The 57,164-nt window shown below is 28.8% G+C and carries 54 protein-coding genes, 3 pseudogenes and 2 other annotated features; of the genes and pseudogenes, 11 read left to right on the plus strand and 46 right to left on the minus strand.

What is annotated here, in order from left to right; genetic code table 11:
- Positions 1–70: 70 nt before the first annotated feature.
- The 5 genes from panD to COL3_RS04565 all read right to left on the minus strand — a co-directional run bounded on the left by panD (position 71) and on the right by COL3_RS04565 (position 4,003).
- Positions 71–445 carry an aspartate 1-decarboxylase gene (gene panD, locus COL3_RS04545; RefSeq protein WP_008420050.1) on the minus strand — a complete coding sequence of 125 codons (375 nt, stop codon included), beginning with the start codon at positions 443–445 and terminating at the stop codon, positions 71–73.
- A 21-nt stretch (positions 446–466) separates the two neighbouring features.
- Positions 467–1,309 (minus strand): pantoate--beta-alanine ligase, encoded by an 843-nt coding sequence (gene panC, locus COL3_RS04550; RefSeq protein WP_008420053.1) that lies wholly within the window; start codon positions 1,307–1,309, stop codon positions 467–469.
- 16 nt (positions 1,310–1,325) lie between these two features.
- Entirely contained in the window at positions 1,326–2,153 is an 828-nt protein-coding gene (gene panB / locus COL3_RS04555) for a 3-methyl-2-oxobutanoate hydroxymethyltransferase (RefSeq protein WP_008420055.1), read from the minus strand.
- A complete protein-coding gene (locus COL3_RS04560) occupies positions 2,153–3,106 on the minus strand; it encodes a Rossmann-like and DUF2520 domain-containing protein (RefSeq protein ID WP_099716564.1) in 954 nt (317 codons plus the stop codon). Before COL3_RS04560 ends, panB begins: the two co-directional genes overlap by 1 nt.
- A gap of 267 nt (positions 3,107–3,373) precedes the next feature.
- Entirely contained in the window at positions 3,374–4,003 is a 630-nt protein-coding gene (locus COL3_RS04565) for a CatB-related O-acetyltransferase (RefSeq protein ID WP_008420061.1), read from the minus strand.
- A 390-nt stretch (positions 4,004–4,393) separates the two neighbouring features.
- On the opposite strand from COL3_RS04565, the gene COL3_RS04570 reads away from it, so the two are divergent.
- Positions 4,394–4,873 (plus strand): hypothetical protein, encoded by a 480-nt coding sequence (locus tag COL3_RS04570; protein ID WP_242982099.1) that lies wholly within the window; start codon positions 4,394–4,396, stop codon positions 4,871–4,873.
- 309 nt (positions 4,874–5,182) lie between these two features.
- Here the strand turns inward: COL3_RS04570 and COL3_RS04575 are convergent, their stop codons facing one another.
- The 3 genes from COL3_RS04575 to COL3_RS04585 are packed head-to-tail and all read right to left on the minus strand — an operon-like array spanning position 5,183 to position 7,139.
- Entirely contained in the window at positions 5,183–5,833 is a 651-nt protein-coding gene (locus tag COL3_RS04575; RefSeq protein WP_242982100.1) for a type 1 glutamine amidotransferase family protein, read from the minus strand.
- Positions 5,808–6,755, minus strand: coding sequence for a YafY family protein (locus COL3_RS04580; RefSeq protein ID WP_008420067.1), 948 nt, complete (start codon positions 6,753–6,755; stop codon positions 5,808–5,810). Before COL3_RS04580 ends, COL3_RS04575 begins: the two co-directional genes overlap by 26 nt.
- A 36-nt stretch (positions 6,756–6,791) precedes the next feature.
- Positions 6,792–7,139, minus strand: a complete 348-nt coding sequence (locus COL3_RS04585) for a helix-turn-helix domain-containing protein (RefSeq protein ID WP_008420068.1) — start codon at positions 7,137–7,139, stop codon at positions 6,792–6,794.
- 164 nt (positions 7,140–7,303) lie between these two features.
- Here COL3_RS04585 and COL3_RS04590 point away from each other — a divergent pair, with 164 nt between their 5' ends.
- Positions 7,304–8,107, plus strand: coding sequence for a nitroreductase family protein (locus tag COL3_RS04590; RefSeq protein ID WP_008420070.1), 804 nt, complete (start codon positions 7,304–7,306; stop codon positions 8,105–8,107).
- Between the two features lie 305 nt (positions 8,108–8,412).
- Here the strand turns inward: COL3_RS04590 and COL3_RS04595 are convergent, their stop codons facing one another.
- The 6 genes from COL3_RS04595 to COL3_RS04620 form a co-directional block, all read right to left on the minus strand.
- A complete protein-coding gene (locus tag COL3_RS04595) occupies positions 8,413–10,080 on the minus strand; it encodes a tannase/feruloyl esterase family alpha/beta hydrolase (RefSeq protein ID WP_008420072.1) in 1,668 nt (555 codons plus the stop codon).
- Positions 10,081–10,571: 491 nt separating this feature from the next.
- Positions 10,572–11,279 carry an MgtC/SapB family protein gene (locus tag COL3_RS04600; RefSeq protein WP_008420074.1) on the minus strand — a complete coding sequence of 236 codons (708 nt, stop codon included), beginning with the start codon at positions 11,277–11,279 and terminating at the stop codon, positions 10,572–10,574.
- Between the two features lie 33 nt (positions 11,280–11,312).
- Positions 11,313–14,579, minus strand: a complete 3,267-nt coding sequence (locus COL3_RS04605) for an SNF2 helicase associated domain-containing protein (protein ID WP_008420077.1) — start codon at positions 14,577–14,579, stop codon at positions 11,313–11,315.
- Positions 14,580–14,681: 102 nt separating this feature from the next.
- Positions 14,682–14,873, minus strand: coding sequence for a hypothetical protein (locus COL3_RS04610; RefSeq protein ID WP_008420080.1), 192 nt, complete (start codon positions 14,871–14,873; stop codon positions 14,682–14,684).
- 89 nt (positions 14,874–14,962) lie between these two features.
- Positions 14,963–16,903 carry an ABC-F family ATP-binding cassette domain-containing protein gene (locus COL3_RS04615; protein WP_008420082.1) on the minus strand — a complete coding sequence of 647 codons (1,941 nt, stop codon included), beginning with the start codon at positions 16,901–16,903 and terminating at the stop codon, positions 14,963–14,965.
- Between the two features lie 492 nt (positions 16,904–17,395).
- Complete coding sequence (locus tag COL3_RS04620) at positions 17,396–18,202, minus strand: CDC27 family protein (protein ID WP_008420085.1); 807 nt, start codon at positions 18,200–18,202, stop codon at positions 17,396–17,398.
- Between the two features lie 339 nt (positions 18,203–18,541).
- Positions 18,542–18,796, plus strand: a binding site (T-box leader).
- A 93-nt stretch (positions 18,797–18,889) separates the two neighbouring features.
- Between COL3_RS04620 and ilvB the strand changes: the two genes are divergently transcribed.
- A complete protein-coding gene (gene ilvB, locus COL3_RS04625) occupies positions 18,890–20,569 on the plus strand; it encodes a biosynthetic-type acetolactate synthase large subunit (protein ID WP_008420086.1) in 1,680 nt (559 codons plus the stop codon).
- Positions 20,562–20,867, plus strand: coding sequence for an acetolactate synthase small subunit (gene ilvN, locus COL3_RS04630; RefSeq protein ID WP_008420088.1), 306 nt, complete (start codon positions 20,562–20,564; stop codon positions 20,865–20,867). Before ilvB ends, ilvN begins: the two co-directional genes overlap by 8 nt.
- 135 nt (positions 20,868–21,002) lie before the next feature.
- On the opposite strand, the gene COL3_RS04635 is transcribed toward ilvN, so the two are convergent.
- The 26 genes from COL3_RS04635 to COL3_RS04760 all read right to left on the minus strand — a co-directional run bounded on the left by COL3_RS04635 (position 21,003) and on the right by COL3_RS04760 (position 49,127).
- Positions 21,003–21,293: a hypothetical protein gene (locus COL3_RS04635; RefSeq protein WP_008420089.1), complete on the minus strand. Its 291-nt coding sequence runs from the start codon at positions 21,291–21,293 to the stop codon at positions 21,003–21,005.
- 406 nt (positions 21,294–21,699) lie between these two features.
- Complete coding sequence (locus COL3_RS04640) at positions 21,700–23,571, minus strand: hypothetical protein (protein WP_008420091.1); 1,872 nt, start codon at positions 23,569–23,571, stop codon at positions 21,700–21,702.
- Between the two features lie 287 nt (positions 23,572–23,858).
- Positions 23,859–25,298 (minus strand): Asp-tRNA(Asn)/Glu-tRNA(Gln) amidotransferase subunit GatB, encoded by a 1,440-nt coding sequence (gene gatB / locus COL3_RS04645; RefSeq protein WP_008420093.1) that lies wholly within the window; start codon positions 25,296–25,298, stop codon positions 23,859–23,861.
- 11 nt (positions 25,299–25,309) lie between these two features.
- Positions 25,310–26,749 carry an Asp-tRNA(Asn)/Glu-tRNA(Gln) amidotransferase subunit GatA gene (gatA, locus tag COL3_RS04650; protein ID WP_008420095.1) on the minus strand — a complete coding sequence of 480 codons (1,440 nt, stop codon included), beginning with the start codon at positions 26,747–26,749 and terminating at the stop codon, positions 25,310–25,312.
- Between the two features lie 15 nt (positions 26,750–26,764).
- Positions 26,765–27,046, minus strand: coding sequence for an Asp-tRNA(Asn)/Glu-tRNA(Gln) amidotransferase subunit GatC (gene gatC, locus COL3_RS04655; protein ID WP_008420097.1), 282 nt, complete (start codon positions 27,044–27,046; stop codon positions 26,765–26,767).
- A gap of 177 nt (positions 27,047–27,223) precedes the next feature.
- Positions 27,224–28,513 (minus strand): aspartate--tRNA(Asn) ligase, encoded by a 1,290-nt coding sequence (gene aspS, locus COL3_RS04660; RefSeq protein WP_008420099.1) that lies wholly within the window; start codon positions 28,511–28,513, stop codon positions 27,224–27,226.
- A gap of 114 nt (positions 28,514–28,627) precedes the next feature.
- Positions 28,628–28,884, minus strand: a binding site (T-box leader).
- Positions 28,885–29,035: 151 nt separating this feature from the next.
- Positions 29,036–29,593: a GNAT family N-acetyltransferase gene (locus COL3_RS04665; RefSeq protein ID WP_008420101.1), complete on the minus strand. Its 558-nt coding sequence runs from the start codon at positions 29,591–29,593 to the stop codon at positions 29,036–29,038.
- Between the two features lie 183 nt (positions 29,594–29,776).
- On the minus strand, positions 29,777–30,883 hold the full coding sequence (locus COL3_RS04670; protein WP_008420104.1) for an amidase domain-containing protein: 1,107 nt from the start codon (positions 30,881–30,883) through the stop codon (positions 29,777–29,779).
- Between the two features lie 32 nt (positions 30,884–30,915).
- Entirely contained in the window at positions 30,916–31,821 is a 906-nt protein-coding gene (locus COL3_RS04675) for a M15 family metallopeptidase (RefSeq protein ID WP_008420106.1), read from the minus strand.
- 207 nt (positions 31,822–32,028) lie between these two features.
- Entirely contained in the window at positions 32,029–33,060 is a 1,032-nt protein-coding gene (locus COL3_RS04680) for an alpha/beta hydrolase (protein ID WP_099716567.1), read from the minus strand.
- Between the two features lie 152 nt (positions 33,061–33,212).
- Positions 33,213–33,554, minus strand: coding sequence for a hypothetical protein (locus tag COL3_RS04685; RefSeq protein WP_008420110.1), 342 nt, complete (start codon positions 33,552–33,554; stop codon positions 33,213–33,215).
- Positions 33,555–33,698: 144 nt separating this feature from the next.
- Positions 33,699–34,955, minus strand: a complete 1,257-nt coding sequence (locus tag COL3_RS04690) for an HD domain-containing phosphohydrolase (protein WP_008420112.1) — start codon at positions 34,953–34,955, stop codon at positions 33,699–33,701.
- A 259-nt stretch (positions 34,956–35,214) separates the two neighbouring features.
- Positions 35,215–38,151: a type I pullulanase gene (pulA, locus tag COL3_RS04695; protein ID WP_099716568.1), complete on the minus strand. Its 2,937-nt coding sequence runs from the start codon at positions 38,149–38,151 to the stop codon at positions 35,215–35,217.
- 233 nt (positions 38,152–38,384) lie between these two features.
- Positions 38,385–39,893: an IMP dehydrogenase gene (locus tag COL3_RS04700; protein WP_008420116.1), complete on the minus strand. Its 1,509-nt coding sequence runs from the start codon at positions 39,891–39,893 to the stop codon at positions 38,385–38,387.
- A gap of 94 nt (positions 39,894–39,987) precedes the next feature.
- A complete protein-coding gene (locus COL3_RS04705) occupies positions 39,988–40,248 on the minus strand; it encodes a DUF1883 domain-containing protein (protein WP_008420118.1) in 261 nt (86 codons plus the stop codon).
- A 38-nt stretch (positions 40,249–40,286) separates the two neighbouring features.
- Entirely contained in the window at positions 40,287–40,895 is a 609-nt protein-coding gene (locus tag COL3_RS04710; protein WP_008420120.1) for a YdcF family protein, read from the minus strand.
- 44 nt (positions 40,896–40,939) lie between these two features.
- Positions 40,940–41,740, minus strand: a complete 801-nt coding sequence (gene hisJ, locus COL3_RS04715; protein ID WP_008420123.1) for a histidinol-phosphatase HisJ — start codon at positions 41,738–41,740, stop codon at positions 40,940–40,942.
- Between the two features lie 101 nt (positions 41,741–41,841).
- Complete coding sequence (locus tag COL3_RS04720; protein ID WP_008420125.1) at positions 41,842–42,222, minus strand: VOC family protein; 381 nt, start codon at positions 42,220–42,222, stop codon at positions 41,842–41,844.
- A 134-nt stretch (positions 42,223–42,356) separates the two neighbouring features.
- A complete protein-coding gene (locus COL3_RS04725; protein WP_008420127.1) occupies positions 42,357–42,827 on the minus strand; it encodes a GNAT family N-acetyltransferase in 471 nt (156 codons plus the stop codon).
- A gap of 193 nt (positions 42,828–43,020) precedes the next feature.
- Positions 43,021–43,851, minus strand: a complete 831-nt coding sequence (locus tag COL3_RS04730) for a TIGR02452 family protein (RefSeq protein WP_008420128.1) — start codon at positions 43,849–43,851, stop codon at positions 43,021–43,023.
- A gap of 47 nt (positions 43,852–43,898) precedes the next feature.
- Positions 43,899–45,365 carry a nicotinate phosphoribosyltransferase gene (locus COL3_RS04735; protein WP_008420130.1) on the minus strand — a complete coding sequence of 489 codons (1,467 nt, stop codon included), beginning with the start codon at positions 45,363–45,365 and terminating at the stop codon, positions 43,899–43,901.
- A gap of 12 nt (positions 45,366–45,377) precedes the next feature.
- Positions 45,378–45,917, minus strand: a complete 540-nt coding sequence (locus COL3_RS04740; RefSeq protein WP_008420131.1) for an isochorismatase family cysteine hydrolase — start codon at positions 45,915–45,917, stop codon at positions 45,378–45,380.
- 58 nt (positions 45,918–45,975) lie between these two features.
- Positions 45,976–46,776, minus strand: coding sequence for a phosphoribosylpyrophosphate synthetase (locus COL3_RS04745; RefSeq protein WP_008420133.1), 801 nt, complete (start codon positions 46,774–46,776; stop codon positions 45,976–45,978).
- Positions 46,777–46,793: 17 nt separating this feature from the next.
- Positions 46,794–47,687 (minus strand): NUDIX domain-containing protein, encoded by an 894-nt coding sequence (locus COL3_RS04750; protein ID WP_008420135.1) that lies wholly within the window; start codon positions 47,685–47,687, stop codon positions 46,794–46,796.
- Between the two features lie 279 nt (positions 47,688–47,966).
- The gene (locus COL3_RS04755; RefSeq protein WP_347474368.1) at positions 47,967–48,242 is read right to left on the minus strand and encodes a DUF3795 domain-containing protein; all 276 of its coding nucleotides are present in this window, start codon (positions 48,240–48,242) and stop codon (positions 47,967–47,969) included.
- A 105-nt stretch (positions 48,243–48,347) separates the two neighbouring features.
- Complete coding sequence (locus tag COL3_RS04760; protein ID WP_008420139.1) at positions 48,348–49,127, minus strand: RNA polymerase sigma factor; 780 nt, start codon at positions 49,125–49,127, stop codon at positions 48,348–48,350.
- A 244-nt stretch (positions 49,128–49,371) separates the two neighbouring features.
- Here COL3_RS04760 and COL3_RS04765 point away from each other — a divergent pair, with 244 nt between their 5' ends.
- The 3 genes and pseudogenes from COL3_RS04765 to COL3_RS04775 all read left to right on the plus strand — a co-directional run.
- Complete coding sequence (locus COL3_RS04765) at positions 49,372–49,587, plus strand: spore coat associated protein CotJA (RefSeq protein WP_008420140.1); 216 nt, start codon at positions 49,372–49,374, stop codon at positions 49,585–49,587.
- A gap of 7 nt (positions 49,588–49,594) precedes the next feature.
- Positions 49,595–49,846 (plus strand): spore coat protein CotJB, encoded by a 252-nt coding sequence (locus COL3_RS04770; protein WP_008420142.1) that lies wholly within the window; start codon positions 49,595–49,597, stop codon positions 49,844–49,846.
- Positions 49,847–49,861: 15 nt separating this feature from the next.
- Positions 49,862–50,053, plus strand: a pseudogene (locus tag COL3_RS04775) (manganese catalase family protein); the annotation flags it as partial.
- 337 nt (positions 50,054–50,390) lie between these two features.
- Here COL3_RS04775 and COL3_RS04780 read toward each other — a convergent pair.
- The 3 genes from COL3_RS04780 to COL3_RS04790 all read right to left on the minus strand — a co-directional run bounded on the left by COL3_RS04780 (position 50,391) and on the right by COL3_RS04790 (position 52,122).
- Positions 50,391–50,741 (minus strand): cupin domain-containing protein, encoded by a 351-nt coding sequence (locus tag COL3_RS04780; protein WP_008420147.1) that lies wholly within the window; start codon positions 50,739–50,741, stop codon positions 50,391–50,393.
- Positions 50,742–51,057: 316 nt separating this feature from the next.
- Positions 51,058–51,594: a GNAT family N-acetyltransferase gene (locus COL3_RS04785; RefSeq protein WP_008420148.1), complete on the minus strand. Its 537-nt coding sequence runs from the start codon at positions 51,592–51,594 to the stop codon at positions 51,058–51,060.
- A 168-nt stretch (positions 51,595–51,762) separates the two neighbouring features.
- Positions 51,763–52,122 carry a helix-turn-helix domain-containing protein gene (locus tag COL3_RS04790; protein WP_008420150.1) on the minus strand — a complete coding sequence of 120 codons (360 nt, stop codon included), beginning with the start codon at positions 52,120–52,122 and terminating at the stop codon, positions 51,763–51,765.
- A 139-nt stretch (positions 52,123–52,261) separates the two neighbouring features.
- Between COL3_RS04790 and COL3_RS04795 the strand changes: the two genes are divergently transcribed.
- Entirely contained in the window at positions 52,262–52,792 is a 531-nt protein-coding gene (locus COL3_RS04795) for a nitroreductase family protein (protein ID WP_008420152.1), read from the plus strand.
- A 511-nt stretch (positions 52,793–53,303) separates the two neighbouring features.
- Here COL3_RS04795 and COL3_RS04800 read toward each other — a convergent pair.
- The 3 genes and pseudogenes from COL3_RS04800 to COL3_RS04810 all read right to left on the minus strand — a co-directional run bounded on the left by COL3_RS04800 (position 53,304) and on the right by COL3_RS04810 (position 54,760).
- Entirely contained in the window at positions 53,304–53,516 is a 213-nt protein-coding gene (locus tag COL3_RS04800) for a helix-turn-helix domain-containing protein (protein WP_008420154.1), read from the minus strand.
- 168 nt (positions 53,517–53,684) lie between these two features.
- A pseudogene (locus COL3_RS04805) lies at positions 53,685–54,029 on the minus strand (MBL fold metallo-hydrolase); the annotation flags it as partial.
- 128 nt (positions 54,030–54,157) lie between these two features.
- The gene (locus COL3_RS04810; protein ID WP_143327524.1) at positions 54,158–54,760 is read right to left on the minus strand and encodes a hypothetical protein; all 603 of its coding nucleotides are present in this window, start codon (positions 54,758–54,760) and stop codon (positions 54,158–54,160) included.
- A 228-nt stretch (positions 54,761–54,988) separates the two neighbouring features.
- Between COL3_RS04810 and COL3_RS04815 the strand changes: the two genes are divergently transcribed.
- The 3 genes and pseudogenes from COL3_RS04815 (at position 54,989) to COL3_RS04825 (ending at position 56,639) form a co-directional block, all read left to right on the plus strand.
- Positions 54,989–55,600 (plus strand): TetR-like C-terminal domain-containing protein, encoded by a 612-nt coding sequence (locus COL3_RS04815; protein ID WP_008420160.1) that lies wholly within the window; start codon positions 54,989–54,991, stop codon positions 55,598–55,600.
- A gap of 147 nt (positions 55,601–55,747) precedes the next feature.
- Positions 55,748–55,984 (plus strand): annotated as a pseudogene (locus tag COL3_RS04820) (IS1595 family transposase); the annotation flags it as partial.
- 109 nt (positions 55,985–56,093) lie between these two features.
- Positions 56,094–56,639, plus strand: coding sequence for a hypothetical protein (locus COL3_RS04825; RefSeq protein ID WP_008420162.1), 546 nt, complete (start codon positions 56,094–56,096; stop codon positions 56,637–56,639).
- Positions 56,640–57,164: the final 525 nt, after the last annotated feature.

Below are 57,164 nucleotides of genomic sequence, written 5' to 3' on the forward strand. Positions count from 1 at the left end.
TGCCAGCCTATTTTCCATGGCAACTTTGGACTTGTTATTTATTTTCATGTGCCTTATTTGTAATTAAAATTTATTCATTAGATTCATAGTTAGTAATTTCTTTTATTGTATTATCATCGTTCATAAATACAACTGTTGGTTTATATTTTTTTGCTTCTTCTTCATCCATTTGAGCATAAGCAATTATTATAACTTTATCTCCTGTTTGCACTAGTCTTGCAGCTGCTCCATTTAAACAAATAACACCCGAATCTCTTTTTCCAGGAATTACGTATGTTTCAAATCTCTCTCCATTGTTTATATCAACAATTTGAACTTTTTCATTTTCTAATATATTCGAGGCTTCCATTAAAGTCTTGTCTATTGTTATGCTTCCTACATAATTTAACTCCGCTTGAGTAACCGTCGCTCTGTGTATCTTTCCTTTTAACATTGTTAGTATCATTTTTTCTCCCCCTAAATGTGTTTAATTAGTATAACTAAAATTATCTATTAGTCTTGTCTTACCAATATATACTGCAATCGGTATTAATACATTCTTTTCTATCATATGAACATCCTCTAAAGAATCACTATCTACAATTTCTACATAATCTATTTTAGCTAATAGTTCTTTATTTAGTTCATCTGTAATAATTTCCTTAACTTTAAGTGCATCTCTTTCACCACCAATTAATGCATCTTTAGCTTTTTCTAAACTTCTACTTAACACTAATGCTGCTTTTCTTTCCTCACTAGAAAGATAAGTGTTTCTTGAGCTTTTCGCTAATCCGTCCTCTTCACGGATTATTGGACAGGCAACTACTTCTACATCAATATTTAAGTCCCTAACCATCCTTCTTATAACAGCAACTTGTTGAGCATCTTTTTCTCCAAAATAAGCTTTATCTGGAGTAACTATATTGAAAAATTTTGAAACAACTAAACATACTCCATCAAAATGTCCTGGTCTTTTTGCACCACAAAGTGCATTGGTTAGATTTGAAACACTAACTGTTGTAGATTTATTATCAAAATACATCTCACTTGGTTCTGGATTAAAAACTACATTAGCTCCTGCATTCAAACAAATCTCTAAATCTCTATTTATATCTCTTGGATAACTTTCAAAATCCTCATTTGGTCCAAATTGTGTTGGATTTACAAACACACTTACAACTACTCTGTCATTTTCACTAACTGCCCTCTTTATTAAACTTTCGTGCCCTTCATGTAATGCTCCCATTGTTGGTACATATCCCACTGAAAGACCTTCTTTTCTCCATGCTTTAACTAGGCTTCTTAGTTCTTTAATTTCTTTTACTAACATCTTTCTCTCCTCAAAACTAATATAATTTTTTCAATTCGGTTTCATCAATTTTAAAAGTGTGCTTTTCTTCTGGAAATGTTCCTTCTTCTACTTCCCTAACATAAGAAGAAATAGCCTCTCTCATAACTGAACCTATATTCGCATATTGCTTTACAAACTTTGGAACAAAATCATTAAACATTCCTAGCATATCTTGATAAACCAATACTTGGCCATCACAATATTTTCCTGCACCAATTCCTATGGTTGGAACTGATACTGAATTTGTAATAAGCTCAGCTACCTTCTCTGGAATTCCTTCGAGTACAATTGAAAAAGCACCTGCTTTTTCTAAAAGAACAGCATCTTCTATTAATTGTTTAGCAGCTGACTGATCCTTACCTTGTACCTTAAAGCCTCCAAAAGCATTAACAGATTGCGGAGTTAAACCTAAGTGACCCATTACAGGAATTTGCGCATCTACAATTGCTTTGACCTGAGCTGCTACTTTTGCACCACCTTCAAGTTTAACAGCATTTGCTCCACCTTCTTTAATTAATCTTCCAGCATTTAATACTGCTTGTTCTATTGAAACATGATAAGATAAAAATGGCATATCACTAACGATAAGAGCATTCTTAGTACCTCTTTTAACAGCTTTTGTATGATAAATTATTTCATCCATTGTAACAGCTAAAGTATCTTCTTCTCCTTTAATAACCATTCCAAGGGAATCCCCTATCAAGATTGCATTTACTCCGCTTTCATCAATAATTTTTGCCATTGAATAATCATATGCTGTAAGCATACTTAATTTCTTTCCTTGCTCTTTAGCTTGTTTAAAAGTTAATACTGTATTTTTCACTACTTTACTCCTCCTAAAAGCTCATATATTTCTTTATGCTTTTTTGAATTATTTAGTAAGTTTTCAATTGCATTTTCCATTTTTATACCTTCAAATTCTTTTGTTTCTCTTAGAGAAACAAGCTTTATTAAATTTAAAGATAGTATTTTATAAAGATCTTTATCCTTTTCTTCTAAAGCACATAAATGTTTTTCTACAGTAGAAATATCACCTCTTGAAATTGGTCCTGTTAAAGAATTCACAAAACCCTTTGTATAAATACTATCAATATTACCAATTATAAGAGGTTTAAGAGCATTTAAAGCTTCTTCTTCATTTAAACCAAGTTTTTTAAAGTAAGTTACTCCCATATCTAATAAGGATAAAGTAAGGTTAGAAACAAAAACATTAGCTAAATGATAAATTGAAGAATCTTCTGCTCTTCTAGTAAAATACTTGTTCTCTAATCTCTTCATTAATTCTAAAAGAACACAATTCTCAAAGATATCACCTTCAATAGAAAAGTATATACTTTCTAATTCTTTTAAATTTGTATCTTTACTTGAAAACGCAAATATTGGATGTATAGAATAGATCAGTGCACCAGAATGTTTGGCATTACATAATACATTTGATTTAAGTGAGCCACTAGTGTGACAAATAGATTTGTTATTTAGATCAAATTTTGATAATTCATTATCTATAATTGAAATTATATCATCAGGCGTTGTAATAAATAATATATTACTTTCATTAATAATATTTTGAATGTTATCATAAAATTTAGATTTAGTAATCTCAGCTGCTTGTTTGGTGTTTTCTTCATTTTTTCCATAAAAGCCACTTAATTTTATCCCTTTATGAGTAAAGTAGCGACCTAAACTTACGCCTACCTTCCCAGGACCAATAAATCCAACTTTAATAGTATCACCTCCATATACGTGATACAACATCCTAACTTCAATCTCATTCATATAGATATGAGTTGTATTATAATTCTTAATGCTAAAAATATCGGTGTAATTCTCTTTCGATACTACCCATAGATATTCTATCATTTTGTTTTTAATTTAACAATAAAAACATAAAAATTTTAATATGTATTTTAAATTAAATTTGTAAACATAAAGCAGTAATACTTTATGAAGGAAGAATTGATTGTAACTTGCTTATCTAATAAAATAAAAGAAGCTTTGAAATATATAACTCCTATCATTATTACTTCATGCTCCTTATTATACTTATATTTCTTCAGTTAAACTAACAATTCCTTTCGTAAGATAAGGCAGATTCTTTTGAACTTTTTCGTCATCCCAATTCCACCATTTCAGGTCTACTAATTTGGCTATTACCTCTTCAGAAAAGCGCTTTCTGATTTCTTTTGCAGGTGTTCCTCCTACAATTGTATAAGGAGCAACATCTTTAGTTACAACTGCTCTTGTTCCTATTATTGCACCATCTCCTATTTGAACCCCTTGCATGATTACTGCTTCATAACCAATCCAAACATCATTTCCTATTATGATATCACCATTATTGTCCCAGGCATCGGTAATATCTGCACTATTTAACTCCCATTCTTTATAAAATATTGGAAATGGGTAAGTTGAAAGTGACGCCATCTTATGGTTGCCAGATGTAAACATAAATTTTGCTCCACAAGCAATAGAACAATACTTACCAATGATTAACTTCTCGCTATTTACAGGAAAGTGATATAATACATTATTATTTTGAAATTTTGTTGGATCATTAACAAAATCATTATACATGGTATAATCTCCAACTATGATATTAGGATCTGTAATTACTGGTTTTAAATATATTGTTTCTTTATCACCTGTTCTTGGATAAACTTTTTTACTATTCATATTTCCTCCTTTATATCTTTTTTCTTAATTTTCCTTGATAATAATCATAATTTTCTCAACTAATTTACTTCTTTAGCCTCTCATAATTAAATTATAATCCTATCATTTTTAATTTATCTAGTTTACAAACAATTCTGTAATAAAGTTGTCCTCTAATTACAACATCACTCAAATATAAAAAAATAATAATTTTATAACATAAACAACTTCTAAGCTATATTAATACTCTCAACATAAACATCTATTAAAAGGAATAAAATCGCCAAAATAGTAAACGATAAGTTTAAGGCAATTTTTTAATAAAAATAATCAATTAAAATTATAGGAGGACTAATGGTGCCAAAAAAAGTAATTCGTTTAATAGTATTTATAATACTTTTTACAGTATCTATGAGTAATATAACGTATGCACAAATCCCAACTAAACCTACACCGTATGGTCCAAGGATATCAGATCTTCAAAATAAAGAAGACATTTTAAGTAGCTTGGAACAAATTAAAACGATACGAGCTAATTTAGTTGTGATTAATGTGAAATCAGATACACCAATTGAACAATTAAAAACTATAGATACCAATTTGCAACGTGACATTGATCAACTTCGAGTTATTAGAGGAAATTTAGTAAATCATGCTGATAAATATGCAAATTCAATTTCTGATGTATTTTTTGCAGAACAAATTGTTATTATAGCCAATTGCTACATTGTAAGCCTAAAACATCAACAATTATTAATAAGATCATTAGAAAACAATGTTGGAGATGCCTCAACACTATTTTATTCAACTTATATGATACCAATATATTATTACCTTACTTTAGGCGATGAACAGATAGCCTACACCCAAACATACACTGTAGTTTCTTGATAAATCTAAATTTAAAATTATAAACAAAAATGATTTGCTTAAGCTATTGAAGCTTTTGCTACCAAATGTAAAAATAATGATACATTAGAAAAGAAAAATCTCCTAAAGAAAATCCTTAATAATATTTGTCTTTATTATAAAAACCCAAACGCTTAACAGCTCCAAGGTAAATGTGTCCTTGGAGCTGTTATTATTAAAATCTTAATCAATTCCATAAAAAGTGAAAAACATATCGATTTCTTTAGTTAACACTTTATAATAGAATTATTACAAAACTTAGTAGAAGGCACTTTACCAAGCTACATTACTCTACTGTTGATAGAAACCTAACCTGTTAAATCTATACCATTCGTTAATCTTTTCTACAGGCTTAACATCCAAATGCAACATAATTTCCTTAGCAAACTCTAAAGAAGCTGTACCATTTGCAGTTATGATATCAGAATCACAAACTGCCTGTTTCTCAATAAAATTGCTGTCACCTTTGTAATGTGGCGCTTGTGACCTCATAAACTCTATTGTGTTGCCAGTATGTCTGATATTATCCAAATATCCGTTCTCTGCCATAAAATTAGCGGCATTACAGATTGCTGCTACTGGAATATGATGCTTAACTGCATACTCTACCACAGGTTTAATTTCATTGTTTTTATGTTCCATCCAAGCATAACCACCAATTAAAAGCAACATCTCGAATTTTTTTGGGTAATCACTTACAGAATAATCAGGAATGATCCGAAAACCTCCCATAGAAATTTTAGTTTCTTTGTCCAGACTTAAAGTTTTTACAATATAATTCGTTTCTGCTACATTGAGTTCTGAACAAATATAAGCGCTTTCCCAATCTGCATATCCATCAAAAATAAACACAAGTATTTCTTTTTTCATTGTAACACTTCCTTTCGTAAGTATTGTACAATGAAAAAGATGACACCTATATGTCATCTTTATAGAGTTCATTTATTCTTTTTATTCTGGTTTTTATTGCTTCTTTTAGTTCAATAGGTGCTATAACTTTAACTTTGTCTTGCAAACTAAAAACCAACTCAGCAGCCCACTCTATGTCTGAAACTAGAAATATAATCTGCCCCTTTTCTTCTGATCTACTTTTCCTATGAAAAAATTTAGCATCTATCTTGTTTGTTAATAAAAATTCATTATTACTATCATATTCTAGTATAACTTCAAACAATGATGTTTGATCTTGTGAAGAAAATAAACCAATAGCAAAATCTTTTCTAAAATCTATTTTTTCAACTACCTTACAACTAAAACCTTTATCCATAATTTTAAGATTAACAATTCTGTTGATTCTAAAAAAACGGAATTCCTGCTTATCTTCACAAAAAGCGTATAAGTACCAATATGATTGCTTAAAAACAAGCTTATAAGGTTGAATCATTCTTGATGAACGTGAACTTTTAGAAATATATTCTAAATAAATACACTTTCTATTTTTAATTGCCTTATATAAAATAGATACCTTTTCCTGTGTAATACTATCTTGAAACCATGAGGACAAATCAATTACATAATCGCTTTCAGAAAATACCATACTTGTTTCTTCTGGAATTAGCTTTGCTATTAGATTTGTTAAGTCAGTGTTTTCATCAATACTCATGAGTCCGTTAAGCGCTGTAAAAACATTTTTTATATCGTTCTTTGAAAGAATATTACTTTTAAGTTTATATCCCTCAATGACTGACACTCCGCCGCCAATTCCTGGATATGTTGCAATAGGAACCCCAGACTTGTTCAATGTATCTAAATCTCGAAAAATTGTACGTTTTGAAACTTCAAATCTTTCTGCTAATTCCTGTATGGTAGTTTTATCTGTATTGGCAAGGACATTTAAAATTCCTAGTAATCTATCAATTTTCATGATAACACAATTTCTCCATTTCTAAGTTACAACATTTTATTTGCATGTATTTTTAGCTTTAATTAAATTAGAGTAACTAATTGCCCATTCACATAAATCGGTTAGGACTGGCAACAGACTTCTTCCATAATCAGTAAGGGAATATTCCACTTTTGGTGGAACTTGATTATAAATAACCCTATTAATTAACTCATCTTCTTCTAATGATCTAAGTTGTTGCGTTAACATTTTTTGTGTAATATTAGGCAAACTTCTTTTTAACTCATTAAAACGCATAGTTTTTTTACCTAACTGCCATATAATTATAGGCTTCCATTTACCTCCTAAAATATCTAATGTTAATTCCATAGAGCAGTTATATTCAATTCCTTTAAACTTCACCATTTACAACTCCTTCTTATACTCAAACAATTCTATATGGTATACAACTGGTAACCACGTTCCTAGAAAGTGCGTACTTGATAATATTAGCATACTAATATAAATTATATTACATCATAGAAACTTGAATATAAAGTATATATTAACAAAACTAGGAGTGATATTTAATGAATTTAATTAATGTAAACCAGTCAAAATGTATTAAATGTGGAATTTGTTCAAAAGTATGCCCAACTGGAGTTTTATCAATAGACGAAGCCGGTCCTAATGCTAGTAATGCAAAGAACTGTATTGCCTGTGGCCAATGTGTTGCTGTATGTCCCCATGGAGCATTGGATAATATAAAAACTCCTTTAGCTGATCAAATTGATATAGAAAACTTTCCCGTTATAGATTCAAAAACTGCAGAAAATTTTCTTAGATCCCGCCGTTCAATACGTTGTTTTAAGGATGCACCTGTGCCTAGAGAAAAATTATTAGAAATAATCAATGTTGCACATTATGCGCCTACTGCTAGTAACAGCCAAGGTGTTTCTTATATAATAGTTGAAAACAAAAAAATATTAGAAAAAGCTATAGAAATTATTTATGAATGGATGGAAAGTAAGCTTTCATTACATTGGAGTTTTACAAGGCATGTCCAAACTCGCAAGACAACAGGAATGGATACAATATTACGTAATGCTCCACACCTTATTATTGCAACGGCTCCAAAAGACTTTAAAAATGGAAGAGAAAACACTATATCTCAGCTTACATATGCTGAACTATATGCAACTACTATTGGACTTGGTTCTTGTTGGGCTGGATTATTTGAATTTTGCGCATTTTCTAACTACGCTCCACTACTCTCTCTATTTAATATACCTGAAGACAAAATTGTAACAGGTGCCATTATGGTTGGGTATCCAAAGTATAAATATAAGAAACTAGTAGACAGAAATCCATTAGATGTGATATTTATTAACTAAAAATTCTAAAACATTTCATTTTCAGCCACATATTATTCCAAATATATATGATCACATTTACCACACTTAATACACAATCACAGGCACTCTTATTTCCATGGAAAGTAACATATAAGTTTTCCTGCATCCTTGCTGCTTCTTCATCTTTGTAAACCTCCTTGCATTCCCAAACAAATGGTTTGACTCACTAGGTGTTTCAACATATCAAAAGTAGAAGCCGGGATTAATTATCCCGACTTCTAGCTAACCAATTTGATTAATCAACAATATTTTATTATATGATAAAATAAGCTCTTTCCATTTCATTAAGGGGTAGCGCTGATATAACTTTTAGCAGAATTTACATCTCCGCTTCCTTTGTACTCTGGATAAGCAGGATATTCTAAAAGCGGACGTGTACGGCCTGCAGTCTTTTCAGACTGATCTGTTACAATCAAATTCTCAGGAGACTTATTATTTACTACCCATTGATCCAATGCACCTAACATGTCTGCTCCCATATTCCAGGTTTCTGAGTTATAATGGCCATTTCCTGGAACCATATAAAATTTTACAAACTCACCAAGGGAGTCCTTACCAAATTTGTTGGTTAATTGATCATAGTAGTCAATTGTTCCTTGGAAGGTAACAATTTGATCTCCTGCTCCATGAATAAGAATTAATTTTCCTCCGTTATTTCTAAAAGCTGAGATATCTGGATTTGTAGCATCAAGTAATTCTGAAGCTTGTACAACTTTGTCATGCCATTTATCTGGATCAAAATTTTCAGGATTAAAATTATAATCTCGAACTATCATATTTTTAATAACAGCATCCCCACTTTCTGCCATTAGGCCATCCCTGGCAGTTGGTGCCGTACCATATTGGTTTAGAAACCTATCGACCAAAGGCGCTCCCTTAAAAACAGGATATCCTGGCATAGTGCTTAATCCATTGGCAAGGGGATAATTAAATTTCATAGGTGAAGCAAATGTTTCTAATGTTTTTATCTGCGCATCTGATAATATATTTTTTAAAGCTTTTAAAACTTCATCCTTCTTTTTTTCAGCCCCATAAATGTTGCTTATTATGCCATCCTTAACGCCGTCTAGTCCATCATCTATTCCAAGGATGGTTTGATTAACAAGCTTATATTGTTCAGGGCTGATCCAACCTGCTCCATTATTAGCTTTTACGGCATCTGCATTCCTACTATCTGTAATTGCCTTAGGCACCCAGTTTAATACAGGAAAATAGCAAATAACACCATTATATTCTGTTGGGAAACGTTGCACAACCTTCAACGCTTCTCGTCCGCCATTAGACCCACCAACAAAATATACCTGAGATGGCTTGGATTTATAAAAAGCCTGTACTATTTCTAGTACGGTATCTTTTGTTTTCTTTAACTGGTCAGAGGCAAAATTATTCAAGGCTTCATCATTAAGCGCCCATTTACTATCCCAATATGAAGAATTGACATGACCACTATCACTACCAAATGTTACATATCCTTGAGCCAAAGGTGTTGGATCTGAAACCATTTGCCCGTAATATCCACTATCAGCAGTAACCAGAACACCATCAAATCCACCGCCACCATATTGTAATATTTTACTGTTCCATTTTATAGGAAGGTTAACCTGAAAATTAATGTCTGGCGCAGTTTTATCTACTGGATGGATTGCACCTAATACCTTGCAGTATTCTCCATTCAGATTATCCTTTTCATCAGATTTCACTATAGTTGCTGAACTGATCGTAGCACCAGATGTAGGCAACCCTATTTTCGATGCAGGAATTTCTGCTGGTATCGTAAAATTGCTTGATGCAGCAGAAACTTTAAAATCTTTTAGATTAGTGGATGATGATGTAGCAATAACTATAAAATCTTTTGGATTAGCGTAGGCTACTGCACTACTTCCGTTAAACATGAATACACAACTAGTAGCAAAAGCACTTATCGTAGTCCAACTTTTCTTTGAAATTTTCATTTTTTCGTCACTCCTTATTTTTGACTGATACTGTCAGAGTTTCATATGATTACCAGCCACTGTAACACTCCCTCCTATATTAATATAAGATTGATAAAATCATAAATTAGCAAAATTTAATTTATATACAACGTAATTCTTAACATATATTTCTACATGTTAACATATTATACCAATTTACACTAATATTCAATAAGTTATAATAATAATTTTTCCATAAAAAACCTCATTATGTTTTTAATTTTAGATAAATCAATTTTAATTTCTTTTAATGAGGCTGCATCATCAAACTCAGAAAGAGATTGTTTTAATTTAATATACGACAGCATGATTTAGACATACTTCTGCCACCCTACTTTTAAAAAATGGTGTTGCAATGAAAACTACACAGAAATTATGAGCTTATTATTTTTTTGCTCCTAAATAAGAAAAAATACAAGGGAAAATTCAAAAACAACAGAATTTCCTCTTGTACTTTTTTCCATAAAACACTACATTATTTCTTCAATAGAGCATACATTTTCAATCGTATGAAGCTTTAAAATATACTCTGCATGATCAATTTTTCTAGCCAAAGTTAAAGTCATTGTGAGTCCAATAATATGCCTGTCAAGTTCATTTGCTTTCTTAACTTCTATATTAGAAATCTTTGTTCCATCTGATTTTACAGTATTCATAAAGTTCGTAACACCAGTTATATCCTTAAGTTCAGCGTATACCTCTAATACTTTTGAATGATGTCTTGAGTATAGATCTAGTCTATGAAGTCCTGTTACTACTCCAAATAAAAAGACACATGATATAATTGCACCTTCATAAAATCCAATTCCTATAGCTAGACCCATACATGCACAAGCCCAAAGACCTGCTGCCGTTGTAAGGCCTTTAACCTGATTCTTCCCGACAACAATTATTGTACCTACACCCAAAAATCCAATACCACTTATAACTTGAGCTCCCATTCTACTTACATCACCTTTAAAATTTAGAACATCATTCATGTACTGACTTGTTATCATTATCAATGTTGCGCCAATACAAACTAAAATATGAGTTCTAAAACCTGCCGGCCTATTTTTTCTACCTCGTTCCGCCCCAATAATTCCAGCACAGACTGTTGCAAGTGTAAGTCTTAATATTATAGATATAGTGTTGATCTCTCTCAAATAGACAGCTATTTCATTTATTTCTTCTACCATATAATCACCACTATAATTTATGACATATTTTCATTAAATATTACTATAATTAAATAAATCTAAAATTTCATTCTCATTTAAAGTATTTATAAACGTTCCTACTGACAAATCATCACTTAATATTTTATTTATCAATTCCCTTTTAGAATCCTGAAGCTCAACTATTTTTTCTTCAATAGTGCCACTTGATATTAACTTAATTACTTCCACAACATTTTTTTGTCCAATTCTATGAGCTCTATCTGTAGCTTGATCTTCAACGGCTGGATTCCACCATGGGTCGAAATGTATTACAATGTCTGCACTAGTTAAATTTAATCCTGTACCCCCAGCTTTTAAGGATACTAAAAAAACATTCTTTTCTCCATTGTTAAATTCATCAACCATTTTAATTCTATTTATTGATGAAACTGACCCATCTAAGTAAGAAAATTCAAATTGTTTTTCTTTAAGTATCTTTCCGATATTTTTTAAAACTGAAGTAAATTGTGAAAATACTAATATCTTATGTCCTTCTTCAATGCTTTGTTCTAATAGTTCAATTAGCGCATCTATTTTCCCACTGGTTCCTAAGTAATTATCCATAGTTACAGATGGATCTAAGCATATTTGGCGCAGCTTAGTTATATAAGATAATATTTCAATTTTATTTTTAGTAAATTCAAAATCTTCTACTTTCTTTTGAATTAAATCTTTAACATAATTGGCATAAGTTTCATAAACCACTTTTTGTTCATCGCTTAAAGGTACTAATAACCGTTTTTCAATTTTATCAGGTAATTCTTTAATTACATTCTTCTTATATCTTCTAAGAATAAATGGCTTAACCAGCCTATTTAATTCTTCCAAAATTTCTGGACCTTCTTCAAGCCTTCTATAGTATCTACTAACAAATTTCTTTTCAGAATATAAATACCCTGGCATTATAAAATCAAAAATTGACCATAATTCCATTAATGAATTTTCTATTGGTGTACCAGTTAATGCAAATCTATTCCTTGATTTTATTTCCTTAACAGACTTTGCACTTAAGGATAATTGATTTTTAATGTTTTGAGCTTCATCTAAAATGCAATAGTCAAATTCCATATCATATAATTCTAAGTCTCTTCTTAATAGATTATAGGTTGTAATGATAACATCATATTCTTTATAATTTTTTATCAGCTTTTCTCTTTCATCTCTAGCTCCATTTGAAATTGCTATTTTCATAGAAGGTGCAAACTTTCTAAATTCATTTTTCCAGTTATATATTAAAGAAGTAGGTGCTATAATAATTGTTTTAGAATTAGGCTTAGATAATAATAACGTTATTGTTTGAAGAGTTTTTCCAAGACCCATCTCATCACCTAAAATACCACCAAATCCTAAATAATCTAAAGTTCTGAACCAATTATACCCATCCTTTTGATACTCCCTTAGTTTTGCTTGAAGGCCATACGGAGGCTGAAAAGACTTATCTTTAATATTTTTTAATCTGTCTTTTATTACTTTAATTTCTTCACAACCTTTTATAAATCTCATATTTTTATCTTCTAAATAATCTTCAAGATAAGCTGCCTTATTCATTGGCACTTCAATTAAGTTATTATTTAATTCCTCTTCCAATAGCAAATTATCCATCAAAATTAAAGCCTCTTTTAATGAAGCTTCCTCCAGATCTAAAAATTCTCCATTTCCAAGTTTATAATATTTTAAATTATCTCTGAAACTTCTAAGTATCTTAGCGGTTTCTTCATAGGATAAATCAGCTATTTTAAATTCAAATTCAAAATAATTATATTTTCCTTTTCGCACTTCTCCTTTAAAGTCAGATTTCTTAATATCCTTTATTCCCTTAAATCTTTCTGAATAAAATACTTCTCCATACTTCTGAATCTTTTCTATTTCATATTTAAAAAATCTAAATGCATCCTCATCATCTCTAAAGAAATACAATCTTCCATTGACTTCCTCAAAGCCAAGACTTTTAAGTACTCCTAAAGCTTCATGTTCTTTGTTCACATCTCTATAAATGATTTTATCTTTGTATTCATCGAAGTAATTAAATTCATGACCTTCATAAGAGACCTTAAATAGCAAAGATATATCCTTATCTTTATCAAAATAAAAACTAAAGTTAACGGGTCCAATAACTACCTTATCTCTTATTTCTTTCGATAAAGTTAAGTCATTTGTTACTTTTTGAACAGATGGTATTAATTCCGTTAATATTTTATTTTCATTACTTTTGTTAAAACTAACTTGATTGGTTGCATTAAATATTTTTATATATGGAGACAGCCTTTCACATTGTTCTACTGTTGGAATATAAATTGAAGTTCCATATAAGAATACATCTTCATTTTGTGTTAGAGGTTCAGGTATGCCGTTTGGAGCTTTTAATTCTATGATATCTTTTTTGCTGCTTAAAGCAAAAGGAATAGGCATATCTCCTTCTATTATTTCAGATTCTAAGATTCTATAGAAAAAACCATCCCCTAAGAAAATTCGATTTTTTTTAACTATATTAAGAAATTCTTTAAACATTATATCTGGAATAGTTAGCGTTTTTCCCTCAATTAATTTATCTTGATGCCTTCTAAAGTTCCTATCGTATTCAGCTAAAGTTTTAATATTATTTATGAATTTAATTAATCTTTTGTCTTCAAACGAAAAAGATTGTTTTTTTAAATCAAGGATAAAATCTTTACCATATTTTATTGGAACATTATTATAAATAGAAATTAAAAAAGAGTTAATATCTTTGACTATATACATTTTATTACTTCTACTTTTCAAACCTATTTTAAATTCCACTTGAAGCTTAGAAGACCAGTTATTCTTATTTATAATAATATCAAATTTAAGTTTATCCTTATCCGTATCACCAATAAGTAATGATAATAAATCATCATTATTATTTTCTTTTAATTTTGATCTTGTATCTTTAAAATTTATGACATTTGTAATTTTACTTCTTAAATTTTCATCCTCATCAATCTCTCTTAAAAAGCTATAAAAGGTTGCAACCAAATGCTTGCAACAATAATTGTCCTTTGAAAATTCATTTTTTTCAAAATCTAAACAGCTGCAATGAGTTCCAATAATATCCTTTGTTATATTATCAATTTCAATTTTACATGAATATTCATTAAATAGACTTTCTGAAACTACAAATGAATTTATTTTAATATAATCATTATCTACATTAATATTTAAATCTCTAAGCAAATCATTTTTTAACACGCGCTGTCCTTTAGCTAAGATTGAATTAGTTATATTTTTACTAAAACCCTCTAGTAAAATTTGTTTTATCAAAATTATCACCTACATTTATATTTATTAACTTATCTTCGAATTATAAAGAAAATGCTACATCTTAATCTCAAATTAAGGCATATGACTTACTATAACTCTCTTTTACTTATCCTTAATTTCCTTTATTCTCTTTATTAAATCTACACTAATGTATTGTGATTTTGAAACGCCTTTTCTAAAATATCTTATTTGCTTATATTTTTTTCCTTGAAGCTCTATATCTAAAGTATCAATCCTTTCACCTTTAAATATAGTTGGATCATCTTTCCCTTTTAAAAAAATATGTAATTCCATAATATTTGAAAGAGCATATTTAAAATTTTATAGGGTAAATTAAAATATACTCATTATCCTCCTTGCTAAGTGTTTAATATAACTAAAATTTAATTATTATTTTTATATTCTTCTATTGCTTCAGCAATTTCATTTAGGTATTCCCATCTTTCATACTTATTATCTAATTCTTCTTGAACTTCTTCTTTTTCCTTCATAAGTTCATTTAGCTTTCCATAGTTTGAAGAATTTTTAGCCATATCTGTTTCCAAAGACTTTATCTTTTCTTCCAAATTTGATATATCTTCATCTATAGTTTCATACTCTTTTTGCTCTTTAAATGTAAACTTTGGTTTATTTTCTTTAGTCTTTTCTTTTGTAATCTTATTCTTTTCATTCTTAATTTCATTTATATTCTTACTGACAGACTCCACAAAATTAGCTTTTTCTATTTCTTTTGAAATTAAGAAATCACTATAATTACCGTTGTATACTTTTATACATCCGTTTCCTTCATAGGAGAATATCTTTGTACAAATTCTATCTAAGAAATATCTATCATGGGATACTACAACTACTATTCCCATAAACTTATCTAAAAAATCCTCTAATATTTTTAATGTTTCTATATCTAAATCATTTGTAGGTTCGTCTAAAATTAAGAAATTTGGTGATTCCATAAGTACTCTTAGTAAATGCAGCCTTCTCCTTTCTCCTCCAGATAATTTTTCAATTGGAGTATACTGCATAGAGCTATCAAATAAAAACCTTTCACACATTGTTGAAGCTGTTATCTTGCTGCCATCTTCAACTGGTATGTATTCTCCGCCTTCTTTAACATAATCAATAACTCTAAGTTTTTCATCCATATTACTATTATCCTGAGCAAAACAACTTATTTTAACAGTATCACCAATTTCAATCCTCCCGCTATCTAGCGGTAAAATTCCTCTAAGCAAATTAACCAAAGTAGTTTTACCTGCACCATTTTCACCAACAATGCCGATTCTATCATTTCTTAAAAATATATAATTGAAATCTTTAATTATAGCTTTACTATCAAATGATTTACTAACATCATATAATTCAACCACCTTTTTTCCAAGTCTTGAACCTACAAATGAAATATCAACATCTTCTTGTCTTCTTATACTTTCAGTATTTACAAGGTCATCGAATCTTTGAAGTCTAGCCTTTTGCTTTGTACTTCTAGCTTTTGCTCCGCGCCTTACCCACTTTAATTCATTTCTAATTAATGCATTTCTTTTATCTTCTTGAACTTGTTCTGTTTCTAGTCTTTCGATTTTCTTTTCAAGAAATGCTGTATAATTACCTGGATATGAATATAAATTTCCTCTATCTAACTCAATAATTCTATTTGTAACTCTGTCTAAAAAGTATCTATCATGGGTAATCATTAATAGTGCACCTTTTCTTGAATTTAAAAACTCTTCAAGCCATTCTATTGAATCAGAGTCTAAGTGGTTAGTCGGCTCATCTAGAATTAAAAGATCACAAGGTGTTATAAGCGAACAAGCCAATGCAATTCGCTTCTTCTGCCCTCCAGATAAATTCCCAACTTTTTCCGAATAATTTTTTATTCCTAATTTAGTTAAAATAGTTTTTGCTTCACTTTCAATATCCCATAAATTTAATGAATCAATTTGTCCTTGTAATTTAATTAATTCGTTATTCAACAAATCATACTCTTCACTTTTACAATAATTAATTTTATCTAACAGCTCTTCATATTTTTTTAAGAGCGTCATTTCTTTAGTATCTCCTTTAAAAACCTGCTCTAGTACATTTGCATCTTTATCAAAAATAGGATTTTGATCTAAATATTCAATTCTAACATTTCTACCTTTTGTAATATTTCCTTCAAAAAATTCTTCTCGTCCAGAAATTACTTTTAAAAATGTAGACTTACCAGCACCATTTATTCCAATTAAACCAATCTTATCACCATCATTAATTCCAAGTGATACATCGTTTAATAATACCTTTTCACTATAGCTTTTATTTATATTCTCTAAAGTAATTATATTCATTAATTCTTAACTCCTTTGTGCATTATATACATTTTATTTTAACACAGTTAGTTAATAATCCAAAATCAAAGACAAAATATTAGTACGATCTTATTTGTTTCTAAAATACAAATATACTGCAATACATTGATTTTTAATTCACTAATCTCTGTATTACAGTATACTTATTAATTTACAGTATTTTTCTATTCAATTAATGTAAAATCTACAATATATCTAGTATGAGGCTAATACTCTACATGATATCTCTTTCCATTAATTATTCTTGGTTTGAAAGCAAAACCTTATTAAAAGTAATCAGACAAATTGAGTTACATATTTCAAATTATATGCCTTACATACATACTTTACTTTACATAATATTTATTATATCTCTTAATTAATTCTATTTTTGCAATTTTATCATTATATGTGCTCCAATTATATAGTTAAATTCAAAGTAATTTCTATAATTCGTAAACAAAAAAGGAACAGTTCGACTGCTCCTATAAATTATTTTAATTCACTAATTAGTGTTTCTATATTCCTGTACTCCCTATCCTGATTATATACTTTCATAAATTCAGCTTTAGCTTTTTCTTCTTCTCCTAATTTTAAATATGTTAAACCTAAAAAGTAATTAACTTCAATTAAATCCCCACTAAGTTCATCATTAGCATCTAATAATCTTTTAAATACTTTTAACGCTTGTTTATATTGTTCATTTAAGAAATATGCTTTACCAAGAAGTGAATCTTTAATATGTTTCATTATATTGTTATCTTCGAATTTAACAGCATTTAAATATTTAATTGAATTGTCATACTCTTCGATATTAAAATAACATGCTCCAACTAAATAATTATATTTACTATTTGGCACCTTAAGAACATTACTTTTCAGTAAACATTCTATTGTGTCTTTATAATTCTCTTCCTTGTAATATATTGATGAAAGTAGCACATAAGCATAGTTATTTTCTGAATTTATATTTACAGATTTTATTAAAGAATCCTTGGCATTCTCCATATTACCTTTACCAATCGAATCTAATGCAAGATTAAAATAAGTTGCTGAAATATTTTTAGGACTTCTCTTGTATAAGATAAATATTACAACTGATATTAATATTAATGCAATTCCACTATATAAATTCTTGAAGCATAATATTATTCCTGAAATTAACATCCATATTACCCAGCTGCCATTAAGTTCTTGATATTTTCCACATTCGGATAGATCCATTTCATGAACTCTAATATTATTTTTGTTTAGTTTTAAACTTTTATCTATCAAATTTTCTTTCTTCTTTTCTTCCATATGTTTTCTCCTATCTCATAAAAAATAATATAAAATTTTTAAGAACTTATTGCGTAGTACTTTTATCTTATGATTTTTTCGAATCATTTTATTGCTAAAATATACATATTTAGCACTGTTATTATATCATATCCAACTATAAATTTATAAATATTTTAATTAAAAATGTTTATGTTTAATTAAAATATTTAAAAGATTGATCATACCTAAAGATATTTATTACTACAAAATTAAATTTTCAGAATATAATAGAATATTCTGAATTTATTTTTATAAATTTTGAAAACTTTATTGACAAGTTTTATGATTTTTGAATATAATTAATACAAACATAATAATGTAAAAACATTGAAGAGGAAGAGTACTTATATAATCAAAACGCAGAGAGAGAATGTTTGCTGTAAATTCTCATGAGATATATTTGGAAAGTAGCCTTGGAGTTTTTAACCGAAATCTTTTCTGAGAGTAGGATTAAACGGATCGCCTACCGTTAAAAAGGCAATAATATCGGATTTTCCTGTATTATAAATAAGAGTGTGTATTTAATTATACAAATTTAGGTGGTACCGCGGTGATTACATCTTCGTCCTATACGACATAGGGTGAGGATTTTTTTTTATCTATTAATTTTTATTTACATTGAATATTAATATAAAAAATATAATTTACTTCTAAGGAGTGATTTTCTTGAAATATAGTGGTTCTGAAATAGTAATCAAATTATTAGAAAACGAGGGTGTAGAATATATATCAGGTATTCCTGGTGGATTTAATCTCCCATTATATGATGCTTTATTTAAAAGCAAAATTAAACATATACTTGCACGTCACGAGCAAGGTGCTGGTTTTATAGCTCAAGGTATATCTAGAAGCACGTGTAAAGTTGGTGTATGCTTTGCAACATCTGGTCCTGGAGTAACTAATTTACTAACTGCTATTGCTGATGCTAAACTTGATTCTATTCCACTTGTAGCAATAACAGGCCAAGTGCCTTTATCTGCAATTGGTACTGATGCTTTTCAAGAAGTGGATGCATATGGACTAACTATTCCTATAACAAAGCATAATTTTTTAATTAGAAATATAAACGAACTTTTTACTGTTATTCCTGAAGCATTTAAAATAGCGTTGGACGGAAGACCAGGTCCGGTTCTTGTAGACATTCCAAAGAATATCCAAAATGAAATTATTGAATTAAAAGAATTTCCTGCTTCAGTTTCTCAAAAAGAGATTTCAGAGCGCGAAACATTGCAAGGCTCTACCCTACTCTGTATGGCAGAATTAATAAATAATTCAAAAAAGCCTATTATTTATGCAGGTGGTGGTATAATAAATTCTAACGCTGCATCAAATTTATATACTTTTGCAAAGAAAAACAGTATTCCAGTAGCCTTAAGTCTTATGGGACTTGGTGCCTTTCCGTGTGATGATGAATTAAGTCTTGGAATGCTTGGTATGCATGGAGCTCCATTTACTAATTATTTGCTTAATGAAGCTGATTTAATTTTAGCTCTTGGAGTAAGATTTGATGATAGAGCGACAGGTAACGTTGAAAAATTTTGTCCTAATGCTTCAATTATTCATATTGACATTGATCCTTCTGAAATAAATAAAGTTAAAACTAGTAGTCTTTCAATGGTTGCAAATGTTAAAGACTTTTTAGAGGATATTATTCCTCATATTGAAGTTAAAAGTAGAAAATCTTGGATTGAAAGAGTGAAATGTTTTAAAGAAAAATATCCGCTTCCTTCTTATAAAAATATATTACATCCAGCAAATATAATACCATTTGTAGGAAGCAAGGTGGCTGATGATTCAATTATAACTACTGATGTTGGCCAACATCAAATGTGGGTAGCGCAAAGATATCCATTTAAAAAGCCAAAGTCTTATTTAACTTCAAGTGGTCTTGGCACAATGGGATTTGGTCTTCCAGTAGCTATAGGTGCTGCTTTATCCAACAAAGATAAGACTATTCTTTGCTTTAGCGGTGATGGTTCTATACTGATGAATATACAGGAACTTGCAACACTTTCTGACTTTAATCTTAATGTAAAAATTATTATATTAAATAACCATCATTTAGGATTAGTACGTCAGCAGCAACAACTTTTTTATAACGAGCATTACATTGCATCACATTTCATATCTAATCCTAATTTTAAAATCATTGCAGAAGGTTTTGGTATTCAGTCATGTGATTTAGGTGACGAAGAATTTCCTTTAGAAAAATTAGAAAAGCTGCTTGTAACAGAAGGTCCCTGTGTAATAAATATACCAATTGAAGAAACAGAAAATGTTCTCCCTATGGTTCCTCCTGGCAAAGCGAATATCGAAATGATAGGTGGTGAAAATCTATATGATTAATACAAATTTTTATCTTATTGAATTATTAGTTAGAAATCATTCGGGCGTTATGAGTCATATAACTGGGCTTTTTGCTCGCCGAGCATTTAACCTTGAGGGTATTCTTTGTGGAGAAATTGGCGATGGTTCTACAAGCAAAATGTTTTTACTTGTAAAAAATGATTCTGTTCTTGATCAAATTATTAAACAATTGGAAAAATTATATGATGTATTAGAAGTATCTTTGCATCAAGATTATGATAAATCTGTATTTAAAAATCTTGATAAGGTATTAAAATTAAAATCTGAAGAAATTTAGATATAAAAATTAATAAGTAGAAAGCTTATATCTATTATTGGAGTACATTATTTTGTGATATATAACGTGATAAATTCTTTATAAAATACACTATCTGTTATATATCACAATTACAATAAAAAATGTTTTTACAACTTAATTATAGAAATCATTAAAAGCATAGCATTCATAAATTAGGTTACCTTCTTTATCGTCCTCTGAACAACATTTATATACTGTAGTCTGTATGGTCTCAATTAATAGTTTAATTTCTTCTATTTTTTTATCCACCTCTTTAAAACCTTTACATAATGAACATTTTGAATTATTCTTAAAAACTAGCAAATTATCAAGGGTAATAACTGTTTCATCTATCTGCTGACTTAATCTCTGCATATCTTCTGATGCAACTACTTTATGAGTCTCTTTAATATTTTTATTGTTCATATTATCATCCCTCCAAAAAAAATTAAATACAAAAAGCTTTCCTTAAGTAATAAGGTTGACCTTTGTCCATGCATTATTCAAAAGTTAAACTATAATTCCTAAAAATGATAACTTTTTAGTATTATTGCTATGTAAACTTAGTTATCGTATTTTAAAATTTTATATTAATATTTTACCATTTCTTACAACAACCTTAAATAATTTCGGCAATGAATAATAACAAAAGTTTTGTCAATTATCTTCTATTTATTATAATTGTGTTTTAAAATTCACATAATATCGACATAAGTCAACCTAAGAAACAATCATAAATAACTTTTAAACTATAAACAATGTGAAGGATAACCATTTAACTTATTTGGTTATCCTTCGCATTGTTTATATTATTTCAAAAATGTTTGCAATCCTATTTTGGAAGATGCACTTCATACCTTATTATATTATCACTCATCTTATTAAACATTTCTTTGAAAGCAATATAAAAATCATCAATAGTTACATTTTTTTCAATTTCTAAGGCTTTATTTAAGCTGCTAGCATTAAATTTGTTTTTTGTTGCATTCATTAAAAATGCATTTTCAAAATAACTGACTGCACTTTCTTCCAATCTTCCTTTGACTGATTTTATTAGGTTTTCTTTATCTTCCTTTGATATTTCACCATTGACGTTTATAATAATTTTATTTTCATTAGGATCAAAACCAATTGTATTATATCCATAATTTAGTAGCATCCTTAATATTTTTTTACTATCATTATAGTCACCAGTTCTTAAGCTAAAGTCTATAATTTCATTTTCATCACTACAAGCTACTGATATAATATGTTTATAATCCTTATAATTATCTTTACGATTCCTAATTATAGTATTGATTCTGCTATAATTGAATCTCTTATGATTTTCATCATTGGTTTCAATTTTAATAATTTTGTTCCATAAATCTACTAAATATCCATGATATCTATCATAAAGCATTCCCATCAAGGCTTGCACACTCATTCTTTCTTGATTTAAAGATATATTAATTATTCTATCTTGTTTTGATGATTTTATTTTTATAATCTTCCCTATCGATTCACTTTCTCTTTTCATTAATCTAAGAAGTTCAAGAAAATCTTCGTTTGTATTTATAACATTCATAGTATTCTTATCGACATCATTAAATTCTTCAGTTACAATAATTCTATCTTTCGAAATGCCTATTTGTTTTGATATGCTGATTTTTAATTTCTCAATTAAATTTTCTTCATTTCCGGTACATATACTATCTCCTTTACAAAAATCCCTTTTGTAAAAATTAAATTTGTCTAAAATGCAAAATATTCTCTTATCTAATGTTAAGCTATTTACGTTTTCTTTAATCTTTTCAAAATATGATATATGTTCATTGCAATTTGTAATTATTAAAAATAGTTCTTTATAGTCTTCACTAATCCTTTTTTCTATGAATTTTGCTAAGTTGTTATTAAAATTATAGTTAGTATATTCGATAAATACTACGTTAGAAAATTGATTATTGCATGAAGGTATTTCCATATATGCTTTATTAATCATTAGCGCGCAAGAGCTGCTATTACTATATATTATTTCGCATAATTTTCGGAAATCCTTATTAAAATAGTAACTTGAAACCTCTTGTTCTTCATTAGTATATTCATATCCTTCTTCACTATCCGCATAATATCTAGATATTACATTCATCCATTTATTATACTGACTATTAAAATTCTTCTCGAACTTATTAAAATACTGATTCCATAGCAATTCATCGTTATCTTCAATTTTTTTGTATATATATGTTATACTATTTATTTCATTTAATATTTCACTAAAACTAATATCATTAAATATATACTTAGTATCCTCCACTTCGTAAAACCTATTTAAGCTCATTTCTGAATAATGATTTAATAATTTAATAAATAATTCCTTAAATTTTATTTCTTCTACATTACTGCCAATTGAATTTAATCCTTCGTTTTCAAAAATCTCACATGACTCATATAAAGATTTTAAAATATTCTCCTTTAATTCTCTTAGTATTTCAACAGGTCTTTTTATATCTAAGTATACATTAATTACATTATTTCTAGGAGATGAGCATAATATTTCTGTCGGAAATGTACTGCAGTAATTATTACTCATAAAATCGGTTTTATTAAATACTCCAGGTTTAACTAGAATTTCTTGAAGTCTTTTTCCCTTTAATTTTTCTGAGTTTATTATGTTTATCCTAGTTTTCGTTTCATTTTCAAATTTCTTTTTTAAATTTTTCATAACATCATTCTCCTCGTAATATAATTTATTCGTGGATACTAAGCAAATAAGATTCACTCTAAATCTACTATAATAATATTATTAAATTTACTTTTTCTTTATTCCACAAATTCCAAATTAATCCACTTTGAGAATGTTAGTTTCATGCCTGGAAATATATTCGTATGCTAGGCTACATTACTAAATATATAGCCTATAAAAAAACACAATATAGTCATTAAATTTTTAATCACTATATTGTGCAAAAATCTTTTTTGAGCAAGCTTATTTACTAAACTGCCACTATTTTATAGTTCACTAAGTTTCTTATCAACAAGCTCTTTAGCTACTTTAGGATTTGCTTTTCCTTTAGATAATTTCATTACTTGACCCATTAAGAAACCAGCACTTTGTGTTTTTCCTGCCTTAAAGTCTTCTACCGATTGAGGATTATTTGCAATTACTTCATCAACAATTTTTTCTAATTCATCAGTCGAGCTTATTTGCATAAGTCCTTTTTCTTCGATAAGTTTCATTGGATCTTTATTATTATCAAAGATTTCATCAAGAACTTCTCTTCCAACATTGTTGCTGATTTTTCCTTCATCAACTACTTTTAGAAGCTTTGCAAAGTTTTCTGCTTCTATTGTTATATATTCTGATTCAATTTTTCGATCATTTAATATTCTTAAGATATCACCTAAAATCCAATTTGAAGCCATTTTAGGTGTAACCCCTAAAGCCACAACTTTTTCAAAGAATGTTGCAAGTCCTTTATCGCCAATTAAGATATCAACTTCCTTTTCAGAAAGTTCATATGATGTTAAAAATCTTTCTCTCTTTTCAACAGGCATTTCCGGTAAAGCATTTTTCATTGCTTCAATTTGCTCGTCATATATTATAATTGGTGGTAAATCTGGCTCTACCACATATCTATAATCATCTGCTTCTTCCTTAGACCTCATAGGAATTGTTTTTCCTTTTGAAGCATCCCATCTTCTTGTTTCTTGAACTACTTTATGACCTTCACCGTAAGTGTAAAGTTCCCTTTGTCTTCTTTCTTCTTTTTCTAAAGCTTTTTGAAGCTCTCTAAATGAGTTTATATTTTTAAGCTCCACCTTAGTTCCATATTCTTTTTGTCCAACTGGTCTTAAAGAAATGTTAGCATCACATCTAAGTGAACCTTGCTCCATACGACAATCTGAAATTTCACCATATTCTAAAATCGATTTTAACTTTTTCATAAAGGCTACAGTTTCACCAACACTTCTCAAATCAGGTTCTGTAACTATTTCTGCAAGTGGAACACCAACTCTGTTATAATCTATTAATGAAACTGGTTCTCCTTCAACGTGAACAAGCTTTCCAGCATCTTCTTCTATATGAATTCTATTTAATCTAACTTTTACTTGCTTTCCTTCATATTCAAATTCAACAAGCCCGCCTGAACATATTGGTAAATCAAATTGTGAAGTTTGATAATTCTTTGGAAGATCAGGATAAAAATAATTTTTTCTATCCATTTTATTATATTTATTTATTGTACAACCTAGTGCAGTACCAGCTTTTATTGCTAAATTTACAACTTCTTCATTTAAAACTGGAAGAGTCCCTGGTACTCCTGTACATATTGGGCATGTGTTAGCATTAGGTTCTGCTCCAAATTTTGTTGAACATGAGCAAAATATTTTAGTTTTTGATTTTAACTCTGCATGTATTTCTAAGCCTATTACTGTTTCAAAATTCATTGTTGTCCCTCCTATAATTCAAGCGCTAAAGCTTGTTCTAAGCTATATGCAGCCTTGAATATTTTTTCTTCACATAACATATCACCCATTAACTGAATTCCAATTGGTAAGCCCTCTTTGCTAACTCCAGATGGAATTGATATTGCTGGATTTCCAGCTAAATTAACATTAATAGTGTAAATATCCGCCAAATACATCGCTAAAGGATCAGTATTTTTCTCGCCGATTTTGAAAGGTAGTATTGGAGAAACAGGCCCTACTATTAAATCGTATTTTTCAAATGTCTTTTTAAGATCATGTCTTAATTTTTGTCTAAATGCATCTGCTTTTTTATAATAAGCATCATAATACCCAGAAGCCAATGCATATGTTCCCATCATTATTCTTCTTTTAACTTCTGTTCCAAAACCTTCAGTTCTGCTATTTTCCATTAATTCATCTACATTTGTATAATTTGAAGTTCTATAACCATATCTTATTCCGTCATATCTATCTAAATTAGTACTTGCTTCAGCTGATGACATAATATAGTAAGCTGCTAACCCATCCTTAATTATAGGGAAAGAAAATGTTTCTACTTCTGCTCCAAGTTCTTTTAATTTTTCTAAGCTATTATTAACTGAAGCTTTAATTTCTTCATCTAAACCTTCACCAAAGAATTCTTCAGGAACACCAATTTTCATTCCCTTGATCCCATCATTAAGATTTGCAGTATAATCTATTTCTTTTAAGTCTCTTATACTTGTTGAATCAAATTCATCTGTTCCAGATATTATATTTAAGATATAAGCACTATCTTCTACTGAATTAGAAAATGGTCCTATTTGATCTAAAGACGAACCAAAAGCAATAAGTCCAAATCTAGATACTAAACCATAAGTTGGCTTAAGGCCTACAACACCACAAAATGCTGCTGGCTGTCTAATGGATCCACCTGTATCAGAACCAAGGGATACTGGTGCAAATTTTGCAGCAACTGCTGCAGCTGATCCACCTGAAGATCCTCCTGGAACCCTAGTTAAATCTCTTGGATTTAAAGTCTTTTTAAATGCTGAATTTTCATTAGATGATCCCATTGCAAATTCATCCATGTTAGTTTTTCCTATTATTATTGCATCTTCAGCTAATAATTTCTTTATTACAGTTGCATTATAAGGCGGAATAAAATCTTCAAGCATTTTTGATGCACAAGTTGTATTTACACCTTCTGTACAGATGTTATCTTTAATTGCAATTGGAATACCTGCAAGTCTTCCTAAATTTTCGCCCGCCTTAATTTTTGCATCAATTTCCTTTGCTTTTGCTAATGCTTCATCACATTGTAGGCTTAAGAATGCATTTACTGTTGGTTCTGTTTTAATAATTTCATCTATATAAGACTTTACTAACGCTTCACTAGTTAATTCACCTGTTTTAATTTTACTTGCCATTTCTTTTAAATTCATTTTCATTACACTCTCACCACCCTATTCAATAATCTTTGGTACTCTAATATAAGTTTCGTGCATATCTTTAACATTTCTAAATAAATCATTACATTCAAAGGATTTAACTTCATCTTTTCTAACAATTGGTTTTAAATTTGACTTATCTGAATCATCATTTATTTCTAAGTCTAATTCATTTAAATATTGAAAACTATTTAAAATATTTTCAAATTCATGTGCAAATTTCTCTGCTTCTTCATCAGAAAATTTTAATTTAGATAGCTTAGCAATATATTTTACTTCATCAATACTAACTTTCATTACTTTCACCTCATTAAATTTTTTGTCATTTAATACTATCTTATAAACTACTACTTAAAATTCATAAATTTCTTTTAGCATAGTTTACTTTAACTATTAATAGAAACTTTTATTGAGTTTCTATTAATAATTCTCTTAGAACTCCATAAGGAATTTTTTCTACAGCTGTTAACTGTCTTACGGTGTCAATCTCTTCATATCTCTTGGGAATAGAGAGGCTTCTCTTATATTTCCTAAATTTAAGATTTGCATTGTAATTCTTTCAAGCCCTATAGCAAATCCTCCATGAGGCGGCATTCCATACTTAAATGTATCTAAATAGAATGCAAAATCTTCTATTTTTAATCCCCATTTCTCCATTTTTGCTTTTAACATTTCATAGTCATGAATTCTTTGTCCACCAGTTGTAATTTCAACACCTTTAAAGATTAAGTCAAAGCTCTTTGTCATTTCAGGATTTTCTTCGCGTTCCATAGCATACATTGGTCTCTTTGCTGTTGGATATTCAGTTAAAAATACATAATCACTATTATATTTTTCTTTAATATATTTATGGAATAATGCTTCCCCTTCATTATCAATATTTCCTACTGGTGACTTTTTATTAAATTCTTTTAATAAAATTTCTTGAGCCTCAGCAAGTGGAATTCTTGGAATATTAATTTCTTCAGGAAGAACTACATCAAATAATTTTAATTCTTCAGCACATTTTTCATTTAAATGTTTATATAAAAATCTTATAAAGTTTTCTTCAGTATCCATAAGATCTGTTTCATCTTTTATAAATCCCATTTCAACATCTAAACTCACATATTCATTTAAATGTCTCCATGTATTATGAAGCTCTGCTCTATATGCATAACCAACTTCATATACTCTTTCAAATCCAGCTCCTACCATCATTTGCTTCCAAAATTGTGGACTTTGTGAAAGGAAGGCTCTTCTATTAAAATAATTAACAGTAAACATTTCAGAACCACCTTCAGTTCCAGAATGAGTTATCTTTGGTGTGTGTATTTCTTCAAAATCATTGTTTTTAAAGAACGTTCTAAAAGCTTCTTCAATTTCATTTTGTACTTTAAAAATTGCTTTCTTCTTAGGAATTCTAAGACTTACTGTTCTAAAATCTAATTGTGTTTCAAGTGATGCTTTTTCTTTATAGCTTTGAATTTCAAATGGTAATTTATCATAAAAAACTTTACCAGCAATCTCTATAGATGATACTTCTACTTCCATTCCTCTTGGTGCTTTTTCGTTTTCACGCACAACTCCTACTACTTCTATTGCATTTTCAAGCCTTAACCCCTTAATTTGATCCTTTGTACAAACAAGTTGAATTATTCCTGACTTATCTCTAAGCATAATGAAGGAAACGTGAGAAAGGTCACGAATTTTATGAACCCATCCCTTAAGTAATACTGTTTCTTCACCATTAACTACTAAATCTTTAATAAATATTCTTTTCATTATTATTACTCCTTTTTAAATTATTGTTTATTTTTACAATTATTTTTTGTAATTATACTATTAAAAATATTAAAATTTTTTTAACCAACAAAAAAACTCGTCTCTATGCATATGCATAGGGACGAGAATATCTTCGCGGTACCACCCTAGTTAGTTTATAAAAACTCACCTCAACCAAGTACAAAACTAAAATTGCTTTATACCCTCCACTTGTAACGGCATGGACCCGATTAAGCCTACTCTTTTCATTAAAATTTCAGTTAATTGCTCCGAAGTGTTCTTTCAATTCAAGACTCATGCAGATATCCCACCGCCATCTGCTCTCTTTAAATCATCTATTTGAATTTACTTTTCTTCATCATAGCATATATTAATTTTCATTTATAAAATCTATTTTATTAATTAATCATAAATTCAATGCTTACGAATTTCATTATATTGCAAAATAATTCATAAATCAATACTTTTTTCTAAAAGCATGCTTATAAAATTTTAAACCAATAAGTTTTGCTAACAGAAATATTAATTGTTAAAATTTTTCATTAAAACATATCTATTTAATCCATTGTACTTTAACTTTTCTATTATTATATTATAACCAAGATTTTTAAAGGTATTTAAGCTGTATATATTGTCAGGTGCAACTGTTGAACAAATATAACTCATCCCTGAGCTATATGCAACTTCTTCTAAAATCTTACATATTACCCTTTGAAGTTTATTCCCTCTATATTCTTCTTTAACTATAGTCGATTCAACTTGTCCTACTTTTAATAGGTCTTTTCCCTGAATATTTATGTCATATCCATAATTATGTTTTTCATATCCATACTCTACATATACTCCTATAGCTATTAATTCATCATCAATTGCTGAAACACATCCAATAATCTTGCCTTTTCCACTAAAAATTATATTAAATTCATCTCTATCTGAAGTACAGTAAAAAGCTTTATTACTAAGTTTATTATAAACATTATCTTGAAGTTCCATTATTTTATTTAAATAGCTTAAATCTAATTCCTTAATTTGGGCTTTAATATAACTTCCATCTTTTTTCTTTAAAATAATCTCTTTCATTTTATTAAATAAGAATATAAATACTAAATTTATGATTCTTAACTTATCCCCCTTAATTATTAATAATATCTGAATTATATTATATTCTATTTTTATACGCTAGTCTTGTATAATTTTTATTATTGCTTTTTCAAAAATAAACTGAGCCTTAAAATATAAATAGTTTTCAAGGCTCGTTTTTAATCAACAATGTACTCTTATTAACCAAAATTTTATTTTTTTATCGCTCCATCCTAAATCCCATGGCACATCATTTCTATCCGTATTATGGCATGTCACTAAAGTATAGCCTTTTGAATCAGCACCAGTTACTACAGATACGTGGGTAATATCGCCTTTCTTTTCATAAGCTACAAAGTCTCCAGGAAGTAATTTATAGGAAGCTTTGTATACTTTTTCATAACTTCCTTTAGCAATAACAGAAGCTCTACCGCTATTTAGCATATAATAAGTAAATTTACCTGCATTTACCCATGGTCCTGTTGCGCTTCCTTTATCATATCTCCACCCTGAAGTTTCCTTAAATTTTGCTCCTTCGTGTAATATTTGTGAAGCAAAATTTGCGCAATCTCCTCCTTCTGGATTAAAGTCTCTATATTGTTTATTGTATTTAAATCCATACTCCTCTAAAGTTGCAGCTCCACAATACTTATCCGCATATTCTTTTGCACCTTTTCTTTTTTCACTAATGTTAGTCAAATCTCTAAATGGTTGAGTCGAAATAAATTCTTTAATAGCATCAACTTTAATAGATTCTAGACTTAATGAATCAGCAAATGGGTCTGTATACCATTCCTTTGTAATTATCCATCCATCTCCTCTCTTACTTAATTGAAAAGAGTGGTAAGTCCCAATTCTTGAACGGTTAATTTGTTCAGGTTGATCTGGATAGACATATTGATATTCTGTATTGCAAATAATATTAAATGAACATTTTTGCTCTCCAATTTTAGATCTTTTAATTACTATTTTAGGTACTATATCCACAAATTGTACTCCCTGTTTTTCTGCCCAATTGTTTATGTATTTAACTTTTTTTTGTTCATACTCATATGCCCATTGACCATATTTTGTATCTGTGGCATAAAGGGATTTTATTGAATCTAAATCCTTATTTAATATTGCTTTATTCTTTATTTCAAATATATTTTTTACAATACATCCTATTTCGTCGCAATTGATTTCACCCATTACTTTTTGTTCCATAACATTAATAAATGAAAATATTATAGTAATTATAATAATACTCATTAAAATTGATGAGCTTTTCTTGTTTTTAGAGAGCCGCATATTTTAATACCCCTTTCTAAATGAATATCCTTCTACAGTAGTGCATTATCTACCATTTCAATGTACTTTTTAGTATTTTCTTCTAAAGGAACACCGTCATACCACTGGCAATTATTATTCCAATTACTAAAATATCTAGCTTTTAATATTATTTCTGGTCTATATTCAAAATGTAAGATATCAAAATGATTCCATTTTCCGCCCCATACAAAATTATTTTTCTCAAAAGCTTCTACTAATTCCTTTGGGTAGTCTCCCAATCTTTGCTTTCCTTGCTTTTCTGAACTCCATTTCCAGTAGTCTCTTTTATCACTTTTCAGGTCAATAGCTATTCCATAGGAATGAGGACTTAATCTTCCAGTTCCTGATATAACTCTATAATTATATGTTCCACTGGCTGGATAAAGTATGCTTCCTATATCACCTCTAGTTTTAGCTAAGGGAATAAGTTCTTTTAGTACTCCTTCAAGAGAAGAATTTGCATTATTTTTGCTATTGAATTGATAATTAGTATATCCAAATTTTAAGCTCTTTAAATTTTTCTCTATGGCTCCTTTTGAGCTACCATATACTTCATTTAAAAGTTCATAATGCCTTGCTCTACCGGGATCAAAATTCTTTTCCATAATTTCTGTTGTCATTTGCAGTGGGTACTCTTGCTCCAACATATCTTGTAAATCTGGATTTGATAACTTTTCTGCTTGACTTTTTTGTTTTTTATCATCATAGATAATTTTTTTGCCTGATTTCATGATTAAATAAACTTCATCATCACTTTTCTTCTCAACACCTTGTATAAATTCAGGATAAGCCAGCATAAGGCTTAATATATCTTGCTTCATTTGCGTTTTATAATCTTTGTTACAAGATGCATAAGATATAATAGGAATATTGAAAAAAACTAATATACATAATATATAATTAATTATTTTTTTCATTAATTTATTCACCGCCTTTTTAAACCCTATAAAGATATATTGTCCCAAGACTAGTCATACTATGTACATTAAATTTTCGAATAAAAATAAAAGCTCAAAATAACTTTTATTTAAATCATAAAAAAAGTGAATGTCTATTCATTTAAATAGTTACACTCACTTAATACTGAAATAGAATTTTACTTATATTCCAGGTAATTTATATTTTTAATTTATACTTTTTTCATAAAAATCTAGTACTGATACTAAATAAGGTTTTTGAATTTCATCTCTCTCCAGATATATTTCATGCCTTGAATCATCCATCTTTTCTATTTTGCAGTTCTTGGCCCCTTTAGCAAACTTATTCTGACCTTCTGATTTTACATAAGTATCCTGCCCAGCCTGAAATAATAACACTGGAATTTCAACTTTTGACGCATTTTCTTCTTTTACAACATCTTCAGTGGTTCTAAACGCCTCTTTAGTCCAGTTATAACTTGCTCCACCTCTTTGTAATTCTTCATTATTAGCTACAATATTGTGAATATACTCATAACGATTAATAGAGGTTGTCCCAATTTCATCTTTATTATATTCTGTTGTGTAAGGCTTTTTACCCAACACGTATTTTCCACCATTGCCTAACGCAACTTCAATATTAACTATTAACTTTGCTATAAATTCTGGAATATTTCCTGTATTAACCTCTAGCATTGGGGCATTTAAAATAGCAGCATTGAAGTAATTTGGATAATCCTCTAAAAATTTTACTCCAATTGCACCACCCATAGAATGAGCATATAAAAATACTTTTTTGCCTTCATTATTTGGCATAACAATTTCATCCATAAAAGTTTTAAAATCAGTAACATATTGATTAAAATCTTTTACATTTATTTGAGATTTATCAGCTATTCCAAGTGTACCTGATCTCCCGTGACCTCTATGCTCTATTCCGAAAACATTATATCCATCTTTCAAAAAATAATATATCATTTCATGATATTTCTCTAAACTCTCAGTATACCCATGAGATATTACAATATTAGCTTTTGCATTTTCAACCTTATATTGTTCGTAATACAATTTAACATCTTCGTCACCATCTACATATCCAGACTCCATTTTACTCTTTATGTATGGTTCAACAATATTGCTCATATCATCTTTATAATTATTTTCCGATATATATATTTCATCTATAATTCCCTTTGATTCTGATGCATTAGCAACAATAACGCAGTTACTTAAAATCATATGCAATAGAAATAATATAACAAAAGTCCATATTACTTTAAAATTATTTTGGTTATTTTTAATATTTATTTTCAACAATACTACATCCTTTCTATTGCTAAAAATCTTAGCATAAAAGAAAAAGCTGTATTTTAAACAGCTAAATGTGTATACTATTCAAGCAAGGAAATAACCCACTTATTACACGAAGTGCATTTATGAACCGTTATAACAAATAAATCAAACTTCTTATTATGAGCCATTATCCCCATAGAATCTCTTTCTTCTTTAGTAATAAATTCATCATTTTCATCTATATAACCAATTATTTCTACCAAATAATTTTTTTTAGTTTTATCGCAGCATCCATTAGAACCAGCAACTTCAATTATCTCATAATTCAAATCTGGACTTAATTCTTGTATAATATCAATTATATCTTCATAATCTTTAATATCATCGACAAAATCTTCTGCAAAAAATTCTAAATCTTTAACTTGAAATAATTTATTCATATTTTTCTCCATTCCTTAGTAATATTTTGTAGCAATAAAGTTTGCTTATATATGTTACCTATTATAATTTATATACAATCTTTTAGCAAATACACTTGTAATATATAAATTCAAGGTTAACATGATATCTAGCTTTTTTTATCATTAATATTTGAAATAATCTAATATTTTCAGGTACTCATTGTTTAAACTTAAATAAGTATTCATTAAATCACTTGATTCATTTGTTGCCTTTTCAATTATATAATCATAGTTTTCAATAAATAATTTTGTTATATTAGAATCTATTTTGTTATATTTGGCCATATTACTCAAGATTTTTATTACTCTATCTTTACTAAACTCTTCTTTATAACTTCTTACGCCTAGCAAAGCACTAATTATATCCCCTATTGAAATTATTCTCATTTCTAAAGTTAAATCATTGCCTTTCAATCCAAAAGGATATCCTGTACCATCAATTTTTTCATGGTGAAGTGCTGCCATATCTCTAATATCATCGATATTTAAATCGCTCAATATTTTATATCCAATTATTGCATGGCTCTTCATAATTTCAAATTCATCATTTGAAAGTTTTCCTGGCTTTTCTAATATCTCCACAGGAATTCCTATTTTTCCTATGTCATGAAGAGCAGCTGCAATTTTAATTTGAGTTAAGGTCTTATCATCTAACTTTAATAATTTTGCAATTTGATAACTTACAGCTTCAACAAATATTGTATGTTTAACAGTAGCCTCACTTCTAAAATCAATGGAGTATGCTAACATTTTACTATATGAGAGCACTTCCTCTCTAGAGATAACTTTTGTTGCAAAAAAATCGTATAATTCTTTTAAATATGATCCATCTAATAATTTATTTATGAAATTATACTTTTTATCTGCACTTATTAATAATTCCATATATTCCAGTGAATATTCTTTATTATTATTTATAATATAATTTACTGTTAATTCCTTTTTAATCAAATATATTCTATCAATGTAATCTGCAAAACTTAACAATAGCCCCTCTTCGCAGAAAACCTCCATTTTATTATCTTTATAATATTTCATAGTAAAATGATGAGATAAAACTATATTATATAATTTAGAAAGGGGCGAAAAGTATTTAATGAATAAGCAGCCATAAATGGCATGATCAATAGGAGACTTAGTATCAATTTCCACAAGCTTGTCCCTTTCAGAAACTTTATATGCTCCTATATCATGAAATATAGAAAGGGTACAAATCTCCAGAATTTCGTCTTTACTATAATTTTCTTCTGCTCTTAATAAATTTAACATAACATATGCAACTCTTTCACCATGATTTAATAATCTTTGATCTACTGAATTAATTGCTCTATGAATTACTTGAATTATTTGTTTTAAAGTAATGTCTGTATTTTCCTTCATTAGTTCCTCCTTGTTTATGCTAAAAATAATACTTATATGGTTAGATAATTAAAATAATAGATGACAACTATTCTATAAAATAATAATTATATATTATCATTGCAAGTTGCAATTACCACAATAAAGTTACAAATAACTAAAATACCTAAAATAGAAATACTTTCTCACTTTCTATATGAATTATAACATAAAAAAGTCACCTTAATTGATGTATATATCATATTAAGATAACTTTCTTTTTATTTCGGTAATTTTTTAATTATTTTGATGCATAACTTGCTGAATCTACTAATACATATGCACTATTTGCTGGTACAATAACTGTTGCGCCTTTATACTCTTCTAATTTTTCAATTCCGGCCTTATTTTCATTTACTACAACTGTCCAACCTTTTGATGGTAGTGTTACTTCAATTGTTTTGTTATTTGAGTTAAAAATTACTGCAATTTTATTCCAAGAGTCACCAACAGCGTTTCCATTTAATGTATATGCAACTATATTATCTCCTTTAAAGTCTTTTCCTTCTTGTAAAAATTTAAGATTTTCTTGGATATCTTTAGTATTACTCATTCTAAATGCTTTATGAGAAGACCTTAAATTAATTAAACCTCTATAATAGTTATATAAATCTTGATATTCTTTTACCCTTTCCCAATCAAGTTTATTAACGCTATCTGGTGCATTATAGCTATTTCCATTGAAAGTCCCATCTTTATTAACTTTGGTTCTCGCAAATTCTTCACCGGCTTGAATAAATGGCATTCCTTGAGATGTAAATACTAGGGCTGCTGAAACCTTATTCATAGCTTCTATTTCGCGTTCTGACTTATTAGGACTAACTGTTTGTAATTTATCCCATAAAGTCATATTATCATGACATGAAGCATAAGTAATTGTTTGATAAGGTTCATTTGCCCAAGGTTCTTTTGAATAATTTACTTTACTATAATCTATTCCATCATGCTTAGTTGATGCAACTATACCAAATTTTATGGAATCTTCAAATCCTATTCCTCCATTTATAAATCCTCCAGACTTATCATCGAATACATTACCTTTGATTCCATCTCTAAAATCATCACTAAACATACCAATTTGCAATTCTCCAAATTTAGTGGCATTAGCTTTTAATGATTGTTGTTCTTTTGGTAGAGCTACATCTCCACCTGCCCAGCCTTCACCGTAAACTATTATCTTTTTATCAATTTTATCTAATTCGCTTCTTATCTCTTTCATTGTATCAATATCATGAATAGCCATTAAATCAAATCTAAATCCGTCTATATGATACTCTTGTACCCAGTATTTAACTGAATCAACAATTAATCTTCTGACCATAGAACGCTCTGAAGCGGTTTCATTACCAGTACCTGAACCATTTGAAAAACCGCCTGCAGCGTTTTGACGATAATAATAGTCTGGAACAGCTAGGTTAAACAATGAATCTGTTGTTGTTCCAGTATGATTATAAACAACATCCATTATTACTTTAATTCCTTGTTTATGAAGTTCTTGAACTAATTCCTTAAATTCTTTTATTCTTATTTTTCCATCATAAGGATCTGAAGAATAAGAACCTTCTGGTACATTATAGTTTTGCGGATCATATCCCCAATTAAATTGAGGAGTATTTAACCTTGTTTCATCAATTGACCTATGATCAAAAGCTGGCATTAATTGTACAGTATTTATTCCAAGTTCTTTTAAATGAGCTACTCCAGTTTTAACATCTGTACCTGGAATAGTTGTTTTATCTTGCCATACACCTTTATATTTACCTCTATATTCCAAAGTAACACCTGAGTTTGGATCTATAGAAAAATCTCTAATATGCATTTCATATATCATAGCATCTGTTGGATTTTCAAGTTCAGGCCTCTTATCTTCACTCCATCCAACTGGATTAGTTGAGTTTAAGTTTACAACCATTCCTCTCTTTCCATTAACACCTACAGCTTTTGCATAAGGATCAGTAACTTCATTTTCTTTTCCGTCAATTGTTACTAAATAATTATAGTAAACACCATCTAAGTCACCATTTTCTTCAATAGCCCAAGTTCCTTTTTCACCCTTTTCCATGTCTACTACCTTTTCAGCCGGGTTAAACTTTCTTCCATCATTTCCATATAAAGCAACCCTCACTTTAGTTGCAGTTGGAGCCCATAAAATAAATCTTGTTTCGTTAGGATTATATATGGCTCCAAGTTCACCTTTATATCCAAATAAATCATCAAATTCTTTAGATCCATATATCTTACCAAAACTAGAATTTGCACTACTAAACTTTGGTATTTCTAAAGTATAAGTACTTAATAAATTAATCGGATTTTTAAACTTAATTAAACCATCTATAGCACTTTGTCCAACATTTACTGAGTATAAAGAGCTATCGGTAACGATACCATTTTCTTTTACAACAATTCCATCAGTAGTTAAAAGCTTAGCATTTAACTTAAAACTCATTTCAGTAATAGAATCAATTTTTAAAGAAGTTATTTGGGGATTTTTAATTGGTTCACTAGGATTAGTATAAACTTTTTCATCTCCTTGAAGAATATAAGCATTAATCTCACCATTATTATTCGCATATGCTAAATCTACACTTCTATCTTTATCTCCATCTTTTGATGTCCAGCTATTTCCACCTTGTCTAATTATAAATGATACTGCTTTTGATTTCTGAACATTTGTTTTGGTTATTTCTGCTAATTTGCCAAAGTCATCTTGCTTATTAAAAGCATAACCGGCTGAGTCGCTATTATTAATCCATGACCAAACATCCCAAGAGTCATAATTTTGATCTAACCTATAATAATGAAGATTTAATTTAACTGTACTAAAATTTCTATTTAGAGGGTTATCTACGCGAGTAGCTTCTCCACTACCTTGGGTAATTTTAGTTTCTACATCGCCATTAGCTAAATCTACATTTTCATCACCTGTTGCTTTTTCTACCCAATCACCTTTTCTAATTATAAAAGATAATTGCTGTGCTTCCTTAGTAGTCTCCACAACTGCAAATTTTCCTTGCTCATCCTCTCCGATAAAATTCACTTGCCTCCCATCCTTTCCTTTTTCCCAAGCCCAAACATTCCAGCCATCATAATTTTTATCTGCTCTATCATATCGTATTTTTACATAAACAATATTAGAGTTTTCAGCGGCTTGTACTGATTTTATTGGTATTTGCAACATCGTAACGATAAATGCCAATACCAATAATAGTGCTGATACATTTCTAAATTTTTTCACTTTATTCCCTCCTATTAAACGTTTTCCAAATTAATTATATCACAGTATTTACCATAAAAATGATAAGCTATAATGTTTGTAATAATTTACAAACATTATAGCTTAAAATTAATGTATTAATATTTTATTTTCCCTAAATAATGTCAATGATAATTATAACATTTTATTATAAAAAACTATTGTTGAGAATTATAAGTATTTTCCTTTAATACAACATCATGTGAACTTCCTTCTACAATACTTGTAGCAGATACTAATGTTATTTTCGCATTCTTTTGTAATTCTGGGATTGTAAGAGCTCCGCAATTGCACATGGTTGATTTAACTTTATTTAATGTTATTGTAACATTATCTTTCAAGCTTCCTGCATATGGTACATAAGAATCAACACCTTCTTCGAAAGATAATTTCTTATCTCCACCAAGGTCATATCTCTGCCAGTTTCTTGCTCTATTGGAACCTTCACCCCAATATTCCTTCATGTAGCTTCCATTTATATTAACTTTATTAGTTGGACTTTCATCAAACCTTGAGAAATACCTTCCTAACATAATAAAGTCTGCCCCCATAGCTAATGCTAAAGTAATATGATAATCATGAACTATACCTCCATCAGAACATACTGGGATATAAATTCCTGTTTTTTCATAATATTCATCTCTGGCTTTTACTACATCAATAAGTGATGTTGCTTGTCCTCGGCCTATACCTTTCTGCTCTCTGGTAATGCAAATAGATCCTCCACCAATTCCAACTTTAACAAAATCAGCTCCTGCCTCAGCTAAGAATAAAAATCCATCCCTATCAACAACATTTCCAGCTCCAACTTTGATATTTTCTCCAAAGTTTTTATGTATATAATCAATTGTTATCTTTTGCCACTCTGAAAAACCTTCAGATGAATCTATGCATAATACATCTGCACCTGCATTAATTAAAGCTGGTACTCTTTCTGCATAATCCCTGGTGTTTATACCTGCACCAACTACATATCTTTTTTGAGAATCAATAAGCTCATTTGAATTTTCCTTATTAGCTGAATAATCTTTACGGAAAACCATATATTTTAACTTTTGTTCTTTATCAACTAATGGTAAACTATTTAATTTATTATCCCAAATAATATTATTTGCCTCTTTTAATGTTATATTGGCATCAGCATATATTAATTCGTTAAATGGCGTCATAAATTCTGAAACCTTAGTACTCATATCCATTCTAGTTACTCTATAATCTCTACTTGTTACAATCCCAAGAAGTTTCCCATTAGGAGTACCATCTTCTGTAACTGCCATTGTAGAATGACCTGTTTTCTCTTTTAATTCTACTACTTCAGCTAATGTTGAATCTGGCTTTAGATTTGAATCACTAGTTACAAAACCAGATTTATAATTTTTAACTCTTGCAACCATAGCTGCTTCATTTTCAATTGATTGAGATCCATATATAAATGAAACTCCACCTTCCTTTGCTAAAGCAACTGCCATTTTGTCGTCTGATACTGATTGCATGATTGCTGATACTAAGGGAATATTAATTGTAATCGGTGATTGTTCACCTTTTTTGAATTTAACAAGTGGTGTTTTCAAACTTACATTTTGAGGGATGCAATCTGTTGAAGAATACCCTGGAACTAATAAATATTCTCCAAAAGTATGAGATGGTTCATTGAAATAATATGCCATTATATCTTACTCCTTTATTTTATAAATATTTTATTGTATATAATAATATATTTTTCTTTATATTGTCAACTTAAAGTGAAATTAGGTTAATTAGCTATTTGTATACTTTTATGGAATAATTCAATATGCCAGCATTGCCACCCAAATCCATAACAATATACCAGTGCCCTGTTCTAGGGACTGTAATATTATATGTAGAACAAGTTGCAACACCTCCATAATACTCACAATTCATATTATTCTTATATCGTTGAAAGTTTATGTTATCCATTAAATATATATTCACTTTTCTATCAATTGCAATGCTTAAAATATCACCTTTTTTAAAATTTCCCTCTTCATAAGAATATTTCATTAATTCTCCCTCTTTTTTAACCATACATAATTAAAATATTATTTACTCCAAATAGGAATGGCATTTTTTAATTGACCTCCACAGCGGGACAATTCTCCCATTACATTGTTTATACCTTGTTCTGTCTTAAACCAATTATCTTTAGTAATTCCCTCTATATTAACAGGACACACAATAAATTCTGTATTAGGATATGCATAACTATAGAACATTAAACAACGCTTTGCATGAAAGGATTTACAGCAAATAATTGCTCTTTTTATTTCTAAATTTAATTTATTCGTAACCTCAAGAGATTTAAATGCATTTTCCTTTGTCCAAGTTGCATTATCTTCTTTTAATATAGCAGTTTCATTAACACCATAAGATAACATTACCTCTTTCATAAATTCCCATTCAGTGTTGTATTGTTCTTTATATATTTCACTATTTGTCACTGGTCCTGGAAAATAACCTTTACTCATACTATATTTTCCCGATGGTAAAATATAGGGTGCATAATTATTTAACCAAAGTTTAGCAGCTTTTTCTGATGGTTCTGGCCAAGAGCCTCCTGGGACAAAAATAATATCAGCTTCTTTAGGCCTACCTTCCACAAAAATATACGAAGTAATTTCCCTAATAAAATTCACACCTTTTGATTCCATAGTTATCTCCTAAATTTAAAATAAAAAATTAAATATCCTATAACCTATTCTTTATCAAAATCTCTGCCAATATCACTAGCTGTATGAGAATCTGATCCATAAACCTTCTTAACACCATACTTATTTACAAGTTCTTTAAATGTATCACTCACATATATTTCTCCACAATATGGTTTTCTAAGACCAGCTGTATTTACATCGACCTCATAATCTCTATTTTTAATTTCTTTAACTATTTCTTCTAAAAGTTCATTATTTTTATATTCTAGAGGATACAAGTTATTAAAAATTCTAATTAGATTTGGATGTCCAATACGTCGTGGCTTATATTCACCCAAATCTGCTTTTATTGCCATAAGCAATGTTTCATAATATTTATCATAAATTTTTTCAGTAGTACCTAACTCCTTTAAAGCTATTTCAAATCCTTCTTTTCCATCTATAGCTGTATAGGTATCTCCAATCTTTATAAAATGTACAGAAAGCAATCCATCTTCGAGCTTCGGGCCATACGTATTTAAAAGTTTTTTTGTTTCTTCTTCATATCCTTCTAGAAAATCAACTTCAAGACCTATGTTAATTTTGATTTTGTTTTCAAATTTTAACTTGATTTGCTGAGCTTCTTTTAAATATTTCTCTATTGCATCTTTATCTGGAGCACATTCATCTAAAAACTCTTTATCCTCCATAAAATAGCATGGGAAAGGCATATGCTCAGTAAATGTCATTTCTTCTAAACCTTCTTCTAGTGCCTTTTCTACATACATTTCAAAAGTATCTTTTGTTCCATGAGGGCAATATGGCGAATGAATATGGCCATCTTTTACTATCTTTTTATTCTCCATAATACTTTTTCAAAGAAAGATAATTTTTGTTTAATCCTTCTTTAAAGATTCACTTCCCTTCTATCTAAAGACTCTCATTTTATTTTATTCCACTTTAATTATTATTTGTCTTCACGAAGCAAATACTGGTTATTGTCTAAATCTTTAAAGGAAAACATTTTACCATACGGCATAGTCATTAATTCTCCTACGTCTACAGAATTATTTTTCATTTCTGCGTATGCCTTCTCTATGTCATCTGTACTTAGAATTACAGATGGATGCTCAACATTTGCTTTAGGATTTTGAGTTCTCATCATATTTTTATCGTATAATACAAATGTAGTTTGTGAATTTTCACTTGGTGCAACCTCTACCCATTTCATATTTGGCCCCATTTGTTGTTCAAATTTAACAACGAAATTTAGCTTATTAACCCAAAATTTTTTTGCTTCCTCTTGATTTTCAACATAAATTGTTATTTTACTTATATTATTTATCATATTTATCCTCCTGTATATTAATTATTTATTTCTTTTTAATTTTATACTTACATTATTACGAATTTAAAAATCAACTCATAGTTTATTATTTTTATATTTATGTGATAAGTAATATTCTAAATATGAATTTTACCTTATTTTTCGTATTCATATATATGGTAGTTGCACTCATGCATACCTAAAGAACTATATGTAGCTTGAGCGTTTAAATTTTCTTTCTCAACATACAATCTTATTCCAGCTATTCCTTCATCATTATCACAAACATTTTTTACATGATTATATAATTTCTTATAAATGCCTTTTCTTCTAAAATTAGCATCAACATAAACACTTTCAACCCAAAGGAACATTCCATTCCTCCAATCGCTCCACTCATAAGTGTACATTATTTGTCCAACCACTTTATTATCAATTACATAAACATAATACTGCCCCTTAGCTTGATCGTTTATTACTGCGCTAACCCCTTTAGAAAGAATCTCTAGGTCTAACTCTTTATCTTCTGTTTCTTTTGCCAAGTTATAATTAAACTTTACTATAGTCTCTAAATCATTAATTTCTGCTTTTCTTATTTCCACTAAATTTTCACTTATATTATTCATTTTTTCCTCCATATTATGCATTAACTATATTTTAGCACTCAACATTAATCTTAAATAGTACTTTTATGAAAAAATGCTATATTTTTATTTCCATCTATTATTTATAATATAATTTTAAAAGGTCCCTCTTGCATATAAACACATATGTAAGAAGGACCTTTAAATTAAACTATAACAATAGACTAAGCAAACTTTACTCAATTAATTTTTCAAATGTTCTTATACATTCTTGAGTTTTTGAATTATCAAATACTGCAAAAATAATATTATCAAAGTAACTTATAAAATTTTCATCATATAATAATTTATGCCAGTAATGAGCGATAGTATTTGGATTATTTCTAAATACTCCACATCCATAAGCACCTAAAACCAAATTTTTATTTTTATTTTCAGCAAATAATGCTAACACTTTCCTCATTCTTATTTTCATTACTTTCTCAGCTAAATTCTTATCTTCATTTTTCAATAAGACTTGTCCGTAATTTACTGCTGGAGCTGTTATTATACTAGCCGTAATTGGCCTTTCTAGTAAATTCAAATTTTCATCTCTTATAAACACAACTTCTGGAGAATAAATCATATAATCAGTATACATCATAGATTTATAAGCCCTATTTTCCAAATAATATTTTTCATTTTTAAGTTGTGTATCATATAATCCACTTCCTACAGCAATGCTTTCTTCTTGAGCTAAAGCTCCATTTAAAAAGCCTCCACCAGGATTTTTCGCGCTGGCAAAATTCAATACTCCAATATCTTTGTAATTCTCATTTGCTAAATCCAAAACAGCTTTAACTGTTGGAACATTAATTACTTTAATATTTGAAGCTTTATTACTTGAGGCATTTTTAAATTTTTCTGATAAAACATCTCCTTCTTCAGGAGAAATAAGAATGCTTTCATTAATTGATTTTTTATGAAGATTTGAAATATCTATTTTTTTATCATCTAAAATATAATACCCATCCTTTAAATACTTTAACGTATTTTGAGCAGCCTCGATTCTTGAGGTTTTTTTCATTTTATCTCACCCCTTAACTTTTACAATTAGCTTTTAGTAAAACTATATTATAAAGAATGTAATCTTTCTCTAATTTCTCTTAATGAATAATCTCTAATTAATTTACTATCCTTAAAAACAATCTCTAATAAATTATCTTTACATTCTTCCTGTTCTTTTATAGTAAGCTCGTCCTTATAAAGAATATCTTCTCCCTGCTTATAAACACAGCACATACCTTTTTGAGACTTTTTAAAGTTTCCAGTATCAGTTTTTGGATCTTTAAATATAAACTTTTCTTCCCCATTTATTACAGCATGTGTTGCTTTTAGTGCAAATCCAAAAGTATCACGAGTATTATATTGATAAGTGTATGAGCCAATTCCAAAAGTACAATTGCTTACTGCAAACCCTTTTTCTGTAAGGTGCCTGCAAATTTCTTCGCACCTTTCAACAGTAATACTGTCTCCATAAATTGTACCTATATGCGAATTTAAAACTTTATATCCTTTTAAATTAACTTCTCCCCCAAAAATTTCCCATAAAAGTTCAACTGTTCCCTTATATGCTGGACTATCCTCAGGTGCTTCAGGATCTCCACAGATTATTTTAACTGGATCACCACTATCCCCTCTTATTACTATTTTTCCATCTCTACTTAATATATCATCTTTTAATTTAGGCAGTATATTAGTTATAAGATTCCAATAATCATAAGTATCTGATACTATACTTAATATTCCACTTGGAAATACCTCATTAATCAGCCTTTTATATGCTTTAAGCTCATCTGTTCCGTAGCTGCACATTACACTATGCTCTGTTGAAGGAGTTCCTAGACCTACAATTTCATTTTTAATGTTACAATTATAATATTTTTCTAAATATAGTATTGATGAAATTGTTGCAGTTCCAGTAAATGAAAGCAAATGCCCTGCACTGCTGACCTTTGCACTTTCAATAGAACTAAAACCTCTCATACTAAAATCTCCGCAAGCTTTTGTCACATCTCCATTTTCTACAGTTAAATTATAGTATTTTTCTACTATTTCTCTATATCGATAGGCAATTGTCGCACTTGTCATAGGTTGCCATATATTGCAGCTCATAAAAGTTTCCAAATAATTTACAAGCCATGCAAAGTCATCGTGAGTATTAGTGATTTCAATCATTGGTGTTTTGATATTTACTCTAGTTCCTTCTGGAACTGCTTTTATTTGAATAGGTAAATATCCTAAATCATGAAGCCTTTCTATATGAGTTGTATCTGCTGCAATGCTACCCATTGTTCTAGAAATTACTCTTTTGTACTCTTTAACTATTTCTTCTTTGGATACACTAAAGAAATTATCATTAAAATATTCTATAAGATATTTCTTTAAAAATGATTGGAGACCAAACATAACAACCTTATTCATATTTTCTTTTCTAGACATTCTTGGTGTCCAGTAGCTTACTAGTTTTGTCATGCCTTCTGCATAACACATATGATGAATTGTTTTATAAAAATCTGTTAATAATAATGGATTTATCATTTTTATTCGCCCCTATCTAATAACCTCAACGCTTAATGCCTCTATAACATCTAATGCTTTATCATGCAGGCTATCATCAAAACTTGCACAAAGTGTTCCATCTACAATTAAATTGGCATTTATATATTGAGATTGGAACGTTACAACATTACTTATTACACACATATTTGTGACAACACCGACCAATTCAATTTCATTTATATCATCCCCTATATCTTCCGTGATCTTAAGCATGTCCTTTGGAGCAATACCGAAGGCGCTTTTATTATAATGAAGAATATTTTTAACTCCAACAAATTCTTTTAACTTTCCATAAAGTTCATGTCCTTCTGTATTTATATAACAATGAGGAACAGGTAAACTCTTTCCCTCTCTAGTATCTAAATAATTTTCAAAATGAGTATCATAAGTGAATAATACCTTGTCTCCATTGTCTAAATATTTTTTTACTTTATTATAAATACCATCTTCTAATGTCTCTGCCTTCTTAAATCCCAATGCTCCATCAACAAAATCTTTTTGATAATCAATAACTACTAATAACTTTTTCATAATCTTTTCCTCCTAATAAATTAATTATAAATAAAGATATGATTTTAAAAATATTTATTTAAATAATTGATGTAATTTCCAACTTATTATGACCCTTGGATAAAATGCTATTTGTAGTAAATACTTTAGTTATCAAGTCAGTCGTTAAAATTTCCCCATCAAATATTGTATCCTCACAATGAGTTACTGCTAAGTAAATTTCTGTAGCCCCCATTTCTTTAAGTTTTTTAGCAGTTAATATAAAAGTTCCACCTTTTGAACATAAATCATCTACAATTACAGCTTTGAACTTCTCACTCTCAATGTTGCCATTTACATCAAGTTTCTTTATACATCCCGTTTTAAAATCTCTTTCCTTATTTGCAGTCAATACTTTCTCATACTTGATTTGCTTACTATATCGTTTGGCTGCACCAGCATCAGGATATATCAAATATAAATCTTCATTGTTATTATCAATATATTCAATTGCTTTTTCAGCTAAACTTTTTGACATGTTTATTACTTTTACTCTATCAAGCAATGCAACACAAACGTCTGAATGTGGCTCATATATTGATACCTCATCGAATTTCAAAGCATTTATTAGTCTACACAAATGCTTTAATGTAAAAACAGTCAAGCCCTCTGTTCTATCCATTCTGCTATACGGCATATATGCTACAACTAATTTACATTTTAAATTCAGTTCATCTAAATGTCCTTTTAAAAATATCAAATGTGTTATATCATCATCACTTTCAAACTTTAGCTTTATAGTATTAACTACATTTGCAATATTTAGATTATCACTGTTTATTAAGCTCTCTCCATTTGGAAATTTTGTGATATTAACTTTTTCATTATTTAGATAAATCATGTTTACAACCCCTCATTTTAAAATTTATGCTCAAAATTCTCATTGAACTTAAATACCTTAGCTGGCCTAAAAGGCTTTCCTTCTATTTTTTCATCAGTTTCTATGATCATGCCATCCATTTTCCTTCTAAAATTCAAAATTTCTTCTCCAAGTATTGCTTCATAGACATTCTGAAGTTCTTTTACTGTAAATAATCTTGGTAAAAGATTCAATGCAATTGGAGTATATTCAATTTTATTTCTAACCCGATCAATTGCGAAATCTATAATCTTATAATGATCAAAAGCTAATTTTTCATTACTGCAATCTAAAATTTTATAATCCTTATTTTTTTTTCTAAGAATATTCCTTTCTGTTTTTTCAATTATTTCATAATCAATTCTCTCCTCTCCATCTTCGCTTTCAAGTTTCAATAAATATTTATTAATTAAATATTTTTCATCCTTAGTAGCTTCAATTAAATTTTTTTCTATCCAAAACCATTTTGATTCTTTTCTATTTTTTCCTTTGTTGTAACTTATCTTATCCTTTGAAATTAAAGCTATATTTCCTATACTAATTACACGAGTTCTTGGGTCTCTGTTTACTTCTCCAAAGGTATAAAGCTGCTCAGTATAAACATTATCTATTCCTGTTTCTTCTTTTAATTTTCGAGTAGCACTTTCTTCTAAGCTCTCATTATTTCTAATAAAGCCTCCTGGAATCGCAAAGTTTCCCTTGTATGGATAATCATCTCTTTTAATTAAAAGGACTTGCATTCCCTTTTTAGGTATTTTGCGAGAATTATCCTCTAATCTATCACTAGTTGTAAATATTATTACATCGTTAGTAACACTAGGCCTTTCGTAAACATTCACATCATATTTATTTAAAAACTCTTCTTCACTATTATAAAAATTTTCGTTCTTCACACGAAACACCTCTTTTTGCATTTGATTAATTTAGTAAGTCACTATAGGAAATTCATTCTATTTTTTAAATTCCATAAAATAGTTATTTGTTTAATTCATTTAGATATTATCAATTCGATACTATGTATTTATAATACTTCCAAAATAAGTATTTGTAAATACTTATTTGCAATTTTATCAAAAAATTTAATCAGAACCACCAAGCGGGTGATATTCAAAATATAATAAAAAATACCGCTGTTAAACGGTATTTTGCAAATTTTCGAACTAACTATTATGTTATATGCTTTCTCCTCCCGCCCACTTTCTACATTGTTCTAAACGTGGAGCTGGATCATACCCTTGCTCTTTTCCAAAATTACTAATTAAATCACATGGAAATTTAACACATACTCCACAGTGAGCTAATCCTTTTGATTCACAACAACATTTTACTCCACATTCTCCTTCCCAAAATGTTTTTTCCATATTAGTACACCCCTTGCAATTCACTTTGTCCTTTCTTTCACAACTACTACAACATACACCACACCGTGATTCACACATTATAATCATCCTCTCTCAAATTGATTTATAGATTTTCTACCTTTCATATATACAGATGCATAAAAAAATAAAAAGATACGGAAAATGCATAATTTTTTCTGTATCTTTTATAAATTAGATTTCATATTTATTTTGCAAGGCTGCAATTATATTACTGTACCAATTTTCTGAAGGCTTTCTATCAGGCATTCTTTCGTATAAAAATTTTATCTTATTCCTTACTTCTTGATTATATTTATATTTCTTCTCTTTATAATCTATATATTCTATTAACTTCATTTTCTTAGCTTCCTTTTGCAAATTGTCTCTTCGCATAGAAAATTCAATCCAGGCGCTGCAGCTGCAAGGATTATTAACATGAAGAAGATTGCAGTGATCTGAAAAGAATGAGTCAAGATTCATTCTTGCCCTATAGAGAAGTCCTTTTGTTGCCGACTTTGAGAGCTCTAAAATTTCAGCCGCCTCATCTATAGGTAGCCCAAACATATCAACCAGTGAAAATGCTATTCTTTGATTTAATGTTAATCTTCTTACCATTGCTAAAAAACATCCATTTTGTAAATCTTTAATAGCTTCATCTACAATTATATAATCTTCTGGCAATGGCTCGTTAGATTTTAATAATTTTCCTTCACCTTCTAATTCTAAAATTTCTTCATATGATAATTCTGTTATTCCTTGTTCCTTTCTCATTTTCATGCGAAATATATTAAGACATATGGTTGTAAGCCATTTTTTTATTGCATTAACATCTTTAAGTTGAGAAATATTTTTCCAAGCTTGAATTAACGTTTCCTGCGCAATATCCTCAGCAACACTGGGGTTGCATGAAAGCTTGAGTGCATAATTATAAATATATCTGCCATAATTATCAATAATAATCTCAAAATCCATAATAATTCCTCCAAAACATATCTTGAATATTACCTTAACTTATATTTAATATAGAAAAATTACTTATTTACTTTAAAATATACTTGCTATACTTATGGTTGTAAATAGTTTTACGCTAATCATTTACAATTTAATACAAAATACATAAAAAATAATCAGAATATATTTTATTTTTTATCACATATCCTAAGAACTAGCATAAATTATTTATTAAGTAAGCCACAAATGAAGGAGAGAAACCCTTATGTACAGACATGATGACTGTATGTGTAAACAAAAAAAAGAATATGCACGCGCATATATATTACCTCAAAAATATGAAAATTTGTATTCATGTAAAGAAGGTTTTTCTAAAGGTACAATTTTTAGAGACCTTTATAAACCGGATCCTTATTATAGCTATTATGATTATGGCTATAGTTATGCATATGACTACACTAATATGAATTCTGAGGGGTGATATACAAATGCATGCAAAAGAGGCCTTAAATAATATAAGAATATATCAATTTTGTGCTGTAGAGCTTAACCTATACCTTGACAATTTCCCTAATGACAAAAATGCCAGAGATGATTATAATAAAGTTTCTTGCAAATTATCTACTTTAATCCATGAATATGAAAAAAATTATGGTCCATTAACCAATTTTGGTTCTGCCTATGTGGAAAATCCAAGAGCATGGGTAGATACACCATGGCCATGGGAAAATTGTAAATAGGAGGAATAGGAGTTTATGTGGTATTATGTAAAAACATTGGAATATCCAGTAAATCTTAAATGCAAAGATCTTAATATGGCCAAATATTTAATAACTCAATATGGTGGTCCAGATGGAGAATTAAGTGCTGCACTAAGATATTTAGATCAACGCTATACAATGCCAACAGGTAAATCTAAAGGGCTTTTGACAGATATTGGTACAGATGTAACAGTGACGTAAAAGTAAAAACTATATCCGTAAATATTACTAAAAGAAAAAACGAACATAATTAATTTTATCATTATTACATTTTATATTTCAATAAGTACAATTAATACTCACTAACAATTGGTGAATAAAAAGCAGGTATCACCTGCTTTTTATTACATCCTATTTTAGTATGACGCATTAAAAAAATAGCAGATTCACTCTCTGAATAATGCGATTTTACAATCAGTTATTTATTTTTATTGATTCATAAAGATTTTAATAATTTCTAAAAAATCAAACTCTATATTCTCAGACATATCTTCTGATTGAAGTAATTAAAGTTTTCCCTGAACTATTTGTCTTCATATAAATCTCCGCTGTTTTCCTTATTTAGTGTTCCCTCTAATTCAATCATCAAAAATTTTGTGAGTTCAGTAACCACTGGTCTATGAATAGTTTCTCTTGGAACAATAATAAATTCTCCTTCACCAACTTCAGTAAAGCCTTGTGTAGTTTCCAATTTAAATTTACCCTCGATGACATAAAAAAGTTCATCTGACTCATCATGAACATGAAAGTCTAATGTTCTATTTGCTACCTGTACAACACTCATGATATGTTTGTTTAACATTCCTATTTTCTTATAGACATATAATTGTTCAATATTATTTACTTCATCAATTAGATTAACTTTTGACAACATAATGAAACCTCCTTGTATAAATATGATTTTTTTGATATTTGTTAATACATATGTTAGCATTAAGTTAATCATCTGTAAAATTGATTGTTTTGATTATATTAATCGTTTTTTTAGATAATAACAAAGTGTAGTTTATTTTGTCTGCATCCTAATTTACTACTATGAATCAAATCTACAATTACCATATTATTCTTTGTATATTTCTTTCAAATCTCCATATAATTATTTTGAATTAATAATTATGTTTAGCTTCAAAATTTTTAATTCAGCCCCTTTATTGAGGCTTTTTATTGTGCGACAATTGTAGTATTGTGTCTTAGTGAACATTAATATAGTTTTGTTTTTTTATCAAGTATGAAGGATGATATAGTTGTGTTGGCTGATAATATTCATCATGTGTGCAAGTAAATCCAAGTTTTTTTAGTAATTTAGCCGATCCTATATTTTTAGGATTGTGTCCTGCAAAAAGTGCATTAACATTGAGTGTTTTAAAGGCATATTCTATAACTGCAGAACATGCTTCTTGAGCGATGCCTTTTCCCCAATACTTCTCTTTTAAATGAATCCCCATTTCTAATATATTATTTTCAGAATCATATGGCCGCAAACCACAACATCCTACATTTTTGTTAGTTTCCATTAAATAAATTGGCCAATATTGAATATTGTAAATGCTATAACTTTCAATTTCCTTTCTTAGCCTTTGTTGTATTTCTTCTTTTGACATTTTACCTTCTGCCACAATAAATTTTGTTACTTCTGAATTGCCCCATAATTCTACAGCATCAGATATATCATTTTCACTCCATATTGAAAATCCAATTCTTACTGACTTCAAAAAGAATTCTTTCATTTGATACCCTCCTATAAACTTATATTCTTCTGCTATGAAGCAATTATAACATAAATTATAAATACAGTATTATTCAGTTTTCAAAGAACATTTTTATAATTTACTACGTCAAATTTACATATTAAGCAGATTATCTGAATAATGTAATTCTTATTAAATTTTTAAATACTACTTTCTATAATTACTCCACCAAGCAGTTAACTCATAAAATATTGGCAACATGCTTTTTCCTATATCAGTTAAAGCATATTCTACTCTTACTGGCATTTCATTATATTGATTTCTAGTAATTAATCCATCCTGCTCTAATTCATGTAATGAATTTGATAACATTGTATTTGTTATTCCTGATATTTCCCTTTTCAATTCATTAAACCGAACCACTTCTTTTTTTAATAATTGTGCTAATATACGTAGTTTCCACTTACCTCCAATTATTTCTAATGCACTTTTTACAATACATTCGTGGTTGTTATTTGATTCTTTAATTGAAATTAAATATTGATCTAATTCTTGTTTACTAACCATATCTATTCCTCCAAAGTATGAAAAATAATACCTAATCACAAAATTCTGCGTACTTGCCAGTATGAATTGAGTTAATTATACTAATTATACCAAGTACATTTTTTAGAATAAATACTATATTTAAAAGGAGATATTAATCATGGAACTGATGAAAGCAATATTAATGCGTAAATCTACTAGAAGTTATAAATCTAAACAAATTAGTGATGAATCCTTAAATAATATAATTAATGCCGGATGTGCTGCACCAGTAGGAATGGGTGCTTATGATATGGTACACTTAACAGTTGTTCAAAATTCTGACCTGCTAGATAGAATTACAAAAACATATGCAAATATAAATGGAAATCCAAAAGCTAATCCACTATATGGTGCACCAACATTAGTAGTTATTTCTGGTAAACCGCATGAAAAATTCCCTTATGCTGAGCTTGCTAATGCATCTTGTATTATTGAGAATATGACCCTTGCAGCTACTGATCTTGGTATAGGCAGTGTATATTTATGGGGTACCACACATACAATTAATGCAGATAAGGATTTACTAAAAGCATTAAATTTACCTGAAGGTTTTATTCCTGCTGCTAGTATTGCATTGGGTTATCCAACTGAGCCATTGACTACAGAGAAAGAATTGAAACAAACTATAAAAATCACCACAATTAAATAGACAATTAAAATTAAACCTCAATATGTTTTGTATTAAATTAAAGTTGTATTTTAGAAATTCACTGTCTATAAGCAAACAAAAGAGTTTGTTCTATGTTGGAGTAAACTCTTTTATATGCCATATTAATGTGGACGATTCTAACTTCTCATAATTTAACTACTGCAAATAAATCATGTCGCATTTTCTACAAATTGTGTTGTTAATTATAACACAAACCGTAAATATCACATTATTTAATTGCTGCACATTTTCTACACTATATTCTTTACACATTATGCAAACCTTAGCAGTGAACAAAAAATTCCCTTGTACTATAAAAATACAAGAGAATTTATAATGTTATTATTCCAATAACAAATACTGATAGAAAACATCGTATTTTGTTATTGGGTGATTTCTAAGAAAACTCTAAATTTTCAGTTTAATTTTAACATTACAGTATAGTTTCTATAATCTTTTGTTATATTATATCAATTTGGGTTATATAAAAATAGACTTACTAATAGTATATCTAACCTACTTCTTTTACCCTTATGCTCCTGCAGCAACCTTTTTCTTTTAAAATATAACCTTTATTTTCTAAAATATTTATATATCTTTGCACAGTAGATGTAGAGCTTAATTCAGCAATTTCACAAATTTCCCTAACCGTTGGTGGTATATTATTTTCTTTAATATAGTTTATAATAATATTCAAAATATTTTTCTCTTTGTCTGTCAGCATTAAATCCTCTCCTTATCTTATGTCCATATTTTTTTGTTTTTAAATACAAATATAATTCACGAATTCCGAACTGGTGTTCGGTTGTATTTTATTACTATTAGCTTATTTTGTAAATATGCGTATAAAAAAACTAGAAGATCTTTAACATCTTCTAGTCTTATATAATTATTATTTTTTCTTTGCACTCCCTGGCGTATCTGCTGCTTTATCAACTGGTTTTACATTAAAAGTTATATCTTTTCCATTTGAGGTCGCTATTATTGTTCCTTCTAAATCTGTTCTAAATACATTGATATTTTTGGCAAGAAGTTTATCTAAAATTTCCTTATGTGGATGCTCATAATCATTGTCTTTCCCACAACTTATAATCGCATATTTAGGATTAACTTTATCTAAAAATGCTTGAGTTGTTGAAGAATGACTTCCATGATGTCCAACTTTCAAAACGACAGCTTGTATATCAAGTTGTTTTTGCAGTATCTCACCTTCACCTACATCTTGAGCATCACCCAATATTATCTCTTTTTAATTATTAAATTTTCCAAAGAATCCACCTGTAGTGCTCTGTCAAGCTTTCCTTGTTTTAGTCTTTTAATTACTAAATCAGAGGTCCATTATTATAACAAAAATCATAATATCCTCTATTCTTCAGACATGGCCATATACCAATTTCTAAATTCAATAGAGAAGTGATTCAAATGCCCATGTATAAGAGTATCTGGTGAAGCTTTTGGTAAAATTATAGTTAATTTTGCCTGCATTCCGTCTTTGTAGTCACGTAATTCATGTAATGCATAGCTAACTAATTTTCCGTTTTTACTTTTTATAATTGCAACAAAACCAAATGGGTAGTCTTTATCAGCTGGAATTGGTATTGTTGAATCAATTTCAGTTAAATTTAGAAAAATGTGCCATGGATATTCGAATTCTCCGAGGTTCTCAATTACCTCTGCTCGTCCATCCTGCAAAACTCGATTACGATAGTGATCAGGATGAGCGGTACCTAATAATTTACTCTCGTTTTTCACCAAACACATGAACCATTTATGGAATTGTTCTGCCCTCACTTTAGGCATTTCTAGTAGGACAAATCCAGATTTCCATTCTCCATTTGATTCATCAGCCCATTTTTCCATTTGAATAGTAGCTTTATCGATTTCTTCCTCTATTAAGTTTATAATCTTTTCACTGCCAATTTTGTTCTTCAAAAAGGTAAGTGCTCTTCGAGATCTTACTAGTTCCATTTTCTGAATATCTTGATCACTCAGGCATTCCTCCCCGATATAAGCTGTAACTGAATAGGATAAATTTTTTGTTGTATCCATAACTTTTTACCTCCATTTATTATAAATTAAATTGATAACAACACCATGTTGTTTTATGCTTATATTGTATTACGAAAGTTTTCATAATCAATGAACACAAATTTTGAATATGTTGAATTTGTGAAAAAAATATTAATGGAGGTAAAAATGAATACTAATATCGATTCTACAAAAATACGTCGAACTCGTCAAAAAATTATAAAGGCCTTTCTAGATTTATATGCTATAAAACCGCTTGGACAGATTTATATAAAAACTTTGACTGAGTCTGCTGGAATAAATCGTGGCACCTTTTATCTTCACTATATTGATTTAAATGATCTTCTTATATCAATTGAAAATGAGCAATTAGACGCAATTGCTAAACTTAGTAAAGAATTTCATCATTTTTATTATTCAGAAAAAACCAACGAATTTGCTCAATTTTTCAAACCTATACTTAATTATATAGTTGAAAACAAAAAATTGTTTAAAATTCTAACTAGTCCTCATAGTCATCTCTATTTTAAAGAATCATTCAAAAAAATGATGAGAAATAATTTTGCTCAGAGATTCCATTCTGTACTTATGACAGTAAAAAATACGGAATTGTTAAAAAAGGAATATGTTATTGAGAGTCTTATTAATGGCAATCTTGCCATGATAATTCACTGGATTCAATCAGATATTAATCTATCTCCAGATGAACTGGCCGACTTAATAAGTTGTACTGTACTTAAAAGTCCACTCTCTATAATTGAAAGTAATGTTAAAGGGTAGAGGGAAAATCGTATCATGAAGTGCAAAGTGACCTGTATTAAATGTAAAAAAATAATTATTTTGCATTGTGTAATTTCCCTAAATATCTATTATTATGTATATTATTAAAATTCTTTAATAATTTATATTAAAAAAGAGATTGCATGATTATATCATATTTAACATATTAATGCTCTCCATAGCAATTTTAAAAAATGGATGAACAGGTTCAATGGTGTTGCAACAAAATACCTTAGTAACTATGTTAAGTGGTTCAAATGGCTTAGAATATTTGATACAGATAAAGAGAGAATAAAGGCTAAAAACTTTATAGTTCAAAGTAATGTAGTACATTCATATTGCAAAGTAAGAGATTTAAAAAATAGAAAGCCAATGTATGTATAGCATATGTGGTATTTTGTAAATTATGTTATAATAAGTATTATAAAAAAAACTACAATCAAGTAAGCAATAGCAATTAATTAAGAGCATTATTTAAAAAGGAGGTTCGTTTATGAAGATTATTAGTAAAACTAATGGTATTAATTTTGGAGTTTCAAGTGAATTTAAAAGCGAATATCTTGCACCAATAATACAAAATTTACTGTTTAAAGCGGAAAATGAGTGGGATGATTATAATGAAGTTTATCATTGTTGTAAATTAATTGAGAATGTAAAAAGCAATGAAAATATAAATATGGACTTTCATATTATGAAGAAAGACGAAAAATGTTTAGGTGTTGCTCTTGTTAGTAGTGGCATTCTTGATTATAAGACGTTTTTTAAAGAACCTATACAGATAAACGAAGAGGATAAAGACATTTTGATATTCAACTATTTTCATATAGCCCAAGAAGGCAGAGGAAATGGAGAAATGTGGTTGAAGAACATAATACAATATTATAAATCTAAACATTTTAAAGCAATTTATTTAAAATCAAGTCATCCCAAGGTATTTTCTATGTATAATCGTTTGGGTATAGAAGTAGGAGAATATTCAAGTTATAGTGATAATAATTCATTTCATAGAAAAGGAAAAATATTTAAAATTACACTTTAAAGACATATATTTCATAATTTTCATATATATTAAGTATTGTAGGTAGGAAATCCCACTTATAATTTTTATTGGCTATATTTCAACATTATATTAAACATAGCCTTTAATTTAAATTTATCCCCCTTGATTCATAGATCTACATAAGTTAGAATTAAATTGCAAAATGGACTTGGTGGTAACTTCGGTTACTGCCTTTTTTATGCAAAAAATAAAGGTGGACCAAGTATTTCTACCTAATCTACCTCCATTGGCTACTTATTTGTGCAATTTAGCCAATATGTATTATATCATATTAATTATAGTTATGATAAAGAAACTTCGTAATTTATGCAACCATTTATAACTCCTAAAGTATAATAATAGTATGTAACAAATCTATTTTTTAATATAATAAATAAGTAGTGGCTATGGTGGCCTAACTACTGATTATTTATTTGTAGCTTTTGTTGTATATTTTATTTTAATAATGTCAATTATTATAGCTGATGGACCTCAAATCATTTATAAATAGTATTTAGTCTATAC

It is taken from the genome of Clostridium sp. LS (genome assembly GCF_002760435.1).
In the GTDB taxonomy this organism is placed as follows: Bacteria; Bacillota; Clostridia; order Clostridiales; family Clostridiaceae; genus Clostridium.

Excerpts from the sequence above, each read along its gene's own strand:
- COL3_RS04710 (WP_008420120.1), bottom strand. The coding sequence starts at position 40,895 with ATGGAATCAAAAGGTGTGAATTTTATTAGGGAAATTACTTCGTATATT.
- COL3_RS04685 (WP_008420110.1), bottom strand. The coding sequence starts at position 33,554 with ATGAATAAATTATTTCAAGTTAAAGATTTAGAATTTTTTGCAGAAGAT.
- COL3_RS04765 (WP_008420140.1), top strand. The coding sequence starts at position 49,372 with ATGTACAGACATGATGACTGTATGTGTAAACAAAAAAAAGAATATGCA.
- COL3_RS04735 (WP_008420130.1), bottom strand. The coding sequence starts at position 45,365 with ATGATAAATCCATTATTATTAACAGATTTTTATAAAACAATTCATCAT.
- COL3_RS04760 (WP_008420139.1), bottom strand. The coding sequence starts at position 49,127 with ATGGATTTTGAGATTATTATTGATAATTATGGCAGATATATTTATAAT.
- COL3_RS04755 (WP_347474368.1), bottom strand. The coding sequence starts at position 48,242 with ATGATTATAATGTGTGAATCACGGTGTGGTGTATGTTGTAGTAGTTGT.
- COL3_RS04770 (WP_008420142.1), top strand. The coding sequence starts at position 49,595 with ATGCATGCAAAAGAGGCCTTAAATAATATAAGAATATATCAATTTTGT.
- COL3_RS04730 (WP_008420128.1), bottom strand. The coding sequence starts at position 43,851 with ATGAAAAAAACCTCAAGAATCGAGGCTGCTCAAAATACGTTAAAGTAT.
- COL3_RS04620 (WP_008420085.1), bottom strand. The coding sequence starts at position 18,202 with ATGGAAGAAAAGAAGAAAGAAAATTTGATAGATAAAAGTTTAAAACTA.
- COL3_RS04640 (WP_008420091.1), bottom strand. The coding sequence starts at position 23,571 with ATGAAAAATTTAAAAAAGAAATTTGAAAATGAAACGAAAACTAGGATA.
- gatC (WP_008420097.1), bottom strand. The coding sequence starts at position 27,046 with ATGAAAGTTAGTATTGATGAAGTAAAATATATTGCTAAGCTATCTAAA.
- COL3_RS04565 (WP_008420061.1), bottom strand. The coding sequence starts at position 4,003 with ATGAATAGTAAAAAAGTTTATCCAAGAACAGGTGATAAAGAAACAATA.
- COL3_RS04600 (WP_008420074.1), bottom strand. The coding sequence starts at position 11,279 with ATGGTAGAAGAAATAAATGAAATAGCTGTCTATTTGAGAGAGATCAAC.
- COL3_RS04615 (WP_008420082.1), bottom strand. The coding sequence starts at position 16,903 with ATGAATATAATTACTTTAGAGAATATAAATAAAAGCTATAGTGAAAAG.
- panC (WP_008420053.1), bottom strand. The coding sequence starts at position 1,309 with ATGTTAGTAAAAGAAATTAAAGAACTAAGAAGCCTAGTTAAAGCATGG.
- COL3_RS04670 (WP_008420104.1), bottom strand. The coding sequence starts at position 30,883 with ATGCGGCTCTCTAAAAACAAGAAAAGCTCATCAATTTTAATGAGTATT.
- COL3_RS04560 (WP_099716564.1), bottom strand. The coding sequence starts at position 3,106 with ATGAATGAGATTGAAGTTAGGATGTTGTATCACGTATATGGAGGTGAT.
- pulA (WP_099716568.1), bottom strand. The coding sequence starts at position 38,151 with ATGTTGCAAATACCAATAAAATCAGTACAAGCCGCTGAAAACTCTAAT.
- COL3_RS04590 (WP_008420070.1), top strand. The coding sequence starts at position 7,304 with ATGAATTTAATTAATGTAAACCAGTCAAAATGTATTAAATGTGGAATT.
- COL3_RS04595 (WP_008420072.1), bottom strand. The coding sequence starts at position 10,080 with ATGAAAATTTCAAAGAAAAGTTGGACTACGATAAGTGCTTTTGCTACT.
- COL3_RS04740 (WP_008420131.1), bottom strand. The coding sequence starts at position 45,917 with ATGAAAAAGTTATTAGTAGTTATTGATTATCAAAAAGATTTTGTTGAT.
- COL3_RS04785 (WP_008420148.1), bottom strand. The coding sequence starts at position 51,594 with ATGAAAGAATTCTTTTTGAAGTCAGTAAGAATTGGATTTTCAATATGG.
- COL3_RS04635 (WP_008420089.1), bottom strand. The coding sequence starts at position 21,293 with ATGAACAATAAAAATATTAAAGAGACTCATAAAGTAGTTGCATCAGAA.
- COL3_RS04795 (WP_008420152.1), top strand. The coding sequence starts at position 52,262 with ATGGAACTGATGAAAGCAATATTAATGCGTAAATCTACTAGAAGTTAT.
- COL3_RS04675 (WP_008420106.1), bottom strand. The coding sequence starts at position 31,821 with ATGAAAAAAATAATTAATTATATATTATGTATATTAGTTTTTTTCAAT.
- COL3_RS04580 (WP_008420067.1), bottom strand. The coding sequence starts at position 6,755 with ATGAAAATTGATAGATTACTAGGAATTTTAAATGTCCTTGCCAATACA.
- COL3_RS04690 (WP_008420112.1), bottom strand. The coding sequence starts at position 34,955 with ATGAAGGAAAATACAGACATTACTTTAAAACAAATAATTCAAGTAATT.
- COL3_RS04780 (WP_008420147.1), bottom strand. The coding sequence starts at position 50,741 with ATGTTGTCAAAAGTTAATCTAATTGATGAAGTAAATAATATTGAACAA.
- ilvN (WP_008420088.1), top strand. The coding sequence starts at position 20,562 with ATGATTAATACAAATTTTTATCTTATTGAATTATTAGTTAGAAATCAT.
- COL3_RS04825 (WP_008420162.1), top strand. The coding sequence starts at position 56,094 with ATGAAGATTATTAGTAAAACTAATGGTATTAATTTTGGAGTTTCAAGT.
- COL3_RS04705 (WP_008420118.1), bottom strand. The coding sequence starts at position 40,248 with ATGAAATATTCTTATGAAGAGGGAAATTTTAAAAAAGGTGATATTTTA.
- COL3_RS04680 (WP_099716567.1), bottom strand. The coding sequence starts at position 33,060 with ATGATTTTAAGTAACTGCGTTATTGTTGCTAATGCATCAGAATCAAAG.
- COL3_RS04815 (WP_008420160.1), top strand. The coding sequence starts at position 54,989 with ATGAATACTAATATCGATTCTACAAAAATACGTCGAACTCGTCAAAAA.
- panD (WP_008420050.1), bottom strand. The coding sequence starts at position 445 with ATGATACTAACAATGTTAAAAGGAAAGATACACAGAGCGACGGTTACT.
- COL3_RS04790 (WP_008420150.1), bottom strand. The coding sequence starts at position 52,122 with ATGGTTAGTAAACAAGAATTAGATCAATATTTAATTTCAATTAAAGAA.
- COL3_RS04575 (WP_242982100.1), bottom strand. The coding sequence starts at position 5,833 with ATGAACTCTATAAAGATGACATATAGGTGTCATCTTTTTCATTGTACA.
- COL3_RS04725 (WP_008420127.1), bottom strand. The coding sequence starts at position 42,827 with ATGAATAATATAAGTGAAAATTTAGTGGAAATAAGAAAAGCAGAAATT.
- COL3_RS04720 (WP_008420125.1), bottom strand. The coding sequence starts at position 42,222 with ATGATAAATAATATAAGTAAAATAACAATTTATGTTGAAAATCAAGAG.
- aspS (WP_008420099.1), bottom strand. The coding sequence starts at position 28,513 with ATGAAAAGAATATTTATTAAAGATTTAGTAGTTAATGGTGAAGAAACA.
- COL3_RS04585 (WP_008420068.1), bottom strand. The coding sequence starts at position 7,139 with ATGGTGAAGTTTAAAGGAATTGAATATAACTGCTCTATGGAATTAACA.
- gatB (WP_008420093.1), bottom strand. The coding sequence starts at position 25,298 with ATGAATTTTGAAACAGTAATAGGCTTAGAAATACATGCAGAGTTAAAA.
- gatA (WP_008420095.1), bottom strand. The coding sequence starts at position 26,749 with ATGAAAATGAATTTAAAAGAAATGGCAAGTAAAATTAAAACAGGTGAA.
- COL3_RS04610 (WP_008420080.1), bottom strand. The coding sequence starts at position 14,873 with ATGGAATTACATATTTTTTTAAAAGGGAAAGATGATCCAACTATATTT.
- COL3_RS04800 (WP_008420154.1), bottom strand. The coding sequence starts at position 53,516 with ATGCTGACAGACAAAGAGAAAAATATTTTGAATATTATTATAAACTAT.
- COL3_RS04570 (WP_242982099.1), top strand. The coding sequence starts at position 4,394 with ATGAGTAATATAACGTATGCACAAATCCCAACTAAACCTACACCGTAT.
- COL3_RS04810 (WP_143327524.1), bottom strand. The coding sequence starts at position 54,760 with ATGGAACTAGTAAGATCTCGAAGAGCACTTACCTTTTTGAAGAACAAA.
- COL3_RS04665 (WP_008420101.1), bottom strand. The coding sequence starts at position 29,593 with ATGAAAGAGATTATTTTAAAGAAAAAAGATGGAAGTTATATTAAAGCC.
- COL3_RS04700 (WP_008420116.1), bottom strand. The coding sequence starts at position 39,893 with ATGGCATATTATTTCAATGAACCATCTCATACTTTTGGAGAATATTTA.
- COL3_RS04745 (WP_008420133.1), bottom strand. The coding sequence starts at position 46,776 with ATGATTTATCTAAATAATGAAAAAGTTAATATCACAAAATTTCCAAAT.
- hisJ (WP_008420123.1), bottom strand. The coding sequence starts at position 41,740 with ATGGAGAATAAAAAGATAGTAAAAGATGGCCATATTCATTCGCCATAT.